Here is a 55204-nt window from a genome sequence, read left to right as displayed (position 1 = left end):
AGGTCTGTCCGTTGTTGCGGAACTTGCACATGATCGCGCCCTCGACCGCCTTGTCGATATCGGCGTCGTCGAAGACGATGAACGGCGCGTTGCCGCCAAGCTCCATCGAGCATTTCATCACCTGGTCGGCCGCCTGCCGCAGCAGGATGCGCCCGGTCTGGGTGGAGCCGGTGAAGGTCAGCTTGCGCACGATCGGGTTCTCGCAGAATTCCTTGCCCACGCCCGAGGCGTCCTGGGAGGTGACAACCGAGAACACGCCCTTCGGCACGCCGGCCTCTTCGGCGAGCTTGGCCATGGCAAGGGCCGACAGCGGCGTCTCGGAGGCCGGGCGGACGACGAAGGCGCAGCCCGCGGCAAGGGCCGGGGCGGCCTTGCGGGTGATCATCGCATTGGGGAAGTTCCATGGCGTGATCCCGGCCGCGACGCCGATGGGCTGGCGCAGGACGGTGATCCGCTTGTCGGGCTGGTGGCCGGGTATGGTCTCGCCGTAGATCCGCTTGGCCTCTTCCCCGAACCACTCGATGAAGGCGGCGCCATAGGCGATCTCGCCGCGCGACTCGGCCAGCGGCTTGCCCTGTTCCGCGGTCATGATCACCGCCAGGTCTTCCTGGTTGGCCATCATCAGGTCGAACCAGCGTCGCAGGATCTGGGCGCGTTCCTTGGCCGTCCTGGCGGCCCAGGCGTGACGCTCGCGGTCGGCGATGGCGATGGCCTCCGCCACCTCCTCTCGGGTCAGGTCGGCGACCCGGGCAATGACGTCGCCGCGTGCGGGGTTCGTCACCTCGAAGGTCTTGCCGCTTTTGGCCTGAACCCACGCGCCGCCGACATAGGCGTCCTCGCAGACAAGGCTCGGGTCGTTCAGCAGGGATTTGAAATCCGTCGTATGGTCCAGCATGAAAGCCTCCAGATCTGGTTTCTCTGCACATCTATTGCGGGCATTCTCTGATTGAAAGACCAATGCGAGGACAGGCAAATGGATCCCGACGACCCCTACGCCGTGGGTGTGCATATCGCCGGTGGCGACCGCTACCCCTACCTCTGGGCCCATGCGGCGGCCGAATTTCGCGCAGCGCAGCCTCCCCGGGTGCTGCGCTACGGGCCGGGAGGCCGCGAGGCGATCGACCTCTTCCTGCCCGACGCCCCGCCGCGCGGGCTGGTGATTTTCGTGCACGGCGGGTTCTGGATGCAATGCGAGCGGTCCGACTGGTCGCACCTTGCAACCGGGCCGCTGGCGGCCGGCTGGGGGGTGGCGGTGCCGGGATACGAGCTTTGTCCCGACGTGCGCATCTCGCAGATCACCGCGGCCATCGCCCGCGCCGTGGGTGCGGCGGCGGCCGAGGTGACGGGGCCGATCCGTCTGGTGGGGCATTCGGCGGGCGGCCACCTGGTGGCGCGCATGGGCTGCGCCGACGTGGCCCTGCCCGAGCGCGGGCGCATCGCCCGGATCCTGCCGATATCGCCTCTGGGCGACCTTGCGCCCCTGCGCGAGACGCCGCGCAACGCGACCCTGCGCCTCGACGCGGGCGAGGCCCGCACCGAGAGCCCGCAGCGCCACCCGCCCCCGACCGTGCCGGTCACGATCTGGGTCGGCGCGGAGGAGCGCCCCGCCTTCCTCTCCCAGGCCCGCGCACTGGCCCGGTCCTGGCAGGCACCCCTGACGGAAGAGGCCGGCCGGCACCATTTCGACGTCATCGACGGGCTGACCGACGCGCGATCGCCGGTCTGCCGCGCCCTGCTGGCCTGACCCGACAGCATGAGGCACGGCCACGGGAAGAGGGGGCTTGATCGGCGGCCGCTGTGGATCGATAAGGCCTTGCGCGGGGCGATGGCGTCGCCCCGGACTTCTCCGCATTCCCGTCCTGCACGCCGGGACCTCTTTTGACATCAAAAGGAGGTCGCTCGTGGACCGTCCCCGCAACTACCGCTTTCACAATGGCGAAAAGGCCCAACTGCCCTTCGCGCCCGCCGAATACGACGCCCGCCTGGCCGGGCTGCGCAGCGCGATGGAGGCCGCCGGTATCGAGGCCGCGCTGTTCACCTCGATGCACAACATCGCCTATTACTCGGGCTTTCTTTATTGCGCCTTCGGCCGGCCCTACGGCCTGGTGGTCACCGCGCAGGATTGCACCACCATCAGCGCCGGCATCGACGCGGGCCAGCCTTGGCGCCGGTGCCACGGCGACGCGATCACCTATACCGACTGGAGCCGCGACAACTTCTGGCAGACGGTCCAGGGCCTGACCGGCCCCGGCAAATGCCTGGGGCTCGAAGAGGATCACCTGACCCTGGACCGCTGCCGGGCCCTGAAGGCCGTCGTGGCGCCGTCCGAGACGGTGGCGATCGACCCGGTCGCGATGACCCAGCGGATGCGCAAATCGCCGGCCGAGATCGCCCTGATCCGCCACGGGACGCAGGTCGCCGACATCGGCGGCCACGCGGTGCGCGACGCGATCCGCCCCGGCGTGCGCGAGATCGACATCGCCATGGCTGGCCGCGACGCGATGGAGGCCGAGATCGCCAAGCGGTTCCCCGATGCGGAATACCGCGACACCTGGGTCTGGTTCCAGTCGGGCCTCAACACGGATGGCGCCCACAACCCGGTGACCGCCCGCGCCCTGCAGCCCGGTGACATCCTGTCGCTCAACACCTTCCCGATGATTTCGGGCTATTACACCGCGCTCGAGCGCACCTTGTTCGTGGGCTCGGTCGATGACGCCTCGCTGCGGGTCTGGGAGGCCAATGTCGCCGCCCACGACTTCGGGATGTCGCTGCTCCGGCCCGGGGCGCGCTGTTCCGATATCACCCGGCAGATCAACGCCTTCCTGGCCGAGCGGGACATGCTGCAATACCGGACTTTCGGCTATGGTCACTCGTTCGGGGTGCTGTCGCATTACTACGGCCGCGAGGCCGGGCTGGAGCTGCGCGAGGATATCGACACCGTGCTGGAGCCCGGGATGGTGATCTCGATGGAGCCGATGTTGACGATTCCCGCCGGCCAGGCCGGCGCGGGCGGCTACCGCGAGCATGACATCCTGGTGATCGGCAAGGACGGCGCCGAGGACATCACCGGCTTCCCCTACGGCCCCGCGCACAACGTGGTGGGCTGACCCGCGGGGGCGCCCGCGACCCGGGCGTCCCCACATCCCGTCAGGGGCTGACAAGTGCGCGTTGCGCGGCATGGGTGCCGTCCATCGCGACCTCGGAATGGATCCAGCCGGCGAATTCGCGGATCATCGGATCCTCGCTGCGGGCCTCGGCATAGGCCACGGAATAGATCACGAAGGGCATGATCACCGTGTCGAACAGCCGCACCAGCCGCCCCTCTTCGATCGTCCCGCGCACCACCGCGTCATAGGCGAGCGAGATGCCCTGGCCTCGCTCGGCCGCCGTGGTGGCCAGTTCGCAATTCGGGAAGGTCGGCCCGCGCGGCATCACCGGCGGCGCAACCCCGGCGGCGCGGAACCACTCGCCCCATGCATCCATCGTGACATCGTGCATGAGCGTGGCCCGGGCCAGATCCTCGGGCGACGACACGTCCTCGCGCTGTTTCAGCTCGGGGCTGATGACCGGATAGCGGCCGGATTCCATCAGCGGCTCCGTCACCACGCCGGTGACCGGCGCGTCGGTCCACTGGATCACCAGGTCCGCGTCGTTTGAGGCGAAATCCGTCGAGGGCGCCCCCTCGGACACCCGCAACTGCACCCGGTTTCCGAAACTCAGCCGGTCCAGCCTCGGCACCAGCCACCGGGCCGCGAACCCCGGCGTGCACAGCACCCTGAACGACCGGTGCCCGGCCTGCTGGATCGCGCGTGTCGCTTCGTCCAGCCCGTCGAGCAGGCCGGTCAGCTTGCCGGAATAGCCCCGCCCCGTCAGGGTCAGTGTCAGAAGGTTCCCGTGCCGCTCGAAGAGCGCCGTGTCGAGGTAATCCTCAAGCGCCCGGATCTGGTGGCTGACCGCCGAGGGCGACAGGCACAGCTCGTCCGCCGCGGTTTTCATGTTGCCATGCCGCGCGGCGGCCTCGAACGCCTTGACGGCGGCAAACGGTGGCAGTCTGCGTCCCACGGATCTGCAACCCTTCGATCTGTCCCCGGTCGAGAAAACCCGAGAGTTGGTCGAGTTTAGCACCTCGGGGCGCCCAAATCAAAAGAACCCAATCGACCCGGGTGAATCCCTTTCACCGCAGCATGAAAAATCCGCGTTCGGGCATCTGCCGCCACCCCGCTACGCTCTGGGTGTGATGAAAACCAGATTTCGGAAGGAGACATCGATATGCCCGGAACACACGCGAAATTCCAGCCCCTGAACTTTCTCTTCGGCGCCATCGCAGGCCTCGCCGTGGCCCTCGGCGGCGGCCAGGTGCTCGCCAATCTCACGGGGCCGACAGAGCATGTCGGCCTCGACGTGGCGATGCTGCAGGAGCTGTCGTCCGACACGCTCGAGGCGACGATCGGCCTGTCGGGCTACACCATGCGGATGCGCGCGATCGAGATCGCCCCCGGCGGCCAGATCGCCGAGCACAGCCACGAGGACCGCCCCGGCATCGTCACCGTCGTCGACGGCGCCTGGGTCGAGGGCCAGCCCGGCGGCGAGCGGACCTTCGACGCCGCCGAGCTTGGCACGTTCCCCGAAAACGAGGACACGGTCCACTGGGTCTACAACCGGACAGAGGCGCCGGCGACAGCCCTCGTCTGCGATATCGCAAAGACCGACTGACAGGCTGGGCCGAATGATGGATGCCGCGGTCCGGGTCCCACGGGTTCCGGGCCGCGGCAGATGCGATGTCGCGCCTTGTCGCGAATTCGGCCTACCAAGCCCTGAAAAACCTCGCTACCTTTCCCATATAGATTTTCGGGTTAGTAGATACTCAAGAGGACAGTCATGGCCGATTTCGATACCCAGATCCGCGAGAGCCAATCCCAGGTCGCCGAGGCGCAGAGCAAGATCGCGGAACTGACCAGCCGCATCGAGACCGCCCGCGCCAAGATGGAGCAGGGCGAGGACATCGCGGTCGACATCGAGAACGCAACCCTAGACGAGGTCCACGCCCATACCGACCTGATGAACGCCAACATCGCCGAACTGATCATGGGGCTGGATGATGTTACCGCCGGTTTCTCCAAGGATTTCGACGAGATGCGGTCCAAGACCGGCTGGGAAAGCTTCGTCGGCGTCTTCTCCAAGGGCAAGTCCGACAGCCTGCGTCAGGAACGCATGCGCACGGCCTCGATCGACGACAAGCTGCAGGACCTGATTGCCAAGTCGGACACGATCACCCGGCTGCTCGAAGGCCAGCTGGCGATCCTGAACGACCAGAAGGCCAAGGTCGAAGGCAACCTGCAATCGACCCTCGTGGAGCGCGAAACCACGGTGTCCGAGCTCGAGGCCGTCCGCGCCGAAATCCTCGCGATGGACCCCAGGATCATCGAGCTCGAGAACAGGATCTCCATGGAGCAGGACGCGGCCACCCGCACCGGGCTGGAAACCGACCTCGCCGAGGTCAACGCCCGCTACAACGCCATGGTGCGCGAAGAGCAGGTGAAGCTCGCCAAGAGCCAGACACTCGAACGCTACATCGAGAAGGGCAAGACCTGGATCGATTCGCTGCAGAACCAGGCGGCGACCCAGATGGTGCTGATCAACAAGCTGCAGACCGACACCAAGCAGCGTGTCGTGCTTTACGACGCGCTGACCAAGTCGCTGAAGACGGCCCAGCAGCAGGACGTGGCGCACCGGATAAACGAGATCGGTGTCAAGACCGACCAGGAAGCCCAGACCGCCATGGCCGCGATCGGCTCGGCCACCAACAGCCGCATGGCCGACATGCTGGAAGCCCACGAGGATCACATGGTCTTCGCCCGCGACGTGCTCGAACAGAAGGCCAAGGCCGACGAACGTTTCATGCGCCGGTTCCAGAATATCGTCGAAAAGCACGACAGCAACCAATATGGCTCCTGATGGCGCCCGGGGGCCCGTGACCGCAGCTTCATCTTGGCCGAAAAACTCCCGCCGGAGGCTCCCGCGGTCCCGGACCCGGAGGTGACGCTGCCATGTCCGAGACCACCCTCGATCACTTCCAGCTGGAAGACACCCGGGTCACCCGGCGCTACGTCGCCAAGTTTCAGGCGATCACCGGGCATCTCGGCCGCGTGGCCGCCGTCATGGAGGCCGAGAAGCGCCTCGCGCGCCACGAGGTCGATGTCATTGCCCGGTATCTGCTCGGCCTGACCCTTACCTTTCGGGCGCTCGCGCACAAATATCATTTCTCCGGCCGCTACGCCCATGCCGGCAAGCTGACCTTCGACCGCCAGGAGAGCGGATTTCCCGTCTTCCACGAACTTCTGACAATGGCCAACGATGCCCAGCAGGCAGAGCGTCACTTGGCTGGCCTGCCCGGTGAGCAAGCGTTGAAGGACCAGATGGTCCGGGCAATCGTCGGAGATCTGGAGATTCCGACCAAGCTGCAATTCGCCCTGTCCCAACGGCTCTACTACGAAGAACTCGCCCGCGGCGGGCTGTTCTGGGCCCGCAACGATCCCGAGGCCGTCTGGCTCGGCAACGACGGATCGCGGCGGCGGTTCCTGCTGCACTGGGCGGTCTACGACAGCCAGGTGAACCTGCCCCAGATCTACCTGATGGAGGTCGAGGATACCGGCCGTATCGGTCTGCCCAAGGACGAGCGCCGCTGGCCCGAGGCACAGAATCACTTGATGGCCCAGTCCGTCGGCGGTCTGAAACTGCTCACCATCGCCAAGGGCTTCGACGAGGATTTCGACGACCTGCACCCCAAGCGGCTGCGCCGGTTTCACGTGGGGCCGATGTATTCCCACAGCTTTACCCACCAGACCGGCCCGATCGGCCAGGTGCTCGAGACGGCCCGCGCGCCGGAGGGCGAGGATTGGGCGCTGGTCTGGACCGAGGAGGACCTGCGCTCCGAGCGGGTCGAGGATGTCCCGACCGGCTGGTTCGGCCGGGTCGAGCGGGAGATCTTCGCGCTCGACCCGTTCTCCGGCAGGGGCGCGCAGACCGGCGCGACCGCGATGGAACGGGCGATTATCCTGCCCGAACGACCCTACCAGGCGCTGGCGGAGCTGGACCCGCCTGGGTTCCGGGATGTCCGCAAGTTCGTGGTCAGCCCACGCGGCCGGGTCCTGAGCTACAGATGATCGGAGCGCCCCAGAATATTCGCGAATATTCTGGTCCGATTTTCCGGGAAAATCGGCGCCTTCGGTGGGCGTGTTTCAAGAACAGGGAAAGGGCAGCGCCATGAGCCTGACGAGTGACCAGATGGAATTGCGCGAAGAAGACATTCGCAAGCACTATGCCGCCGCGCTCTTCTTGTTGCAGGGTATCGACCACTCGCCCCGGATTGCGACGGGCAACGCGACCCCGCGACCGGAGCGCTCCCCCGGGATCGGCACGCGCAGGGCCTTCCGCTCCACCACGCCCGGCCTCGTGACCCGCCGCCCCGTGCGCACGGAGAGCGTGCACCTGATCGAACGCATCGAGGGCGCCGACGGCGACGCGCTCATCACGCCCCTGCAGGCCACGGTCCTCAACGTCCTGCGCCGGTCGCTGGCCATCGCCCTCTGCGTGGGGGAGCAATTCGCCGAACGGACCGGTCTGTCGGACCTCAAGCGCACCAATCTCGAAGGCAGCCTGCCGCCGGCCAAATCCTCCGAGTTCAGCGAGCTGCTGACCGCCGAGGCGCTCGTCTCTGCATATGTCTGGGCCTCGGCGACCGCTTTCCACCTTGCCGATCACACCACGGAGGAGTCGGTCGAGGTCGGCGAGGTCGAGGAGCTTCTGACCGAGAACGGCCAGCTTGCGCTCCACGGGCTCCTGTGGGAGCTCGACCAGGACATCGCGGCCCATGCCTCGACGGAACCGCGCCTGGTTGCCACGATCGCTGCCTTCGCCGAGCAGGTGATGGACCGCGTGGCGGCCCGGGCGACCACCGCCGGCAGGCTCGAGCCGTTCACCCGCGCCAGTTGGCGCGTGGCGGAGAAGGGGTTCACGATCCAGGGCTTCTCGCCCGCCCGGGCCGCCAAATCCTCCACCCTCACGATGACCTTCAAGAAGCCGCATGAGGTCGTGGGCAACCATATCGCCAAATACCAGGCCATGCGGCTGGCCAAGATGCTGATGGCCTATGATTTCGAGCGCAGGCTCAACCCCTTCGCCGATCTTGGCGGCTTCATCTTCACTTTCATGGGCGACGGCAAGCCCGGGACCGGCAAGACGACCCTGATCCAGATGATGGCCGGCCTGCTGCACGAATACTGCCAGGTCGCGGGCTATCCGTTCCGCTACCAGAACCTGTCGACCGACAACATCGACAGCTACCAGGGCAAGTCTGGCCAGAACGCCAAGGCCTTCATCAATTCCATCGTCGACCCGTCGGTCATCGGCTTTGGCACGATCGACGACATCGACCAGCTCGCCGGCAAGCGCGGCGACCGCCAGTCGAGCGCCGGCCAGCTCGAAATCACCGCCGTCCTGATGGAGAGCTTTGCCGGGGCCAACACGGTGGTGCGCGGCAACTGCACCTTCGGCATGTTCTCGAACTACCCCGAGAACGTGGACGACGCCCTGCGCCAGCGGGCGGGTGCGCGCTTTCTGGTCGACGGCCCGCAGACCCGCGAGGATTACATCGACATCCTGCACCTGCTGATGGGCCGCAACCACGACATTCCGCTGGGCGACCACGACCTCTATGCCAACCAGGAGATCAAGCGCGCCGTCGCCAGGTCGTTCGAGGCGCACACCCGTCCCCACGAGGACGGCCTGGTCAGGGTCTTCGACCAGGTGCGATCGGACATCGGCGAGCTCGACACCATCGCCAAGCTGGGCACCTACCTCAAGGCGATCCAGGCTGCGGACGACCGCTTTACCGGCCGCGCGATCAAGAACATCACCGACGCGGTGAAGGTCCGGGCGATGGATTTCGAGCTGCCCGACGCATGGATGGAGGACCCCGAACTGTTCCTCTTCAAGCCCTACGACACCAAGAAGGCGATGATCGAGGAGCTGCGCCGCCCGATCATCACCGAGATGGTCCTGCAAGAGATCAACCGCTACGCCGACAGCGAATTCCGCTACGCCGACAAGTCCGACGAGGTCGCCATCGAGACCGCCGTGCGCGAGATGGGCCGGATGGAGGAAGCCCGACGCCGCTATGCGCAAAGCCGCGACTGATGGAGGCGTTCGGCCAGGGCCTCATCCTGCCCGCGATCTGCCTCGCCGCCCTGGGCTGGACCGTGCCGCGCGTGTTGGCGCGGTACTTCCCCGAGGGCGTGCGGCCGCTCCTGGTGCTGGCCTTTGTCGCGGCACTGGTGATGACGCTGATCTCGATGGGCGTGTTCCTGGGCCTCTACCTCTGGCAGGGTCTGTCGCTGGGTCAGATGTTCAGTCTGGGCGTGCTCGACGGTCTGGCCCATTTCGCGCGCCTCGGCGCGGCCTCGGCCCTGATCTGGGCGCCATTGCTGGTGCTGTCGGTGGCGGGGCTGCCGAAGCATTGGGTGGAGGCGACGTGGTAGAAGTTTTTATTGTCCCGCATGATGGTGTCGAGCTTGGGTAATTTTCCGGATGGAATAACGGCCGCGATTGGTGCGCTGGGTCAAATTCTGATGGCTGGAGCCGCAGTTGCAGGCGCCGTGGCGGCGTATATGGGGCTCAATACGTGGAAACACCAAAGCCGATATGACAGGGACAGTGGGCTGGCTCGTCGGTTATTGCTATCTCTCTACCGATATCGCGAGGCAATTATAGCCCTGCGAAGCCCGTTTATTTTTTCGTCGGAGGCTCCGGAAAGGATGACAGAAGAGGACAAGTGGTCGCACGGTGATAAAAACCGCTTCTTGTCAAACGCGCGAGTGTATGAGCGTCGGTGGAAAAGTGTTGCTTCGACGCGAAGCGAACTTCACGCCGTCTTGCTGGAAGCAGATGCAACTTGGGGTTCGGAATTGCGGAACAGATTTAATCGTCTCTTTGATCTCCAGGCCGAACTTAATATTGAAGTTTCAAATTCTCTGGATGCCAGTGATCCGGCCCTTCCTGAGTTCCAAAGAAGATCGGCGCAGGAGGCGCTTCGAAAGAGTCGGACAGTCATGTACGAGTTGTCGTCTGAGAGAGATGAGTTCTCGAGGGAGTTTGGGTCCGTGGTGAAGGAAATAGAAGACTTTTTGAGACCGAAAGTAGACGCAAAATCATGAAACGCCTCATCGAACGCGGTCTCATGTTCGGGAATTTGATCCCGGTGACCTCGCCCGCGCTGGTCGAGCGCTATAACCGCGCACTCAGGCATCTGACCGGGAAGTCCACGACCCTCACGGATTTCCACCTCGACATTTCAGGCTATTCCCCCGAGATCGGGGCAGAGCTCGACGACCCGCTTTACCTCAACCACGCGGGCGTCAACCGGCAGTTCATACTGCTGACGACCGAGCAGAAGACCGCGCCGCTGCTCGACGCCAGGTTCTCGACCAACCGCAGCATCCTGCGCCAGTTCATCGACCGGAACGAGCCGCAGCTTTTCGCGCTGACAGCCCGCGATGCCGTCGCCGGAGAGCTTGTCAACTCGGTGTTCAACGTCTCCACCCCCGCGCAGCTGTTCAACATCCGCCGCATCACCGTGGAGGCCGACACCACCGCCGGCACCGTCGCCACCGCCGACAAGCTCGGCCGGCTGGTGGACCGCTTCAAGACCGAAGAGGGCGCCTGGTATGACGACGTGCTGATCGCCGAGATGATCGGCCTGGCCAAGCAGACCGGCGACGTGATGCGCAACCCGGTCAAGCTGGACCACATGTCCTTCGACCAGAGCAATTTCTGGACGGCGCATCACGGCGGCCTCTACATCTTCCGCAATGTGGCCGAGCCCGCGGCCATCGCCAGCGGCGACAAGGCCCAGCTCGGCCCCCTGCCGATCGAGAGCACCTTCGACATGAAGGATCGCACCGAAATCGCGATCTTCCTCGAGGTGAACAACCTGGCCGAGCCGATCATCAAGGCGCGCGGCATCGACGGCGCCGCGATCCTGCACCAGAAGATGGATTTCGTCGTGGCCGAACTTGCCGCGTCCATGGGAGAGGACCTGACCGGCGCCACACGGCGCGATCTGCGCAACCTAGGTCGGCGCTATGCCGATAGGCTGCCGCCGGAATACCAGGGGCTCGCCGCGTTGGCGCGCTGGGCCGAGGAGGGCGGGCCCTGGCCGCGCATCACCTCCGACCATCCGGCTTACTTCTACACCCTGCGCGCGGCCGACGTGCCCGACGCGGACCTCGTGAACATGCTGCTGGCGGAGCTGTCGCCGCTGGATATCCGCCAGCTTTTCATCTGTCACAAGGCCGCGTTCTACGCCGCCTATGCCACATGGCCGGATGAAAAGCGGGCCTATGTGGTGGATTTCCTTGATCGTGAATACCAAGTGGATAAGGCAGGAACGCGAGAGGCGCTGTTCGGTCACGAGCCGCCGATGGAAGAGCCGCAGAACGAACCCAAGCCCGACCTCGTCGATCTGGTCGGGCCCTGGGGCGCGGTGCGGCGCGGCAGATAGGGGGGAGCCCATGCAATTCGTGAGGCTTGTCGGCTTCGGCTTCGTCATCATGACGGTCGTCTATCTCTGCGTGTCGCTCTATTCGCGCTCCGTGCGCCGCGAAAAGCTGGAGGACCGCTGGGACGCGGACCCGCAGGGCGACGCCGGCGCCCGGCGCCAATTCATCGAGAACGGCATGGCCGAATACGAAAGCAGCCTGCGCAAGCGACTGATCCTGCTGGTCTATGTCGTGCCAGCGGCGGTCATTTCGACCATCATCTACATCATCAACTAGAGGTTCCCATGCGCAATATCCGGCGGGTCCTCCGCGTCATCGTCTTTCTCGTCGTGGGGCTTTTCCTGCATTATGTCATGCCGCAACAGGACGTTGCCCGCATCACCTCCACCGAGATCTTCCGCACCGATTTCTCGGGCGTGACCCGGCTGTTCTACGCGCAGGCCGATGCCGGCGCGGCCGAGCAGGTCACCCGCGACGTCCGGCTGATCAACACCGAGCGCCGGCGGACCTATCTTTTCGGTCTGGTGCGCGGCGGACCGCAGACGATGGTCTATCGCAACGAGGATACGGGCTGGATCTATCCGCCCTATTTCAAGTTCGACTCATCGGATCTCCAGGCCGAGGCCGCGGCGTCGATCTCGACCGCGGAGCCCTACAATTGGGTCGTCGTCACCCATTACGGCTGGCGCATCCGCTTTCTGTCGGTCTATCCCAACGCCGTCTCGATCCGCGAAATTCCGGGGCCGGACTACCGCCCGATCCCTTGGGTCAATATCATCGTATTCATCGCGCTGATCGCGGGGTATTTCTTCGTTCGCGCTATGTGGTTGCAGTTCCGCGAGCGGACGCTCGATCCGATCGGCGATCGCGCCGGGGACCAGATTGACCGGGTGCAGGCCGACATCGCCAAGGGCCGCGGCCGCTTTCGTCGCTGGCTGGACAGCTGGAAGTCGAAGGACCGGCGGTAATCTCGTCCTGCCAGCCCCCCGTTTCGGTGCCTTGAGCGCTTGGCGGCGGGTGAGCCCCGTGGACGATCTTTCTGGCTTTGCGGCGCAATAGGAGTATCCTACGCGGCGGGTGCTCCGGAGCAGCCGGCGACCACCCGTTTGCTCCGCTTCCGTCACCGTTTCCGCCGCCGCAAGGCGGGGATTGACCGGAGGGCAGGGCGCCCGTTGGCAGCATTGCCAAGGACCGCTTCAGGAGGAGCCCCAATATGACTATCCGCAGTCTCGCCACGGCCGTGTGCCTTGGTCTTTTCGCCGTTTCGCCCGTGTTTGCGCAGGATACGCCGTCGCCCGACGGCGCGGCCGTCTATTTCGCGACTCTCGAGGATGGCGCCACCGTGTCGGCGCCGGTCAAGATCATCTTCGGTCTCTCGGGCATGGGCGTCGCCCCCGCCGGCACCGAACGCGAGAACACCGGGCATCACCATCTGCTGATCGACCGTCCGCCGTTGGGAGAGGGCGAATTCGGTGCCGACGAGATGATGCTGGGCCTGCCGTCTGACGCCCACCACATGCATTTCGGCGGCGGTCAGACCGAGGTCTCGCTCGACCTCGCTCCGGGCAGCCATACGCTCCAGCTCGTGCTGGGGGATCTCGGGCATGTGCCCCACAGCCCGGCGGTGACCTCTGAGGTGATCACGATCACCGTCGAATAGAACGACCGCAGAGCGCCCTGATCGCAGCCGCCACTGCCCGCGGTCGGGGCGGATCTATTCGCCGTAGGGCACCCAGACCGTCTTGATCTCGGTCGCTGACTCCAGAAAGGCCCGCCCCTCGCCGGTCGGGCCGATCCAGTCGCGGGCCCGCCCGTGGTTGACCCAGGTCCGCTTGAGGTTCCCCGCGGCCCGGCGCTCGATCTCGCCGGAGAGATCGGCCCCGGAAAAGCTCCAGACAGCATCAAGGTCGAGGTGATCGGCAAGCGTCGGCGCCAGCTCCTCATGGGCGCCGGTCAGGATGTTGACGACCCCGCCGGGCACGTCCGACGTCTCCAGCACCTGGTAGAAATCTGTCGCGGCCAGGGGAAACGGTTCGGACGCGACGGCCGTGATCCGGTTGCCCATCGCCATCGCCGGGCCGATCACCGACACGAGGCCAAGCAACGGCGCCTCATCGGGGCAGAGCGCGGCGATCTTGCCCACCGGCTCGCGCAGGGCCAGGGCCATGCCCTTCAGCGGCACGCCCTTGGCCTCTCCGGCGAACTTGTCCGCCCAGGCGGCATAGGTGAACAGCCGCGAGACCGCGGCCGCAACCTCCCGCCCGCCGCTGCGCTTGCCGGTCATGGCGTCGATCCGGCGGGCGAAGTCGTCGTCGCGGGCGGCCAGGTTCTCGGCCAGGTAATAGAGGATCTGCGCCCGCAGGTGCCCCGTCGTCCGCGACCAGCCCGCCGCGGCGTTCATCGCCTCCACCGCGTTGCGCACGTCCTTGCGGTTCGCCTTCGACACGTGGCCCAGCAGCGCCCCCTTGGGCCCCCAGACCGGGGTGGAATAGCCGCCGTCCGGTCGCGCCTGCTTGCCGCCGACATAGAGCTTCGCCGTCCGGTCCAGCGGATCGGACGGGGCGCCGTCGCCGCTGAACGGCGCGACCCGCCTGATCGCGGTCGCCTTGCCCGAGAGCCGGGTATAGGCGGCAAGGCCCTCCCAGCCGCCCTCGCGCCCGAACCCGCTCTCGCGGACCCCGCCGAAGGGGGCGGCGGCGTCGAACATGTTGGTCCCGTTGATCCAGACCACCCCGGCGGCCAGCCTGGGCGCCACATCCAGCGCCAGGTTCACGTTCTCGGACCACAGGGTCGCGGCAAGCCCGTAGCGGGTGTTGTTCGCGATCTCGACCGCTTCGGACGGCGTCCGGAAGGTGGTGCTGACGAGGACGGGGCCAAAGATCTCCTCCTGCATCAAGGTGGCGGAGGTCGACAGCCCGGTGATCAGTGTGGGCGGGTAGAAGCACCCCTGCGACGGCAGCGACCCCGCCGCGCGATAGGTCTGGCCCTCGGTATTTGCGTCGACAAGCGCCGCGATCGCGTCAAGCTGCACCGGGTCGACGATCGCGCCGACGTCGATGCATTTGTCCAACGGGTCGCCGATGCGCAGCTTGTCCATCCGCGCCTTCAGCTTCTCGTGGAACCGCCCGGCGATGGATTCCTGCACCAACAGGCGCGATCCGGCGCAGCAGACCTGCCCGCCGTTGAACCAGATGGCGTCCACCAGGCCTTCGATGGCCGAATCCAGGTCGGCATCGTCGAACACGATATAGGGCGACTTGCCGCCCAGCTCGAGCGTCAGCGCCTTGCCCGTCCCGGCCGTGGCCTCCCGGATTCGGCGGCCCACGGCGGTGGACCCGGTAAAGGCGATCTTGTCGACCTCGGCGGCCACGAGCATCTCGCCGACCGCGCCGTCGCCGGTCACGATGTTGACCACGCCTTTCGGCACCCCGGCCTGCCGGCAGATGTCCGCGAACAGCAGCGCCGTCAGCGAGGTGTATTCCGCCGGCTTCAGAACCACGGTATTGCCCATGGCCAGCGCGGGCGCGATCTTCCAGGCCAGCATCAGCAGCGGAAAGTTCCACGGCACGATCTGACCGCAAACCCCCAGCGCCTCGCGCCCGGGCATCTCGCTCCCCATCAGCTGGGCATAGCCCGCGTGATGATAGAAATGCCGGATAGCCAGGGGCACGTCGATGTCGCGGGACTCGCGGATGGGCTTGCCGTTGTCGAGCGTCTCCAGCACGGAAAAAAGCCGCGCATTCTTCTGCAACAGCCGGGCGATCGCATAAAGCACTCGCGCCCGGCCATGGCCGTCCCCGGCCCATTTCGACTGCGCCTTGCGGGCGGCGGCGACCGCGGCGGCGACATCGTCCGCACTCGCCTGGGTCAGATGGGCCAGCACGTTTCCGGTCGCAGGGTTCTTCGACAGAAAGGTCTTGCCCGGCGACCCGAAGGTGCCGTCGATGAAACAGCCGAACCGGTCGCCCATATCCACGAGCCAGGCCAGCGCGTCCGCCGCGCTCTCGGGGGCGGGGCCATAGTCCATCGTCTCGAATATCTCCTTGACCGTCATCGGGCGCACCGCTTTCTCTTCATCTTGGCCAAAAAACTCATCTGCGCTGTCATGCCAGCGCGTGGCGCCAGGACGCGGAGTATGCCCCGGTCACGTGATGCTCCAGCTGCCGTTCGATATCGCCCAGCAGCGACGAGGCGCCGAAGCGGAAAAGATCTGGCTGCAGCCAGCGGTCGCCAAGCTCTTCCTTCATCAGCGCCAGATACAGCAGCGCATCCTTTGCCTTCGAGATCCCGCCGGCGGGCTTGTAGCCCACTTTCATGCCCGTCCGCGCCTCATAATCGCGGATCGCCCGGATCATGGTCAGGGTCACCGGGAGGGTGGCGTTGACGCTCTCCTTGCCGGTCGAGGTCTTGATGAAATCGGCCCCCGCCATCATGCAGACAAGCGACGCCCGCGCCACGTTGCGCAGGGTGCCAAGCTCGCCGGTCGCCAGGATCGCCTTGATATGGGCCGCGCCGCAGGCCGCCCGCATTTCGGCCATCTCGTCATAGAGCGCCTGCCAGTTCCCCCGGAGCACGTGGCGGCGGGTGATGACGATGTCGATCTCCTGCGCCCCGGCGCTCACGCTTTCGCCGATCTCTGCGATCCGCAGGTGAAACGGCGACAGCCCCGCCGGAAACCCGGTCGAGACGGCCGCCACGGGAATGCCCGATCCCGCCAGCGCCTCGACCGCGGTCGGTACCATGTCGTGATAAACGCAGACCGCTCCGGTCGTCAGCCCTTCAAGCCCCAGGGCCTGCAACAGGCGCGGCGCGATAGGCTGCCGGGCCTTGGCGCAGAGCCTGCGAACGCGCCCCTCGGTATCGTCGCCGGCAAGGGTCGTCAGGTCGATGCAGCTGATCGCCCGTGCCAGCCAGGCCGCCTGGTGGTCCTTCTTGACCGTCCGGCGCCCGCCCAGGGTCGCACAGCGCCGCTCGATGGCCGAGGTGTTCGCCTGGACCAACCTGACCCAGGCCATGTCCAGCGGCATGCCCGGGTTGCGCGGCAGGGGGAGGGTGGGCAAAAGGGAGGATCGACCCGTGCCCGCCTTGGCCGTGATGCTGTTCATGGTCTCGTCCGCCTCAAAAGCTCCCGAAAGAGCGTCGCATTCCGCCCGCTCTTTGGCAAGTTCTGACCGTTTGGTCAAATTCCGGATCGCGGGCGGCGGGGCGCCCTCAGCCAGGCTGGATCAGGTCCTTCTGGTGGGCCTTGCGGTAGCGTTGGGGCGTGATGCCGTGATGAGCCCGGAACAGCTTGTGAAAGTGGCTCAGGTTCGGGATGCCGCAATCGGCCGCGATCTCGGCCAGGGTGTCGGATGTGCCGGTCAGCCGCTTTGCAGCATAGGCCATGCGCTGGGCATTGATGATCTCGGACGGGCTCTTGCCCAGGAAACGACGCGTCGTGCGGCTGACATGGGGATGCGCACGGCCCGCGATCCGCGCGAAACCTGCGGCGCCCTCGCGGAAGATCCGCGGATCCTCGGCGGCGGCGCAGGCCCGCGCCAGCCAATCGGGCGCCTCGGGCGGCAGCATCCCGGATCCGTCGAGCAGCGACGCAAGCAACGGCAGCAGGAAAGCCTCGACCTCCAGCGCATCCCGGCGGCTGCGCTCGAGCCGCAGCGCACCCTGGTTGAGCGCCGAAAGCTGCCGGATATCGCGGTGCACCCGGACGGGAGTCGGATCGGAGGACCAGAAGAAGCGCTCCGAAAGGGCCGCGTGGCGGTCGCTCAGCCGGTCGATGAGCGTGGGGTCGAACACCAGCAGAACCGCCATGGATTCCTCGGCCCGCGCCTGAAGCGCATGGGAATCCCGCGCCCTGAGGAAGACCACGTCGCCTTCCTTGAGCTCGGTCCGCCCCTCGGCGGTGTGGAGCCTGACGGCACCGTTCTGGACCCAGAAGAGGATCGGGAAGTCCCGGCGGATCAGGCCCTTGGGACGACGCGAGTCGATCGTTGCCCTGACGAGTTGGAATGCCTCGCCCGCCGGAAGAAAGTCACTTGCGCTGAGATCGGTCTGCAACATTTAACAAGTCTACCATTTCTTGATCCAAGCCCTAAGCGATTGCTGCGTCGCGGTAAGTCGTTGTGCCGGATCTTGCCAGTGGAACAGGAGATTCCCAAGTTCGGGGTATGTCTCCTGCACATATTTTGCACATACATGCGCAGTTATATTGCACGACAATCCGCGACAAGTGAACCGCACAGTATCGCAAGACGAGGCGCGGTCATGATCGTACGGAAACAGGACAGGCGGGACGGCCGCGGGATCGAGCGGTCCCCGCACGGCCATCCCGTGGCGGAGATCCAAGGGGGCTACCGCACGGCATCGGTCCGGCGTAGCGTTCCGAAGGCCCCGCCGGTCAGCGGGTGGCAGGGCAAGGAGATGGCCCGATGACCTCGACCGTTCTGATCGTCGACGACGATCCCAACATCCGCGACGTGCTGCGGATCGCCCTCGGCCAGGCCGGTTTCGCGACCGAGGAGGCGGCCGACGGAAACCGCGCTCTCGAAAGCATGGAGACCCTGGCCCCGGATCTGGTGGTGCTCGACATCGGTCTGCCGGAGCGTGACGGGCTCGAGGTCTGCCGCGAGATGCGCCGTTCCAGCCAGGTGCCGGTGCTGTTCCTGACCGCGCGCGGCGACGAGATCGACCGGGTCGTCGGGCTGGAGATGGGCGGCGACGATTATGTCTGCAAGCCGTTCTCGCCGCGCGAACTGGTGGCGCGCGTGAAGGCGATCCTCAAGCGGTCGGGCCGGCCCGCCGGCGACGAGGACCTGGTGCGCCGTGGCCTGCTGGAGGTCGACGAGACCCGGCACCTGGCCCGGGTTTCGGGCCGGACGGTTCAGCTGACCGCCCGCGAGATGGACATCCTCACGCGGCTGATGGCCCGGCCGGACCACGTCGTCTCGCGGCCCCGGCTGGTGGACGCCGTCTATGGCATGGGTGTCCCGGTGAGCGACCGCACCATGGACAGCCACCTGCGCAACCTGCGCGCCAAGCTGGCCGAGGCGGGGATCGAGGACGCGATCGAGACGGTGCACGGGGTCGGCGTGCGGATGGGGCCATGCCGCGGCGCCTAGTCGGCAAGTGGCGGCCCCGGCTGGGGCTGGTTCTGGGCGGCACGCTGTCGGCGGTGCTGTGCCTGCCGCTGGCCGGTGTCGTCGCGGTGCGCGAGATGTCCCCGGTGCTCGGCTATGGTGAATCCGTGGTGCTGATGGGCGTCGTGGTCGTGGTCGCGACCGGGGTGCTTGGCTGGCTGCTGTGGAGGCTGCTTTATGGGCCGATCCGCACGCTCGCGGCGCGGGCGCGGCAGGCCAAGTCCGGCGATGACCGGGCTTTCGATCCGGTGGCGCATTACGGCACCTCGGAGATGCGCGACCTGGGCCGGGCGATGCTGGACATGGGCCGGGTGCTGCAGGGGCGGGAGGCCGTGCTGCGCAGCTATGCCGACCATGTCACGCACGAGCTGAAATCCCCGCTGACGGTTCTGCGGGGGGCGGCGGAATTGCTGCAGGACCCTGACCTTCCCGCCGCCGAGCGTGGCCGCCTGCTTGCGCGGATCGTCGAGGCCGGGGAGCGCATGACGGTGCTGCTGGATGCGCAGCGGGCGCTGGCCCGGGCGCAGGAGCCGCTGGCGGAGGGCGCGACACGGCTGGGGCCGGTTCTGGGCGGTCTGGCCGGGGCCTTCGACGGACTCGATCTGGTCGTGGAGCACGACGGTGTCGTCCCGCTGGGAGAGCAGGGGCTGCGGCTGGTGCTGGAACACCTGCTGGGCAACGCGCTGGCCCATGGCGCGACCTCCGTGCGGGTCGCGGTCTCGGAGGGGGCACTGACGATCACGGATGACGGTCCGGGCGTCTCGGCCGGCAATCGCGAACGCATTTTCGAGCCGTTTTTCACCACCCGGCGCGATGGGGGTGGCACCGGGATGGGGCTGCCCATCGTGCGCCGGATGCTCGAGGCCCATGAGGCGACGATCCGGATCGGACCGAACGCGCCGGGCGCGAGCTTTGTCATCGGGTTTCGGGGAGATGGGTGACGTGCGCCTTCGGCGACACCCCACCCGCCATCCCCGGAGCCTTGGCGCCCCGGGATCAGGTCATGTCCCGTCGCGTTCGCCCGTCGACATCGCGCGGATGCCGGCGACGCCGCTTTCGCCCAGCGGAACGCTGGCGAAGGGGCCGCCAAGGCAGGCCTGCGCGGGATCCATCGGGTCCGGCCGGGCCATCGCAAGCAGGCTCGGTGCCCAGTTTTCGGCATTGTCCTTCGGGCGATAGCCGAGGAACGGCACCCGAGCGTTCGACACCGGGGCCCGGTCGTTGCCGGACACGCCGAAGGCGACCGTGAAGCCGGTCTGCGGCGTCTCGATCGCGCGGGTGACCAGCTGGACCAGATCCCGATGGCTGAGCCATGTTCCCAGCGCGCGGGCGTTCTGCGGCTCTGGCGTGCAGGACAGGATCCGCAGGCAGACGGCCTCCAGCCCGCGCTTTTCCCAGTACATTCGGCCCAAGTCCTCGGCAAAGCACTTGGCCAGCCCGTAGAACGTGTCGGGCCGCTGCGGTGCTTCGGTGTCGATCCCGGCGTTGGTTTCCCAAAGACCCACCGCGTGGATCGAACTGGCGTAGACCACACGTCGCAGGCCGTGCTGGTGGGCCGCTTCCCAGATATTGTAGGCGCCGACGAAATTGGGGCCCAGCAGCTCTTCGAACGGCTTCTCGTCGACGATGGCCCCGAAATGGACGACCATCTCCGCCCCTTCGAGCAGCGGCGCGATCTGGGCGTAGTCGGACAGGTCGGCATGCACCCAGGTCTCGTTGTCCATCAGCGTCTTGGGCGGGCCGGCGATATCGGTGGACAGAAGCGTGTCGGCCATGCGCGAGAGCGGGCCGCGCAGGACGGTGCCGAGGGCGCCGTGGGCGCCTGTGAGGACGATCTTCTTCATGGGGTCTCCTGTCAGATTGGCGCACTTGCAGGGTGCACCGGTGCACGGGCCGAAAGTCAACGGGGCGACGGGGAAGGTCAAGTGGTCGCCGTGGCGCAATCGCCTCCGTCGCCAACCGTCAAAGTGCCGGTATCAGTGCCGGGCGCGCTGTCTTGCCGCCGCCGCGGAGGCGGGCGGCGGCCTGTGGCCTACGACACGGCCAAGGTGCCCTTGTGGGCGAGGTAGCAATGACCGTTGGCCGGCAGGTGCAGGGTCGTACCGTCGAGCGTGGCATTGTGCGGGCCGGTGATCGTTGCCTGCCCGCCCAGCGTGAGCGTCGCGGGCGTGGCCGAGAGGTTGAAGAGGCAGGTGAGCGCCTCTCCCTCGTGGCTGCGACGAAAGCCCAGGATCGGCTCGGGGAACTCCAGGAACGTCGTCTTGCCCAGCGTCAGGCAGGGGGTGGCCTTGCGAAAGGCGATCGTCTCTCGATAGGCGTGCAGGACGCTGTCGTTCTGCGCCTCCTGAAGGTCGAGCGCATGGGCGGCCTGCGGCGCCTTGACCGGAAGCCACGGAGTCCCTTCGGAAAATCCGCAATTGGGCTGGGTCGAATCCCAGACCATCGGCGTCCGGCAGCCGTCGCGCCCCTTCACGTCGGGCCAGAACCGGATCGCATGCGGATCGGTCAGCTCTTCGAATTCCATCTCGGTCTCGGTCTGGCCGAGCTCTTCGCCCTGGTAGATGCCGATGGTGCCCTCGAAGGCCATGAGCATCGCGACGGCCTGTTTCGCCAGCGTGTCGCTGTCGATCGCGTGTGGCAGCCAGCGGGAGGCGTGGCGCGGCACGTCGTGGTTGGAGAAGGACCATTTCGGATGGCCGTCCGGCGCCCCCTTCTGGAACCCGGCGATGCAGCGGCGAAAGTGGTCGGCGCTGAAATCCGGCCCGAGCATGGCGAAGGAATAGCACATGTGCAGGCGCTTGGTGCCGGCGGTGTACTCGGCCATGATCTCGATCGAGCGGTCACCCATCTCGCCGACCTCGCCGACCATCATGATCTCTCCGTATTCGTCGGTCAGGCTGCGCAGCTTCTCCAGAAAGCCCAGGTTCTCGGGGCGGGTCTTGTTGTAGAGGTTCTTCTGCATCCCGTAGAGGTCGGTCGCCATGACCTGCGGCCGGGTCTGGGCCGGCGGGTTGGAGCGCAACTGCTGGTCGTGGAAAAAGTAATTGACCGTGTCGAGACGAAAGCCGTCGAGACCCCGGTCCAGCCAGAACCTGACGGTTTCCAGAAGCGCCTCCTGCACCGGCAGGTGGTGGAAGTTCAGGTCCGGCTGCTGGCTGAGGAAATGGTGCAGGAAATACTGGCCGCGGCCCACGTCGAACTCCCACGCGGGGCCGCCGAAATGGCTGTGCCAGTTCGTCGGCGGAGAGCCGTCGGGCAGCGGGTCGGCCCAGACATACCAATCGGCCTTGTCGTTGGTGCGATCCTTGCGGCTTTCCTCGAACCAGGGGTGCTTGTCGGAGGTGTGCGACAGCACCTGGTCCACGATGACCTTGAGCCCGAGGTCGTGGGCGCGGGCGATCAGGGCGTCGAAATCGGCCAGGTCGCCGAACAGCGGGTCTATGTCGATGTAGTTCGAGACGTCATAGCCCATGTCGAGCTGCGGCGAGGTGAAGATCGGCGAGAGCCAGATCGCGTCCGCGCCAAGCTCTGCCACGTGGTCTAGCCGGCGAGTGATCCCCCTGAGGTCACCGACGCCGTCGCCGTCATCGTCCTGAAAGCTGCGGGGATAGATCTGGTAGATTACGGCGTCTCGCCACCACTCGCGCATGGTCTCTCCTTGCTGGTCGGGCCCGGGTCGATTCGCGAAATACCTAGCAGAGGCGCCGCCACGTTTCAAAACGATTTGAGGCCGGGTGGGGCGCTTGGGGTTTAGCCTTCATTGGGCTGATGTCTTGTCTTGGCTTCCGAAATTTGAAACGTTTTGACAAGGGCGACTCGGCAGGGATACGGGCAGGAGCATGGCCACGCTGAAGGACATCGGAGCGGAACTGGGCCTGTCGCCGGCGACGGTGAGCCGGGCGCTGAACGGCTTTCCCGAGGTCAATTCCGAAACCCGCGAGCGGGTGCGCGAGGCGGCCGACCGGTTGGGCTATCGCCCGAACCGTGTGGCGCAGCGGCTGGTCACCGGGCGTTCCGGCATGGTCGGCATGATCCTGCGGATGCGGCCAGACATGCGCGAGGACCCGACGCTCTTCGACATGCTTACGGGCCTGTCCGCGGCCCTCAGTCTGCGCGATGTGGACCTGGTTTTGGCCGTCGACCAGGAGACGGACCCGGTCGCCGCCTATGAACGGATGTTGTCGCGCAGCCTGGTCGACGGGTTCATTCTGGCCGCGCCGGAGCCCGATGACCCGCGGATCGCCTATTTGCAGGCGCACGACCTGCCTTTCGTCGTGCACGGGCGGCATGCGTTCCAGGCGGATTATCCGTTCTACGACATCGACAATCGCAAGCTGGCGCGGGATTCCGTCGCACTGCTGACGTCGCTGGGGCACCGGCGGATCGGCTTCGTGAACGGCGAGGCGGAGCTGACCTATGCGCAGGATCGCCTGCGCGAGTTCCGTGTCGCCATGGCGGCTGCCGGGGCCCCTGTCGAGGACAGCCTGATCAGTCACGGGCGCCTGACGGAAAGCCACGGCTATGCCTCGGCTCTGGCGATGCTGTCGCGGCCGGAAGGCCTTCGGCCGACGGCGATCCTGTGCTCGGGCACGATGCTGGCCAAGGGCGTCTACCGCGCCGCGCATGACCTCGCGATCGCGATCCCCCAGGCGCTGTCGGTCGTGGCCCATGACGACATCTGGCCAGGGCTGGAGGCCGACCGCTTCGACCCGCCGCTGACGACGACGGCCAAGTCCATGCGCGCCGCTTGCGACCCGCTGGCCGATCTGCTGATCCAGCGCATCGCAGGGGCCGCGCCCGCGGGCTTGCGCCATATCGAGGAGGCCGATTTCTTCCTGCGCGAGTCCACCGGCCCCGCCCCGCCACGCGAAGGCGACGCGCGGCGCTAGTCCCCCCAGCCGGGCCGGTCGGCCAGCCAGACCTCCAGGTCGTCAAGCGGCATCGGCCGGGCAAAGACGAAGCCCTGCACGCTCTTGCAGCCGGCCCCTTGCAGGAACCGGCGCTCTGCCTCGTTCTGCACGCCTTCGCACAGCACGTCGATCCCGAGGCCCTTGCACAGGGCCATGATCGAGGTCGTGATGATCCGCAATTCCCCGTCCCGCTCGATGCCCTGGACGAGGCTCTTGTCGATCTTGACGCGGTCCACGGGAAACCGGCGCAGGTTGGCGATGGCGGCGTGGCCGGTGCCGAAATCGTCAAGCTCGATCGTGAAGCCGGCGCGGGACAGGCGGTGGACGTTTTCCACCACGTTGACGGCCCGGTCGTCCAGCAGGGTGCTTTCGAGGATCTCGAGCACGATGTTCTCGGGCCCGAGGCGGTTGGCCTGCAGCGACCAGTTGATCGTGTCGATCAGCCGCGGGTCGGACAGGCGCGAGGTCGACAGGTTGATGCTGACCCGGGGCGCATCCGCGCCGATGTCGATCAGCCGGCGCGCGGCGGTGCAGCCGAGACGCAGCACCTCGCGGTCGAGCGCGTCGATCAGGCTTGCCTGCTCGGCGGCCTGCAGGAACTCCGACGGGCCGATCATGCCGCGCTCGGGGTGGTGCCAGCGCATCAGCGCCTCGAACCCCGAGACGTTGCGCCCGGTGATGTCGAACTGCGGTTGCAGCCAGATCCGGAATTCCGACCGTTCCAGCCCGTCCACGATCTCATGCGAGATCTGGGCCGCCTGTCGAGCCACGTCGCGCATCTCGGAGCGGAAGAAGGCGTGGCGCCCGCGGCCTCCGTCCTTGGCGCATTTCAGCGCGATATCCGCATCGAGCAAGGGCCCGTGCCCCGTCTGGTCGCCGGTCGGGTGCCAGACGGCGATACCGATGCTGGCGCCCACGTGACAGGTCTTGCCGTTGAAGAGGATCGGCTCGGACAGGCATTTGACCAGCCGTTCGGCCATCTCCGACAAGTCGCGCTCCACTCCGGCATCGTGGTAGAGGACGACGAATTCATCGCCGCCGACGCGGGCCACGATGTCGGTCTCGCGCGTTTCCTGGCGGAGGATCTCGGCGCAGTGGGTCAGGACGAAATCGCCGGCGTCGTGCCCCAGCATGTCATTGACGCTCTTGAACTTGTCGAGGTCGATATGCATCACCGAGAGCCGGTCGGCGGAGGTGGCCGTGGACTGGATCGCGGCCATCGCCTCTCCCAGGCCGCGACGGTTGAGCAGCCCGGTCAGCGGGTCGGTCTGGGCGGCGATGAACAGCGCCCTCTCGCGCTCTTTCTGGGCGGTGACGTCGATGCGCAGGCCCACGCGGCCGCCATCGCGCGTCTGCTCCTCGATGATGCGAATCCAGCGGCCGTCCGCCAGCTTCTGCTCGAACTGGCTGTGGGCGCTGCGGTGCGCGGCCAGGCGTTTGGCCAGCCACGCTTCCTGTCGGCCGGGGGTGGTGTCGCACTGGCCCCGTTCCAGGCCGTGGCGGAGGGTCTCCTCGAAGCGTGCGCCGACCAGCAGGGCTTCGGCGCTTTCGGGATAGATCTCGCGGTAGCGGGTGTTGCACAACACCAGGCGGTCGTCGGCGTCGAAAAGCACAAAGCCGTCGGGCAGGGCCTCCACCGCGCAACGCAACTGGTCGCGGGCGATCTGCGCGTCGGCCATGGCACTCAGCAACGGCGTCGCGTCGTTGGCCACGATCAGCAGGCGCGGCGGATCGTCCCCGGTCGCCTCGGCGCGCAGGGTGATCGGCGGGATCGCCTCATCGTCGGAGCCCAGCCGGGACTGCACATGCAGCGTCTTGCCCGGGGTGCGGGTCAGCGCCCCGAGGCTGCCGAGCACATGGGGCGCCGCGAGGTCTGGGGCGACATCGAGCAGGCGCAGCGACGCATCCGGTCCAAGGTCGGGCCGCGCCGTTCGCAGGCGGGTGCGCAACCCGGCGCTGATGACCTGGATGGTCCAGTTTTCGGGATCCACGAGCATCATCTCGACCGAGCTTTCGATGAGTGCGCGACCCGCCAGGAGGCTCAGGTCGTGCGCGACCCTCGACACAGTTTCTTGCGGACCGCTTGCTGAATGGTCCTCGGCCAATGTGTATCCCTTCCCGACCCCGCTGTCCGGCGACACTCTAGGAAAGACAGGTTAAGACTGGTTGAATTTCCGTTCAGGTCAACGCTGGGCGTGCTGCCAGTCGGGGTGGATCCAGGGCTCTGCGTTCGAGGGGGGCAGCGGCGTCCGCCCGAGGATGTGATCCGCCGCCTTCTCGCCGGTCATGATCGAGGGCGCATTCAGGTTGCCGTTGGTGATCCGCGGAAAGATCGAGCTGTCGGCGACCCGCAACCCCTTGACGCCGATGACCCGGCACTCGGGGTCCACGACCGACCGCGGATCGTCCGCCCGGCCCATCCGGCAGGTGCCGCAGGGGTGATAGGCACTTTCCGAATGCGAACGGATAAAGGCGTCGAGCGCGTCGTCCGACCGGGCCTCCGCGCCGGGCTGGATCTCGTCGCCGCGGTAGGGGGCAAAGGCCTCCTGTGCGAAGATCTCACGGGTCAGGCGGATCGCGGTGCGGAACTCCTCCCAGTCGTCGGGATGCGACATGTAGTTGAAGAAGATCGACGGCGCCGCCGCGGGGTCCGCGCTGCGCAGGCGGACATGGCCGCGCGATTTGGAGCGCATCGGCCCGACATGGGCCTGCCAGCCATGACCCTCGGCGGCGGCCTTGCCGTCATAGCGGACGGCGATGGGCAGGAAGTGGAACTGGATGTCGGGATAGTCGATGCCGGCCCGGCTGCGGATGAAGCCGCAGCTTTCGAACTGGTTCGAGGCCCCGGGCCCGGTGCGGTTGAGCAGCCAGCGCACCCCCACATAGCCCTTGCCCAGAAGGTTCCAGTAGCGGAACAGGCTGACCGGCCGGGTGGCGGCCTGCTGGATATAAAGCTCAAGGTGGTCCTGCAGGTTGGCACCCACACCGGGACGGTCGGCGATCACGTCGATGCCATGCTCGGCCATGTGCGCGGCGGGCCCGATCCCCGACAGCATCAGCAGCTTCGGCGAGTTCAGCGAGGAGGCGGCGAGGATCACCTCGGCCCGTGCGTGCAGGACCTCTTTGCGACCCTTGCGGGTCACCTCGAGGCCGGTGGCGCGGCCGTTCTCGATCACCACGCGGTTCGCCATGGCGCGGATCAGGGTGCAGTTCGGCCGCTTCAGCGCGGGCTTGAGGTAGGCATTGGCCGCCGACCAGCGGCCGCCCTTCCAGATGGTCGCGTCGAACGGGCCGAAGCCCTCCTGCCGGTAGCCGTTGTAATCGCCGGTCACGCCGTAGCCGGCCTGCCGCCCAGCCTCGACGAAGGCGCGGGTCAGCGGGTTGACCCGGCTGCCGCGCGACACATGCAGCGGGCCGTCGGTGCCACGCCAGGACGGATCGCCGCCATGCCCGCCGTCATGCCAGTTCTCCAGCCGTTTGAAATAGGGCAGCACGTCGGCATAGCTCCAGCCGGTCGCACCTTCCTCGGCCCAATGGTCGAAGTCGCGGGCGTGGCCGCGCACATAGATCATCCCGTTGATCGAGGAGGACCCGCCGATCACCTTGCCCCGAGGAACCGGCAGGCGTCGCCCGTCCAAGTGCGGTTCCGGCTCGGTCTGATAGCCCCAGTCGTAGCGGCGCATGTTCATCGGATAGCTGAGCGCACCGGGCATCTGGATGAACGGCCCCGCGTCCGACCCGCCGTGTTCGACGACGATCACGGATTTGCCCGCCTCCGACAGGCGCCAGGCCATGGCGCAGCCCGCCGAGCCGGCGCCCACGATGATGTAATCGGCCTCCATCAGAACGGGGCCTCGGTCGGGTTCATCGCGACATAGACGGATTTCAGCTGGCTGTAATGCTCGATCGCCGCGCGGGAGTTTTCGCGCCCGATGCCGGACATCTTGGCGCCGCCGAAGGGCATCTCCACCGGAGTGAGGTTGTAGGTGTTGATCCAGCAGGTGCCGGCCTCGAACCCGGCGACCATGCGGTGCGCCCGGGCGAGATCACGGGTGAACACCCCGGCGGCGAGGCCGAACTCGGTGTCATTGGCACGGCGCAGGGCCTCGTCCTCGGTCTCGAACCGCAGGACGGACATGACGGGGCCAAAGATCTCGTCGCGGGCGATGGTCATGTCGTCGGTGACGCCGGTGAAGAGCGCGGGCGTGATGAAAAAGCCGGGCAGGTCGGGGATCGTGCCGCCGGCCACAAGGGTCGCTCCCTCGTCCTTGCCCTTGGCGATGAAGCCCTCGACGATCTCGCGCTGGCGGGCCGAGACCATGGGGCCGATGGTCGTCTCGGGGTCCATCGGGTCGCCAAGCCGCGCATTCTGCATGCGGTCGGACAGGCGCTTGACGAAGGCGTCGTGGATGCCGGCCTGGACGAAAACCCGCGTGCCGTTCGAGCAGACCTGCCCGGTGGAGTAGAAATTGGCGTTGATCGCGGCCGAGACCGCGCTTTCGAGGTCGGCATCGTCGAAGATGACCAGCGGGGATTTTCCGCCAAGCTCCATCGTGGCGTGCTTCATCTGGGCCGCGGCGGCGGCATAGACCTTCTTGCCCGTGGGCACGGACCCGGTCAGCGAGACCTTGGCCACGCGCGGGTCGGTCACCAGCGCCGCGCCGACGTCGCCGTAGCCCTGGACCACGTTGAAGACGCCGGGCGGCAGGCCCGCCTCGAAGAAGATCTCGGCCAGTTTCAGCGCGGAGAGCGGCGTGGTCTCGGACGGTTTGAACACCATCGTGTTGCCGCAGGCCAGCGCGGGCGCGGATTTCCACGCGGCGATCTGGATCGGGTAGTTCCACGCGCCGATGCCGACGCAGACACCCAGCGCCTCGCGCCGGGTATAGGCGAAATCGCCGCCCGGCAGCTGGATGTGTTCGCCGGTCAGGCTGCCCGCGAGCCCGCCGAAATATTCCAGCGCGTCGGCGGCCGAGGTTGCATCGGCCACCAGCGTTTCCTGGATTGGCTTGCCGGTGTCGAGCGTCTCGATCTCGGACAGGGCCTGGTTGCGCCGGCGCAGCAGGTCGGCGGCGCGGCGCAGGATGCGGCCCCGTTCGGTGCCCGACATCGCGGCCCACTCGGCCTGCGCGGCCTCGGCCGCGAAAAGCGCGGCCTCGATCACCGCGGGGGTGGCCGCGTGCAGCTCGGCGATGGTGTCGCCGGTCGCGGGGTAGATCACCGGAAGGGCGGCGCCGTTGGCGTCCTCCAGCGGGACACCGTTGACGAAATGGCTTGCATGCGGTTGGGCGTTGATCATCGGTCTGGTCCTTTCGGGGCGCGGCGGGTCAGAGCCCGCGGCGGCGCCACCATGTGTCGGTCTGGAAGTCTTCGGGCACGGGGTCTGTCGCCCAGTCGATGCCCAGCTCTTCAAGCGCGTCGAGACGCGCGTCGCTCAGGTCGCGCTTGGGGTCGCCGCACCACCGGCAGAAGCGGATGCGCGAGGTCATGCGCTCGCCCTCGATCCGGTTCATGATCCCGTAGGCGTCCTCGCGCGGCCAATAGACCATCAGCGCCTTGTTGCAGTCCCAGGGGTCGGGATGCTGGTCGCAGACGGGGGCGATCCGGGCGCGCATGGTGTCGCAGCAATGTTCTTTGCGCATGGTCACTCTCCACGCGGGAAACGCTTGGACTCTTCAAGTATGTTGAGGTCCATGTGGTTGCGCATGTAGCGTTCGGAGGCATCGCGCAACGGCTGGAAATCCCAGGGGAAATAGGCGCCGTTGCGCAGCGCCTCGTAGACCACCCAGCGGCGGGCCTGGCTTTCGCGCACCTGCCCGTCGAAACGGTCGAGATCCCAGAGCGCGTCGGCCTCCGCGCGGAAGGCGGCCAGCCGCTCCGCCTGGGCGGAGTCCTCGGCAAGGTTCGCGCACTCCTGCGGGTCGCGGCCCAGATCGAAGAGCTGCTCGGGGTCGAGCGCACAGCGGGTGTATTTCCACTGGCCCCGCACCAGCGCCACCATCGGCGCCTCGGAGCCTTCGGCGGCATATTCCATCCGGACGGGCGCCTCGCGCGGCTGCGCCCCGGCGAGGCCGGTGACGGAGATGCCGTCGGTCCAGGGCGCCACCTCCTCCATCGAGATCCCGGCGAGGTCGCAGAGCGTCGGCGTCACGTCGAGGCTGGAGACCGGCCCCTCGACCAGCCCCGGCGCCATCTGCGGCGCCGAGATCATCAGCGGCACCCGGGCAGAGCCTTCGCGGAACGACATCTTGAACCACAGCCCCCGCTCGCCCAGCATGTCGCCGTGGTCCGAGACGAAGACGACGATCGCCTCCTGCCGGGTCGCTTCCAGCACGTCGAGGATCTCTCCGATCTTGTCGTCGAGATAGGAGATGTTGGCGAAATAGGCGCGGCGGGAGCGGCGGATGTCCTCCTCGGAGATCGAGAAGTTGCGCCAGTCGTTGGCATCGAACAGGCGTTTCGAATGGGGGTCGTGGTCGGCATAGGGGATCGCCGCGACCTCGGGCAGCAGGTGGTCGCACTCCTCGTAGAGGTCCCAGTACCTGCGCCGCGCCACGTAGGGGTCGTGCGGGTGGGTGAAGCTGGTAGTCAGGCACCAGGGCCGCGGATCGGCCCCGCGCGACAGGTCATAGAGCTTCTGGCAGGCGTGATGCGCGACGTCGTCGTCGTATTCCATCTGGTTGGTGATCTCGGCCACCCCGGCACCGGTCACCGAGCCCAGGTTGTGATACCACCAGTCGATCCGCTCGCCCGGCTTTCGGTAATCCGGCGTCCAGCCGAAATCGGCCGGGTAGATGTCCGTGGTCAGGCGCTGTTCGAAGCCGTGCAGCTGATCGGGGCCGACAAAGTGCATCTTGCCCGAAAGCGCCGTGTGATAGCCTGCCCGGCGCAGGTGGTGGGCATAGGTCGGAATCGAGGACGCGAACTCTGCCGCGTTGTCGTAGACGCCGGTCCGGCTGGGCAGTTGGCCGGACATGAACGATGCCCGCGCCGGCGCACAGAGCGGCGAGCCGGTATAGGCGTTGGCAAACCGGGTCGAGCGCGCGGCGAGTCGTCGAAGGTTCGGCGCGTGCAGCCAGTCCGCCGGGCCGTCCGGAAACAGCGTCCCGTTCAGCTGGTCGACCATCAGGATCAGGATGTTGGGTCCGGTCATCGTAGTGTCCTCAATTCCGCGTCGAGCGCATGAAAGACCAGCGCCGCGGCGGTCTGGCCGTCGCCCTCGGGGTCGAGCGCGTGGCGCAGGTAAAGCCCGTCGATCAGCCCGGCGATGCGCTGGGCGACGCCGGGCGCGACATCGCCGGCAAGCGGGCGCAGGCCATGGACAAGGTTCGAATGCAGCCGCCTGCGATATATGCGCAACAGTCGCCGCGCCCCTTCGGAGGTCTGGGCCAGCACGTAGAAATTCAGCCAGGCGGCGATCGCCTCTCGCCGGAAATTGGCCGACGAGAACGAGGCGCGGATCAGCGCCTCGACCCTCTGGCGGGGCCCGTCGGCCGTGACGAGCGCCCCGCGCACCTCTGCGCCGTAGACCGTCAGGATATAGCGCATGGCGGCGAGGAATATCTGCTCCTTGTCGCCGAAGTAGTGAAACGCCAACGCCGAGGACATGCCCGCACGCTTTGCAATCCGGCTGACCGTCACGTTCAGAGAGCCCACATCGCCGATCTCGGCTATGGTGGCCTCGACAAGTTGTGCGCGGCGTTTAGGCTCTGCTGACATCACACGGGTCCGATTCACGGCTTTCGGGTTGCAATCCAGAGCTAGACCGTCGTTTATTGACTCGTCAATCAATAATCTGCCCCGTTCACGGGGCGTCATACCGGGAGACCACCATGAAACTCATTTCGACAGCCTCCGCCCTCGCGCTCTGCGCCGGGACCGCCTTCGCCGATTGCGGAACCGTCCGGTTCTCCGATGTCGGCTGGACCGACATCACCGCCACGACGGCGGCGACCTCGACCGTGCTCGAGGCGTTGGGCTACGAGACCACGACCGACATCCTGTCGGTGCCGGTGACCTATGCCTCGCTGGCCGAAGGCGATATCGACGTGTTCCTCGGCAACTGGATGCCGACGATGGAGGGCGACATCGCGACCTACCGCGAGGCCGGCACGGTCGACACCGTGCGCACCAACCTCGAAGGCGCGAAATACACGCTGGCGACCAACGCGGTCGGCGTCGCCGCGGGGATCACCGATTTCGCCAGCATCGCCCAGGCCGCCGAGGCGCTCGACGCCAAGATCTACGGCATCGAGGCCGGCAACGACGGCAACCGCCTGATCCTCGACATGATCGACGCCGACGCCTTCGGCCTGTCCGAGTTCGACGTGGTCGAATCCTCCGAACAGGGCATGTTGGCCCAGGTCGAGCGCGCCACTGACCGGGACGAGCCCGTGGTCTTTCTCGGCTGGGAGCCCCATCCGATGAATGCCAATTACGACATGACCTACCTGCCGGGGGGTGACGATTACTTCGGGCCGGACCTCGGCGGCGCCATCGTCGCGACCAACACCCGCGCGGGCTATGTCGCCGAATGCCCCAATGTCGGCACGCTGCTGGAGAACCTGTCGTTCACGCTCGCCATGGAAAACGAGATCATGAGCGCGATCCTCAATGACGGGGTCGACCCCGAGGATGCCGCGAAGAACTGGCTTGCGGCCAATCCCGATACCTGGATGGCCTGGCTCGACGGTGTGACGACGATGGACGGCGGCGATGCCGTGGCCGCCGTCGACGCCGCACTCTCCGAGTAATGCAAGAAAGGGGGCCGTCTCGGCCCCCTTTCCACAAGAGGGGCAGGCATGGATTGGCTGACTGACTACAAGATTCCCATGGGCGACGGATCCGAGGCGGCCGTCGACTGGCTCAAGACCAACGCGCGCCCCTTCTTCGACACGCTCAGCGATGCGCTGGAGTGGCTGATCGATGGGATCGTCTGGTGCCTTCAGACGCCGCCGCCGCTGCTGATCGTCGTCCTGTTCGTCGTTGTCACATGGGGGTTGCAGCGGTCGTGGAAGGTCTGCCTTCTGGTCGCGGTCTGCCTGCTGTTCATCCTAAACCAGGATTACTGGGAAGAGACGACCGACAGCCTCGCGCTCGTGCTGTCCTCCTGCCTTGTCTGCATGGGCGTCGGCGTGCCCATCGGCATCTTTCTCGCGCACCGGCCACGGGCCTACCAGGCGATCAGCCCGGTGCTCGACCTGATGCAGACCCTGCCGACCTTCGTCTACCTGATCCCGGCGATCGTCTTCTTCGGCCTCGGCATGGTGCCCGGGCTCTTCGCCACCGTGATCTTCGTGGTGCCCGCGCCGATCCGGCTGACCTATCTCGGCGTGTCCAAGACGCCGACGCCGCTGCTCGAGGCGGCCGAGGCTTTCGGGGCCACCAAGTCGCAGATCCTCTGGAAGGTCGAGATCCCCTATGCCGTGCCGCAGATCATGGCCGGGCTGAACCAGGTCATCATGCTGTCGCTGTCGATGGTGGTGATCGCGGCCTATGTCGGGGCCGACGGCCTGGGCAAGCCCGTGGTGCAGGCGCTGGGTCGCAACGACCCCGGCCTCGGATTCGAGAGCGGCTTCGTGATCGTCGCCGTGGCGATCATGCTGGACCGGATGCTGCGGGTGAGGTCGAAATGAGCGCCGTCGACATCGACAATGTCTCCATCGTCTTCGGTGAGAAGCCGGAGAAGGCGCTGCCGCTGATGGACGCGGGCAAGACCCGCTCGGAAATCCAGGCCGAAACGCGGCAGGTCCTCGGCGTGCACGATTGCACCCTCTCGGTGGCCGAGGGCGAGATCCTGGTGCTGATGGGCCTGTCCGGCTCCGGCAAGTCGACCCTGCTGCGGGCGGTCAACGGGCTGAACCCGATCGCACGGGGCAGTGTCACCGTCCACGACGGGGAGTGGTCGGCGACGATGCCGCAATGCTCCGCGGCCGAGTTGCAGCGGCTGCGGCGGGAATGCGTCTCGATGGTCTTTCAGCAGTTCGGCCTGCTCCCATGGCGCAGCGTGCGCGAGAACGTGGCGCTGGGGCTGGAACTGGCCGGCATGCGCAAGGCCGAGCGGAACGCCCAGGTCGACAAGCAGCTGGAGCTGGTGGGCCTGTCGGAATGGGCCGACCGCAAGGTCGGTGACCTATCGGGCGGCATGCAGCAGCGCGTCGGGCTGGCCCGCGCCTTTGCCACCGAAGCGCCGATCCTGCTGATGGACGAGCCGTTCTCCGCGCTCGACCCGTTGATCCGGACCAAGCTGCAGGACGAGTTGCTGGAGCTTCAGCAGCGCCTCCGTCGGACCATCATCTTCGTCAGCCACGACCTCGACGAGGCCTTCAAGATCGGCAACCGGATCGCGATCATGGAGGGCGGCCGCATCGTGCAATGCGGCACCCCGCAAGAGATCTTCTCGAACCCCGCCAACGCCTATGTCGCGGAATTCGTGGCCCATATGAACCCCCTGGGCGTTCTGACCGCCGGGGACGTGATGGAGCCGGCCGGCCCGCAGGCCGAGGGGCGGATGCCGGTCGACGCGACCATGGGCGAGGTCATGGCCGTGCTCGCCGACACCTCCGTACCCGTTTCGGTGATCGACGACGGCAAGGTCGTGGGCCAGGTCACCCGGGGCGCCCTGCTGCGCAGCCTGCTGAACCCGCAGGGGCACGGCGACGACTGACCCCGCCGCCCGCGTGTCGTCAGAGCTCGGACGCACCGTGAGCCGACGACGAAGCCGGACTGCCAAAGCGGTGCGGCGGGAGCGCCTTCCGAACGGCGCAATCGGAGGCACCGGGCTTTTTTGGTGGACATTTCGCTGGGCATCGACCGCAGCTGCATGGTTCTTGCGCGTTCTGCGACGGGAAACCCGTCCAAGACCCGTTAGACTGTCAAATATGGATCGGATGCCATGAAACGCCTTCTGGATGCATTCCGCGACCGGCCGCTGCCCACGGGCGCGTTCCTGATGTCGCTCGCGGTGGCCCTGTTCTTTGCCCTGCGGCTGCTGGCGAGCGTGCTTTTCTGGTCGCCGCCCGAACTGCAGCCGATCAAGCCCTGGATGACGGTCGGCATCGTGGCGCGGATGCACGATTACGCGCCCCGCGCCCTGAACGCCGAGGCCGGCTTTCCCCGTCCAGATCCGCGCGCCTCGACCATGGCCGAGATCGCCCGCGCCCGCGGCGTCCCGGTCGAGGCCGTGATCGCAGAGCTCGAAGCCGCACTGTCCCGCCTGGATGCGAAGGAGGGGCGGCCGTGACCGATTGGCTGCTTGCCCTCGTGCCGCACTACGGGGCGCTGCTGCTGACGGTGGCGATCTTCCTGTCCTGTTTCGCGCTTCCGGTGCCCGCGTCGATCTTGATGCTGGCGGCGGGCGGGTTCACCGCGGTCGGCGACCTCGGGATCGGCGCCGTGGCCGGGGGGGCGCTGCTCGGGGTCGCGGCGGGGGATCATAGCGTCTATGCGCTGGGCCGGCTCGGCGGCGCGCGGCTCGCGGCGCGGCTGGAGAGTCACGGCCTGCTGCGCAGGGCCGAGACGATGCTGGCCGAACGGGGCGGGGTCATCGTCTTCCTGTCGCGCTGGTTGTTCTCGCCAGTGGGGCCATACGTCAATTTCGCCGCGGGGGCCGCGCGGCAGCCCTGGGGCAGCTTCGCGCTGTGGGGACTGGCGGGCGAGCTGGTCTGGATCGGGATCTACCTCGGGATCGGCTACGGCTTTGCCGGTCAGCTGGAAGAGGCCTCGGCAACGGCCTTCAACGCCATCGCCGCGATTGGCGCGGGGGCGATCGCGCTGGGCCTCGGCTATTGGCTGTTCAGCAGCAAGCGGCGCAACGCGGTGCAGGGCTGACGGGCGCCCGCCCGGCGGCTAGAGGGTCTCCTCGAAGAGGGCGCGAACCGCGTCCGGCGTCAGCTCGCGCGGGTTGCCGCCACAGGACGGATCGTCCAGCGCCGCGCGGGTCAGCGCGTCGATGTCCGGGTCCGTCACGCCGAGCGCGGTGAGCGAGGCGGGGATGCCCAGCCGCGCGTTCAGGTCGATCACAAGGTCCAGGAAGGCATCGAACCCCGGCGCGAGCCCGAGATAGGCGGCCGCGCGGGCGATCCGATCCTCGATGGCGGGGCGGTTGAACCGCAGCACAGCGGGCATGACCACGGCATTGGTGGTGCCATGGTGCGTGTGGTGAACCGCCCCGATCGGGTGGGACAGGGCGTGTATCGCGCCCAGCCCCTTCTGGAACGCCACCGCGCCCATCGAGGCGGCGGCCAGCATCTGGCCGCGGGCCTCGATGTCCGCGCCGTCGGCATGGGCGCGGGGCAGGTAATCCTTCACCAGCCGCAGCCCCTCCAGCGCGATCCCCTGGCTCATCGGGTGGAAATGCGGAGAGCAATAGGCCTCCAGACAATGGGCGAAGGCATCCATGCCGGTGCCGGCGGTGATCGCCCGGGGCATCCCCACCGTCAGCTCCGGGTCGGCGATGACGGTCGCGGCGAGCATGCCGGGGTGAAAGATGATCTTCTTCCGGGCCGTCTGCGAATTGGTCAGCACGCCCGCGCGGCCGACCTCGGACCCGGTGCCAGCGGTGGTCGGCACGGCGACGACGGGGGCGATTGCGCGGCTGTCGGCGCGGATCCACCAGTCGCCGATATCCTCGAAATCCCAGACCTGGCGGGTCTGCCCGGCCATGAAGGCGACGATCTTGCCGAGGTCGAGCGCCGATCCGCCGCCGAAGGCCACAACGCCGTCGTGCCCGCCCGCGCGAAAGGCTTTGAGCCCCGCGGCGAGGTTGATCTCGTTCGGGTTCGGGTCGACCTGCGAGAACACGGCGCGGCCCAGCCCGCCGGCCTCGAGCATGTCGAGCGCATGGGCCGTGACGGGCAGGCCCGCCAGCCCCTTGTCGGTCACCAGCAGGGGGCGCAGGATGCCCGCCGCGCGGCAGGCGTCGGGCAATTCGGCAATGCGGCCCGCGCCGAAGCGGATCGCGGTGGGATAGGACCAGTTTGCGTTCAGCAGCATCTTGGTGGCGCCTTCCTGAATTGTTGAAACCTGTGCGGGGATGCCTGCGCCCGCGCGTTCGCGACCGTGCGGGGCGGCAAAGCCACCCGGCACGGTCGGGCCCTTGTCGCGGATCGCCTCATGCTCTCTCGAACCCCCGGGCGATTTCCCAGTCGGTGACGGCCCGGTCGAAGGCTTCCTGCTCAACCTCGGCCATGCGGACGTAATGGTCGACCGTCCAGTCCCCCATGGCGGCCCGCAACATGTCCGAGCGGCGCAAGGCCCCGGTGGCACCACGCAGGCTGACCGGCACATCCGCGACCTCGGTCATGCCATAGAGGTCGCCGGTCACGGGCGGGGGCAGGGCAAGCTCCTGCTCGATCCCGGCCAGCCCGGCGGCGAGCTGTGCTGCGCAGGCGAGGTAGGGGTTGATGTCGGACCCGGGGATCCGGTTCTCGATCCGGACGGCGGGTGTGCCGGCCCCCACAAGGCGGAACCCCGCGGTGCGGTTGTCGATGGACCAGGCGGCCTTGGTCGGCGCGAAGGTCCCGGGCGCGAAACGTTTGTAGCTGTTCACATACGGCGCCAGGAACACCATCGTCTCTGCGGCGTACCGGATTAGGCCGGCGACGTAGTGCCCCATCAGCGTCGACATCCCCAGTTCTGCGTCCGGATCGTGGAACGCATTGCCGCCGTCGCGGACGAGCGACTGGTGCACGTGGGCGGCGCTGCCGACCTTGTCGTGGTGCCACTTGGGCAGAAAGCTCGCCGCGTGACCCTTCGCGTCGGCGATCTCCTTGATGGCCTGCTTGGCGATGGTGTGGTGATCGGCGGTCAAGAGCGCCCCGGCATAGCGGATGTTGAGCTCTTCCTGCCCGGTCTCGGCCTCGCCCTTGGAATTCTCCACCGGCACGCCCGCCGCGACCAGCAGGTTGCGGATCGGGCGCATCACGTGCTCCTCGCGGGTGGTCTGCAGGATACTGTAATCCTCGTTGTGGCCCGAGATCGGCGTGAGATCGCGAAAGCCGCCCTTGCGGATCTGGTCGTGGCTGCCCTCGAACAGGAAGAACTCCAGCTCGGTCGCCATGACCGGCGACAGCCCCAGAGCCTCGGCCCGGGCGACCTGGGCCTTGAGGATCTGGCGCGGGGAATGGGGCACCGGCGCATGGGTGTCGTGGTCGAGCACGTCGCACAGCACCATCGCCGTCCCCTCGAGCCAGGGCACCAGCCGCAGGGTGGAGAGGTCGGGCCGCATGACGTAATCGCCATAGCCCTTCTCCCAGCTGGTCGCGGCATAGCCCGAGGGGGTCGCCATCTCCAGGTCGGTGGCCAGCAGGTAGTTGCAGCAATGGGTCTCGGCGTGGGCGCTCTCGCAGAAGTGGGCGGCGTGAAAGCGCTTGCCCATCAGGCGGCCCTGCATGTCGACCATGCAGACCAGAACCGTGTCGATCTGCCCCGCGGCGCAGCGCCCCTTGAGCTCTTCGAATGTCAGAATGCCCATCTTGCCCTCCGTCCCTCCCTGCCGTCACGGCGCCTCCCGGGGACGCGCGGCGGCGGCCGGGGGGCGGCCCGCGACGCATCGCCGGGGCTCGCGCGGGCATGATTGCAAAGACCGGCGGGATGATCGACCCCGGGCCGGCGCTCGGTACCCGTCCGGGCATGACCTGCCGCCACTCTGCCGCCGATGTGCGCGAAGTCCCGCCATGCCCCGCGCCATCGCCGTGTCAAGACATGCTGGGGCGTAAATCGGTGTCGTGTCAGATATTTCGGGGGTTTGGTGGTGCTGTGAGAGAGGATTGAACTCTCGACCTCTCCCTTACCAAGGGAGTGCTCTACCACTGAGCTACCACAGCGCGTGGCGGGGGATTAGCCGCAAAGCCCAAGTCGTGCAAGCCCTGTCTGGACGGTTTTTTGGCTTTGCGTTAGGAGCGGTCCCATGGAACGAAAACCGTCACCGACCAAGGGCCGTGACAGCCGGGAAGACCGGTTGAAGGCGGCGCTGAAGGCCAACCTGGCGCGGCGCAAGGCGCAGGCGCGCGGGCGGGTCGCGGAAGACGGGCAGGCAGGCGCGGAGGGCGGGGCCGAGGGCGGCCCGCGCGACGCGGACAGGAAAGAAGAGTAGGGCAGCCATGGATTCGATCGTTGTGCACGGCGGCACGCCGCTTGAAGGGAAGATCCGGATCGCGGGGGCCAAGAACGCGGCGCTGGCGCTGATGCCCGCGACGCTGTTGTCGGAAGAGCCGCTGACGCTTACCAACGCGCCGCGCCTGTCCGACATCCGGACGATGACCGCGCTGCTGCAATCGCTGGGCGCGGAAGTGACGAGCCTGCAGGGCGGCAAGGTCATCGCGCTGTCGTCGCACAACCTCGCCTCGACCCGCGCCGATTACGAGATCGTGCGCAAGATGCGGGCGTCGAACCTGGTCCTTGGCCCGCTTTTGGCGCGGGCGCACGAGGCCGTCGTGTCGTTGCCGGGGGGCTGCGCGATCGGGGCGCGGCCGATGGACATCCACATCACCGCGCTCGAGGCGCTGGGCGCCGAAATCGAGCTGCGCGACGGCTATCTGCATGCGGTGGCCAAGGGCGGGCTGAAGGGCGCGAAGGTGCCGCTGCGCTTTGCCTCTGTCGGGGCGACCGAGAACGTGCTGATGGCCGCGACCCTCGCCAAGGGCGCCACGGTGATCGAGAATGCCGCGCGCGAGCCCGAGATCGTGGATTTGGCCAACTGCCTGCGGGCGATGGGGGCCCAGATCGACGGGGACGGAACCTCGACAATCACGATCCAGGGGGTCGACCGGCTCGGGGCGGCGACGCATCAGGTCGTCACCGACCGGATCGAACTCGGGACCTACATGCTGGCGCCGGTGATCGCGGGCGGCTCGGTGGAATGCCTGGGCGGGCGCATCGCGCTGGTCAGCGCCTTTTGCGACCGGCTGGATGCGGCCGGCGTCACGGTCGAGGAGACGGCCGAGGGCCTGCGCGTCGCCTGCAAGGGGGCCCGTCCGCGCGCCGTGGACGTGGTGACCGAACCTTTCCCGGGTTTTCCCACCGACCTGCAGGCCCAGATGATGGCGATGCTTTGCACCGCCGAGGGCACCAGCGTGCTGGAGGAGAAGATCTTCGAGAACCGTTTCATGCACGCGCCCGAACTGGTGCGGATGGGGGCGCGGATCGACGTGCAGGGCGGCACGGCCACCGTCACCGGAGTGGACCGGCTGAAGGGCGCACCGGTCATGGCCACGGATCTTCGCGCCAGCGTGTCGCTGATCCTTGCGGGCCTCGCGGCGGAGGGCGAGACACGGGTGAACCGGGTCTATCATCTCGATCGCGGGTATGAGCATGTGGAAGAGAAACTCGGCGCGGTCGGCGCCAGGATAGAACGGGTGGCAGGCGAGTGACCGAAGACGCAAGGTTCGAGGACGGGGGCGAGGCCCCGCTCCGGCTCAGGGCGCTGGATGCGGATGATCTTGCCGTGATCTCGAGCCTTTGCCAGGACGCTGTCTTTCCGGGATCCGAGATCGCATGGGATCGCAAGCATCGTCGCTTCGCCCTTCTGCTCAACCGGTTCCGCTGGGAGGATGCGCCCAAGGCGCAGGCCCTGCGCCGGGACGTCGAGCGGGTTCAGGCGGTGCTGTCGGTCGAGGACGTGGGCCGCGTGCAGTCGCAAGGGGTCCGGCGCGGCGAGTCCGACACTGTGCTGTCGCTGCTCGCCGTCACCTTCGAGCCGGGCGAGGACGGTGGCGGCGCCATCCTGCTGACGCTGGCCGGCGACGGGGCGATCCGGCTGGAGGTCGAGGCGCTCGAGGTGCTGTTGCGCGACGTGACCCGTCCCTACCGCGCGCCCTCGGGCAAGGTGCCCGGGCACGACGACTGAAAAGCCCCCGGGCGCCGCGCCCAGACGCCGCACGGGCGCCGCCCGCATTTTCAAGGGCCGAGAATTGTGGCCGCCGCCCGCTCTGGCTAAGAAGGCGGGACAGGAGGCACTGATGGTTGAGTTTCTGTCGACATCCCGGGACGATTTCGAGGCCAGGTTCACCGCTTTGCTGTCGGCCAAGCGCGAGGAGTCGCCCGACGTCGATACGGCCGTGGCCGGGATCATCGCCGATGTGCGGGCGCGGGGTGACGCAGCGCTCGTCGATCTGACCAACCGCTTCGACCGGGTGTCGATCTGCGCGTCGGACCTGCGGGTGACCGAGGCGGAGATCGACGCGGAAATCGCCAAGGTCACGGCGCAGGATCGCGCGGCGCTGGAGCTCGCAGCCGACCGCATCGGGGCCTATCACGCGCGGCAATTGCCCGAGGATGCAAACTGGCAGGAGGCGACCGGCGCCAGGCTCGGCTGGCGCTGGACGCCGGTCGGCGCAGCGGGGCTCTATGTGCCGGGCGGGCTTGCCTCCTATCCCTCTTCGGTCCTGATGAACGCTGTGCCGGCCAAGGTCGCGGGCGTCGAGCGGCTTGCGGTCACGGTGCCGATGCCCGACGGGATCGCCAACCCGCTGGTGCTGCTCGCCTGCCGGATCGCGGGGGTGGACGAGGTCTACCGGATCGGTGGGGCCCAGGCGATCGCCGCGCTGGCCTATGGCACCCAGACCATCGCCCCGGTGGACAAGGTGACCGGCCCCGGCAACGCCTTTGTCGCGGCGGCCAAGCGACGGGTCTTCGGCCGCGTCGGCATCGACATGATCGCGGGCCCTTCCGAGATCCTGGTGATCTCCGACGGCACGGCCGATCCCGAATGGATCGCCATCGACCTGCTCAGCCAGGCCGAGCATGACGAGAGTGCCCAATCGCTGCTGGTCACGACCGACCCGGCCCACGGTCAGGCCGTGGCCGAGGCCGTCGAGCGGCGCCTGCAAACCCTCTCGCGCAGGGCCATCGCGACGGCCTCCTGGCGCGATTTCGGCGCGGTGATCACGGTGCGCGATCTGGACGAGGCGGTGGCGCTGTCGGATCGGATCGCGCCGGAACACCTGGAGCTTTGCGTGGACGGGGCCGAGGCGCTGGCCGAACGGATCCGCCATGCCGGGGCGATCTTCATCGGCGCCTGGACGCCCGAGGCGATCGGCGACTACATCGGCGGGCCGAACCACGTTCTGCCCACCGCCCGATCGGCGCGGTTCTCGTCCGGCCTGTCGGTGCTCGATTTCGTCAAGCGCACCACGCTGGCCCAGATGACGCCCGAGGCCCTGCGCGCGATCGGCCCCGCGGCCGAGACGCTGGCGATCGCCGAAAGTCTCGAGGCCCACGGGCTGAGCGTGCGCGCCCGCCTGGACCGCTTGAACGAGGGGGAATGATGAGCCGGATCTGTCATATCGACCTCGACGATGCCAACCTGCCGCCGCCGACAGCCGAGATCGAGCAGGAGCGCAAGGTCGCGATCTTCGACCTGCTGGAGAACAACGTCTTCGCCCTGCCGACCCGTGACGGGCGCGAGGTGCCGGGCGGCCCCTACAGGCTGGCACTGTCGATCCGCGAAAAGCGGCTGGTCTTCGACGTCAGCACTGAAGACGGCGATCCGGCCGCGCAATTTCACCTCAGCCTCGGGCCGTTCCGGCAGGTGGTGAAGGATTATTTTCAGATCTGCGAAAGCTATTTCGTCGCGGTCAAGACCGCCTCTCCCAGCCAGATCGAGACCATCGACATGGCGCGGCGCGGCATCCACAATGAGGGGGCGCGGGTCTTGCAGGAACGTCTGGATGGCAAGGCCGGTGTCGATGGCGATACGGCGCGGCGTCTGTTCACGCTTATCTGCGTCTTGCACTGGGGGTGACGGCGATGGGCGAGGGGACCGGCAAGGAGCTTCCCGGGTCCGTCCTGTTCTGTTGTGATCACAACGCTGTCCGCTCCCCTATGGCCGAGGGGATCATGAAGCAGCTCTATGGGACCAAGTCCTATATCCAGTCGGTCGGGGTGAAGAACGACCTGGAGGTCGACGGCTTCGCGGTGGCGGTCTGCCTCGAGATCGGGGTGGAGCTGGAGCGGCACCGCTCCCGCTCCTTCGACGAGATGGAGCAATGGGGGGACGATCTGTCGTCCTTCGACCTTGTTCTGGCGCTCTCGCCCGCCTCGCAGCGCCGGGCGCTGGACCTGACCCGGTTCTATCACCTCGACGTGGAATACTGGCCGATCCTGGATCCGACCGGTCTGGGCGAGGGGCGCGACGACAGGCTCGCCTCCTACCGCCAGACTCGCGATCAGATCCGCGAGCGGTTGATCGACCGATTCGGCCCGCCCAGGGCCGCGTGAAGCAAGATTTGCAGGAAGACTTGAAGGAAGAGGCGAAAGTGGCGCTCGAATTCCAGACCCTGCGTGGTGCGGCGCTAGAGGCCGCGCTCGACGACCTGGCCGACCTGCGGATAAGGGTCTTTCGCGAATGGCCCTATATCTACGACGGTGACTTGGCCTACGAGCGGCGCTACATGGCCGGCTACCGGGACAACGACAGGGCGGTCCTCGTCGCGGCAACAAGCGCCGGCCGCCTCGTCGGGGCGGCCACCGGGACGCCGATGGAGGATCACTCGGCCGATTTTGCCGCGGCCTTTGCCGGTCTGGACATGGGGCTGGAGCAGATATTCTACTGCGCGGAATCGGTGCTTCTGCCCGACTATCGCGGACAGGGGGCCGGGCACCGGTTCTTCGATCTGCGCGAAGCGCATGCGCGGGCGCTTGGCCGCGAACATTGCGCCTTCTGCGCTGTCCTGCGCCCGGACGATCACCCGTTGCGCCCCGCGGATGCCAGATCGCTGGAGCCGTTCTGGGAGGGCCGGGGCTATCGCAAATTGCCGGGTGCGCTGGCGGAATTCTACTGGAAGGACGTGGACCAGTCTGTCGAGACCCGCAAACCGCTGCAATTCTGGATCAAGTCGCTGTAGCCGGCCGCGGACCGCCTGCCCGGGGGCCGGCCTCCTGTGGTCTCCTTGCGTTATTCTCCTTGAAAATCGGCGAATGTGGGCGCATTTACTGCGACGTCCGCCGGTTATGGCGGATGTGAACGCAAGGAGACCACATGGCCAAGGAAGAACTGCTCGAATTCCCCGGCGTCGTGAAGGAACTCTTGCCGAATGCGACGTTTCGGGTCGAGCTGGAAAACGGCCATGAGATCATTGCGCATACGGCAGGAAAGATGCGCAAGAACCGGATTAGGGTTCTTGCCGGCGACAAGGTGCAAGTCGAGATGACGCCCTATGATCTGACAAAGGGCCGGATCAACTACCGATTCAAGTGACGGCACTCCCCCCCCGGCCGGGCCTCCGGCTCGTGCTCGCCTCCGGCTCTCCGCGCAGGCGCGAGTTGCTGGCGCAGATGGGGATCGCGCCTGACGCGGTCCGCCCGCCCGAAATCGACGAGACGCCGAAGGCCGGCGAGCTGCCCCGCGATTACGCCAAGCGCATTGCCCGCGAGAAGGCCGAGGCCAGCACACCCGCAGAGGACGAACTTGTCCTGTGTGCGGACACCACCGTGGCGCTGGGCCGCCGGATCATGGGCAAGCCCGAGGATGCCGACGAGGCGCGGGCGTTTCTCGGCAAGTTGTCCGGTCGCCGTCACCAGGTGATCACCGCGCTGGCCGGCCGGCGCGGGGACAGGATCATTGTGCGGGACGTGCTGACGGCCGTCCGCATGAAGCGCCTGACGACGGCCGAGATCGAGGCCTATCTCGAGACCGGCGACTGGCAGGGCAAGGCCGGCGGCTACGGCATCCAGGGCCCCGCCGGGGCGTTCATTCCATGGATCGGCGGCTCTTTCACCGGGGTCGTCGGGCTGCCGCTGGCCGAGACGGCGGCACTGCTGCAAACGATGGGATATGTGCGATGAAGGGCCGGACGATCGTGCTGGATCATCTTGGCGGGCGCGAGGCCGCCGCCCTGATCCTGGACGGCCAGCTGGATGATCTGCTGATCGACGATCCCGACCGGCCGCGGCCAGGGGCGATCTTTCGCGCGATCTGCGACCGCCCGATGAAGGGGCAGGGAGGCATGATGGTCCGCTTGCCGGCCGGCCGTGGATTTCTGCGCGGCGTGACCGGCTATCGTCCCGGCGCCGCGGTGCTCGTGCAGGTCACGGGCTTTGCCGAAGAGGGCAAGGCCATTCCGGTCACCCCGAAGCTGTTGTTCAAGAGCCGCCACGCCATCGTCACGCCCGACGCGCCGGGGCTGAACATCTCGCGCCAGATCAAGGACGAGGAAGAGCGGCTCAGGCTGCGCGGCCTCGCCGATGGCGAGGTTCCCGACGGCATGGGCCTGATCCTGCGGTCCTGCTGCGAAGGTGCCGAGGGGGCCGAGATCACCGAGGACATCGCCGCCATGGTCGACCTGGCCTCGGCGGTGCTGGGCGACAGCGACGGCCCGGACCCCGAGGCGCTGACCGAGGGCGACGGCCCCCATGCGATCGCCTGGCGCGAATGGACCGCACCCGCATCGGTCGTGACCGAGCCCGGGGGCTTTGCCCTCGAGGGGGTCCTCGACGGGCTCGAGGCCCTGCGAGGGGCGGCGGTGCGCCTCGACGGCGCCACGATGTATGTAGAGCCGACACGGGCCCTGGTGGCCGTGGACGTGAACACCGGGGGCGACACATCGCCGGCGGCGGCGCTCAAGGCAAACCTTGCGTCCGCCAGGGCGCTGCCCCGCGCCTTGCGTCTGCGGGGCCTGGGTGGCCAGGTCGCCGTCGATTTCGCGCCCATGTCCAAGGCCCACCGCAAGCAGGTCGAGCAGGCCCTCCGGGCCGCGTTCCGCGCCGATCCGGTAGAGACGGCGCTGGTAGGCTGGACGCAGCTCGGTCACTTCGAGTTGCAGCGCAAGCGCGAGCGGGCCCTGCTTGCCGTCCCGTCCGAGAGCCTGTCATGAGCTGTCCGATCTGTTCCCGCGAGACCGACCGCCGCTACCGGCCCTTCTGTTCCCGGCGCTGCGCCGACGTTGACCTGGCGAAGTGGTTGGGCGGCGACTACCGGATTCCGTCCGAGGCTCCGGAGGACGGCGAAGGGGCGGCATCGGAGCTTGAGGACCGGCCGGAAAAGCCGCATTGAAAAGTCCCAGTTTGGCTCTGGACACGCCGCTGACCCTCGCCTAGAACGCCGACACCCGAAGGAAGACCTTCACCCGTGCCCGGGTAGCTCAGGGGTAGAGCAGTGGATTGAAAATCCTCGTGTCGGTGGTTCGATTCCGCCCCCGGGCACCATTAAAATCAATAGCTTACAGGTTTGGTGTGTTCTGGTCGGGGCCTCGATGGTCCATTGGTCAGGTCAGTTGTCGACATTAATCTTCAGGACCGACGACATGAGAGCCATGAATGGTAATGGCTGAGTGGTTGGTAGGCTTGTCAGAGATGCATGGTGGTCGGGTGCATGGTGATCGTGACCGGGTCACAATGCCTGTCTCTTGAAAGCCGCTCGGTTTGCCGAGAGAGAGCCCTTCGACATCGGGTTCAGTCTGACCAGACGATTGTCTCATCCCTCGACCCGTTGCCAGAACCCGTATTTGCGGCCATGGCTCTGTTTGAGGGTATCGACGAACTGGCTGTGGGTCTGGATTGTCCCGAAGTCCTCGACTGCTGCTTCGCTTTCCTTGCATTCGGCGAGGTGCCGGGCGGCGTGGCGGTATCGTGTGGATTTCGCGCCATTTAGCGTGTCTTCGACCATGGCGCGGCGCATCAGGGTCGCGGCAAGCGGATGCTCCGCCACCAGTATGTCGGCTGCGCTCGTCAGCAGGTGGTAGGAATCCCCGTCCAGTTCTTCCGTGCGCGACAGCACCAGACGCGCGGCGCGATCCTGCGCGGGCCAGTCAACAAGAAAGCTCAGCGCGGCACCGATGTGGGGATGGGTTTCCGCATGATCCAGGGCCCTGTCCTCAGCCTCGATATCGTCGAAGTCAGGCAGGAGTTTCAGGAATTTCCGCAGGCTCTGCGCAGAGAGAACCTGCTGGAAGCTGGCCCACAGATGAGCCTTGAGCTCATCCGTCTTGCCCTGCCGCTCAAGGCAGTCTTCGTAGACCTCGTCCAGGTCATGCCGGAACATCCTGAAGGACTGGCCCTCTTCCGCGGCACGTGCGCGGCTGATGATGTCATGGGCCTCATCCACCCGGTCGGCATCCATCAAGCGCCGTGCGACCTCCGGCGCAATGGTCCCGAAGGTGAGTTGCTCCGGCGAATACCGGGCCATGTAGGCATCAACGTCGCCCTGCGCGTCGGCGATGTCGGCCAGGATGATCGACGCCGTGAGGGTCTTGTTGCGCTGCACGCTTGCCTCCGGCGAGGAGGACAGGCCGTAGGACCGATACGTCTCCAACTCCTGTTCGTTCGGCGGGGCTTTTGACCAGGCGCTGGTGGTCTTCTTCAGGTGCTCGAGGCCGCCGTCACCGAGGGCCTCTGCCGTTGCCGGGATGATCCCGTCGAACTCGCCATAGCCTGCGTCGGCCACGGCATCGAGAATGCGCTCCGCTAGCGTGATGCGGTCGACGGAGATCCGCGGAGACAATGTTGCGATCAGGTCCATGGCGTCGTCCATGACGCCGCCGACCGACCCGTTGCTGTCATCGGTGCGCTCATGGATCGACGGCGCGAGTTGCAGGAATTCCCACAGAAGTTCGAAGCCTTCATTTGCGTCATGCGGCGCGACCGAGGTTTCGATCATGGTCAGCAGCCCGGTCAGATCCTTGACGAAGGCCTTCTGCTTGCGCCAGCCCACGAAGCTGGTTGATCGCCGCAGCGAGGCAAAGCGTTTGCGAAGATCTGCGGCGACGTCCTTCGGGCCAAGTGCGGCGCTGAGCTCCATTCGGGCGCGGCGCTGAAGGGTGGCGTTTCCCTGCACAAGATCCATGACCAACGCCGCGAGTTGCCCTGCGCCGAGTTTTTCGAGGTTGTTCTTGTTGAGGGTCTTCTTGCTCATCGCCGACGGTGCCGTGTTCCTTGCCGAGGGTATCGGCTCTTGTGTGCCTCACCCTGCTTGGTGCGGCAATCAAGAATGGGTGCAGGCAAGCGCTACCAAGGGCCAGCGATCGCGGTTGACCAAGTCCAGACAGCGCCTTGGTTGTTCGGCGGCATTCCAGATCACCCATCTCACGGTCTGATCCCACCCCACTAGAACAGCTTCAGAAACAAACTGAAGCGAGGCCAAGATGACCGACACCACCAGCCCCACCGCCCGTATGATTGCCGATGCGATCGAAGGCTCCGGCAAGACCCAGCGCGAGATCGCCACCGAGATGGGCTTTGAGCGTGCAAACGTGCTCTCCATGCTCAAGACCGGAGAGATGCGCATGCCGCTGGAGCGCATCCCTGCTTTCGCCGCTGCGACCGGCATCAACGCCGATCTGCTGCTGCAGACCGTGATGCAGGAATACATGCCCGAGACCTGGGCCGTCGTGGCATCGTCGAAGAGATCTCCAGGCCCGACCCATGCCTTTCCCGAAGCACAGATCAACATCCGGGGGCCGGCGCCCGTCATCGAGCGATTCAAGCAGCTGTGTGCCGAGGACAGGCGAACCTATCCCGAGATGCTGGAGCTGTTGTTGATCGCGGCAGGGCAGATGCCGGGGGGGCAGGTGAGGGCTGTGATGCAGTGGGGGAGGCGAGCGGGTCCAAGGCTCGGGCTTGTTCGCAACGATTCCTGTCCTGGACGCTCCAGACGGGACTTCGGCAGCGTCTAGGACTTCGCGCTTTCCCCCGCGACGAGCACTGCAAGACGCGCCCGCACTGCAGCAAGCGCGGCCAGCATGACTGGGATTGCGCTCGCGTCGCCGCACGAGCACGTCTTGCTGCGGATGCGAAATGGAGTTTTGCAACAGAATGGGCGGGGAGTGGTCGTTCGCTGCGCCCTGGACGAACGGCAGCGAAGCGCAGAAACCGGTCTTTGCAAAGCTTAGAACCGTGGTCGGCTCCGGGAGCGCGACCGGCCCTTTGCGGACTTTGGCGACAGGTATCAACTCTGCGGCGCGGCTTCGCCACACCGGCCATCTATGTATCGCGTAGTATCTACGGGAAGCGAATGACGGCAGCGTGGGCAAAAACCACATCGGTCAGCGCGTGAAGTCACGCTGAAGCGCCTCAAGCGGTCCTCGGCCTTCGCGTCGCAATCGGGCGGGATCAACGCCTGGCGGTGCCTAGTGGTGGCCGCCCGGCCATAACTTTGCTATAGGTAAGAAATGTCAGAAAACCTTCACGACCTACTCGAAGGCGATGACCCTGTCGCGCTACGCCGTATCGAGAAAGCTCTGCAATCCGGCGACGTCCGCAACGAGCCCGTCGATGCGATCCTCAGCGCATTGATCTGGCGACGTTGCACCACCGGCCAAAACGGGGTTTTGGGGGCAGTCCTCAATCATGATTGCGCTGCACGCGTAAGCGTGCTGGCGGAACACCTTGATCGCGTCGGCGCTTCAGACGCAGCGCAGGCCATGCGGGATCTGCGAGAAGAGATCCCACTTGAGGATGAGCGAATCCGGAATGGCCTTATCGACTGGGTCGATGCCAATCCGGGTATTGCCCGGTATGCCAAAACATTAAATGACGGGGTCGACGACATCGCGCTCAAAATCTGGAACTTCATGCAGAAGTGCAAGGACGAGCTGCCTGACCCCGAAATACCCGCCAAGAGAAAAGGCCCATTCGCATGGCTGTTCAGTGGATGAGCCAAGAGCGCGGAGCGATTGGCCTGATCATCGCGAGGATCCAGAGTGCGAACGAAAATTCCGGCCGGCCCCACTGCCGGCGGAAGCCTGAGCCTGTTCCAACCCCGCCAAGTTGTCAAGTTCCGCCCGGCACGCGTTTGAACGGACGCCAATATGCTCGCTGAACAATGCATCCGCAAACGCGACTTGGAGCAAAGTCCTTTTGCTTATTCGATCCAAAGTGTGACAAAGTCTTCCAATAGATTAAGACATGGCTGCCCAACGGGCCCTGACGGTCATCTGCCTTGGGCACCCCTGCGCAGCCAGTCATGGACGAAAGCAAGCTTTTTCTGAGCGGCGTGAGACACCACGAATGGATAGGCATCATCCAAGCCCATGGAGCGATTGGCGTGATTGATGATCTTGACGACCTCGATCGCGGCCCGAAGCAACGACATGGTGTCCGGTTCCGCGTAGGCATCCCAGCCAACATGCGGCAACCCCGGCAGAACGAGCCCCGCCGAAACCGCACTGTCCGTGATATCGGTCAGATGCAGCAGATGCGCAGCCGTTTCCGCCCAATCCTCATGGGGATGGGCCGATGCATAGGTTGTCAGGTAGCTCTGGCTCCAGTCGTCCGGCGGGCCATCGTTGTAGTGCCGTTGGAGCGCGGCGGCATAGTCGTCCCTTTCGTCGCCGAAGACGCTGCGAAACGCCTCGAGGAAGTCGGTGCGCAGGCTGAGGCGCCACCAGAGCATATGCGCGATCTCATGGCGGAAATGGCCGACCATGGTGCGATACGGTTCGTCGAGCGCTTCGCGTCGCGTCGTGCGTAGGACCGGATCGGCTTCGGCCACGCTGATCGTGACCACGCCGTTTACGTGCCCCATTGCAGCAGGGGTCGGACCGTCATCGAGCATGTGAAAATACGGCGGCGTTCCGCGATCTTCTGGGCGGAACCAGTGCCAGCGTCCGATATTGTCCAGCACCCAGCGCTTTGCGGCCTCGGTTTGCGCCCAGTTGGACCGCGTATCAGGATTGGACGTATCGGGATGGACCTCGGTCATGGCACAGGAACGGCACGGCGCCCCGTCTTTGGAGGCGATCCAGTTGCATCCGATGATCTCGCGGTTGACGCAAAAGGGCGGCGTCGGAATGAACGCACGGGCGTGCGGATCATAGGCGACCGGGGTTCCGTCTGCCGTGGCAAGGTTGTGAAACCAAAGCGAGCCCGGCCCGATAGGATTGGCGAAAACGTGCATGAAGGACGGTCTCCTGATGTTTCTTGCTGCCGCTCACTACACCAAGCCGAAGGTTGGCCGCCACACGGTCACCCAATTATTCTCGGATGGCCAGAATGGGTTGCACCCAGTTTCCGGCGACGTAACACCGGCCCGAACACCCGAAGGCGGATCGACACCGACCTTCGGGCTTGGGCTGCTGCCAGCAAACGGCGTTATGCCTTATGCCTCGCCATCATCCGGAAGGTAGGCGCCATCTGCGTCGTGCACTTCCTGGCCGGTGACCGGAGGATTGAAGGTGCAGATCAAGCGCATGTCTTCGGTGCCACCTCGCAACGTATGCTGATCGTGACTGTCCAGCGCATATAGCGTCCCGTCGGTGATCTCGTGCGTCTCTCCTGTGGCTTTGTCCAGAATGCTGCCGTTGCCGGCGACGCAGTACACCGCTTCGAGGTGGTGCTTGTACCAGAGATCCATCTCGGCGCCCGCCGGGATGATGGTTTCATGCATGGAGAACCCCATGCCGTCTTTTTTGAGCAACATCCGGCGGCTTGTCCAACCCGGGCCGTTCACTTCGCGTTCCGTGCCGATGATGTCCTGAACTCGAACAACTTTCATTTTAAACTCCTAAGCATTGATTGCGACGTGGCGATTGAAACATCGCTGCGTGACGAGGGCAAACACCATGTCGCAACGACCTGTAAAAAACAGTCAGAAAACCATCAAGTCATTATCTAAAAGACATAAAATACTGCTGTAGCAGTCTTCGTGGTAGGCAGCGAGACAATACTTTTTGACAATCCCGCAGGGGCTGCATTATGCTTAGGTTATCAAATCATATGACGGCTTTGACGACGGTGTCCGACCAAACGTGTGGCCAGCGTCGTGAAGTCATCTCACAGGAGGAACGCAACTTTGAAATCTTCAGAAGCCCCCATGTCAAAAGACGTCTCGGGCTGGGCCGACCCAACCCTCGACTCCGTCCGCGGAACGGAAACGCCCAAGGACCCGAGCAAGGGCTACGTCGCCCTGCTGGGCTGGAGCGTGAACGCCATCAAGGCAGCCCAAAAGTTCGATCGTCGGTACATCGTGGTCGCGCCCGATTGGGCGGCCGATTTCTGCGAGGCCAACCACATCCCGTTCATCCCGTGGGATTTCGCGCGGCTGAACGACAGGTCCATGGAGATCGCCCAGCGACTCAAGGACGAGGGCGTGGATGTGGCTATTCCCCTATTCGAGGAAACCGTCGAATGGTCCGGCGCGATCAACTCGATCCTGATGGATCAGCCGCGCATGTACGGGCAATCCATCCTGTTCCGTGACAAGGCCCTGATGAAGCGGCGCGCCCAGCTGGGTGGCATCCGCGTGGGCATTTTCGAGGAAGCCCACGAAAAGGACGACGTCATCCGTTTCATGAAGCGGGTGAACCAGACGCTGCTGAAGCTCGACGGCGACCCGGACGACCCGATCCATGTGAAGGCTTTCGACAAGGCTGGCTGCCTTGGGCACCGCATGATCCGCACCGTCGAAGATATCGACAATATTCCGGGTGAAGAATACCCGCTTCTGATGGAAAGCCATCTGGACGGCTGGGAGTTCGCGGTCGAGGCGTGGATTCACGACGGTGAAATCAAGTTTCTGAACATCTCGGAATATGTGACGCTGGGCTATTCGGTCTTCGTGCCCGCGACGCACGAGCTGGAAAGCTGGCGCAATGCGATCACCAAGCAGATCGAAAAGCTCATCAAGACCTTCGACATCAAATTCGGTCAGATCCACCCGGAATACTTCGTGACGGCCGACGGGGAAATGTACTTCGGCGAGGTCGCCTACCGTCCACCCGGTTTCAAGGCATTCGAACTGATTGAAAAAGCCTACGGCTTTAGCGCATATCAGGCGTCCATCCTCGTCTTCGATCCCAAAAGCACCAAGGAAGAGGTCGACGCCTTTTTCCCGCGTGCGGTGGAAGACGCGAAAGGCTACGCGGGTTGCTTTGGCGTGTATCCCCGTCGTCGCGTGGTCAGTGCGCTTGAGATGCCCAAGGAAACTACGGAACACCCGTATTTCGACTCACACGAATTGGTTGCGCCCGCACAGGAAACTGTGCCGGACCGGTCCGCCTTCGGGACACACTGGGGATTGGTTTTCTTCTTCGGGGACGATCCGATCAAATTGCGCGACCTGCTCAAGGCACAAGAAGAGTTGGATTTTTATGTCTAAGCCGAATGCTGGTGTCATCAAAACCTCTGCCTGACACCACAAGTCTTTGGCTTTACCTGGGTATTGCCCTGACAGCATAGGGCCACTGACATGGCTCACTTTCGTATCTGCCCTCTGCGCTCGCAGGGGGCAGATACGGAATGGACATGAGCACTGAAAGAAGCAGGAGTTTGTGGCGGTCAAATGAACCAGCGGACTTTTTAACTGCATAGACGCAAGGGGGGCAATCCGGGCTTGTCATTGCAGCGATCCGCGTCGAACGCCACAGATTTTGAAAGTCCTGCTTTCTGCGCATCACTGGCACTGTCGCACGGCGCAGCGGTCAAGAAGGATCAACTCGTCGCGACACGGGCTTTGAATGTCGGCTCTTCCCGGTTCGGGATGCCGGGAGAGCACCCGCAGCGAAGACCGATGGCCACTCACCGAAGTCGAGGTTGGTCGTCACGATGATGGACGTGCGCTCGTAGAGGCGACTGACGAGGTGGAACAGCAGCTGGCCGCCGGTCTGTGCGAAGGGGAGATAGCCGAGCTCGTCGAGGATCAGGAAGTCGAGGCGGCACAAGAGATCCGCAGTGCGCCCCTGGCGATCAGCGCGGGCTTCGGCGTCGAGTTTGTTCACGAGGTCGACGACGTTGAAGAAGCGGCCGCGCTTGCCGCGGCGGATGCAGGCCCTGGCGATGCTCACGGCAAGATGGGATTTGCCGGTCCCGGTGCCGCCGATCAGCACGACGTTGCGTTGATGCTCAAGGAACTCTCCGGAGGCCAGATCGCGCACCAGCGTCTCGTTGACCGGCGTGTTCTCGAAGCTGAACTCATCGACCTCCTTGGCCAGTGGCAGCTTGGCAATCGTCATCTGGTATTTGATCGAGCGCGCCTGCTTCTCGCTGATCTCGGCGCTCAGCAGGTCGCCGACCATCACTGACGCCTGCAACAGCTGGCTCAGAACCTGCGAGCGGAACGGCCTCGAGAGCAGCACGATGAAGGCCTACCGCAGCCACGCGCGCATCCACATTGACCCGAAGATCGGGTGTATCCCTGTCGCCGATCTAACCCGGTCTGACGTCAAGGACTTTATCGACGACCTGCTAGATGCGGGCGTCTCGCAGACCCAGGTTCGGAAGATCATGGTCAGCTTGCGGGCCGTTCTCGCAGAAGCCGTGGATCGAGAATGGATGGATCGCAGCGTCGCCTCTGACGTCAAGATGCGCCGCCGCAGCAAGCGGCATGACAAGGACAAGATCATCCCGACCAAGAACGAGATCCGCGCGATCCTCAAGAAAGCCCCGGCGTCGCACCATGCGATGTTCCTGACAGCGATCTTCACCGGCATGCGGATCTCGGAACTGCGCGGGCTGGCGTGGTCTGTCGTCGACTTCGAGGCGAAGACCATCCGCGTCGTTCAGCGTGCCGATGAGCAGGGCAAGATCGGCCCGCCGAAGAGCAAGGCAGGTATTCGCACGATCCCGATGACGCCGCTGGTTCTGGATACACTGAGCGACTGGAAAAGTCGTGCCTTGCCGAGCGATCAGGACCTCGTCTTCCCCAACAGCGTCGGCCGGGTCCAGAACTACGCGAACATCTACAACCGGGTCTTCAAGCCGATGCTGGTCGATCTCGGGATCGTGGATGACGAAGGCGAAGCCCGGTTTGGGATTCACTCGCTGCGCCATGCAGCCGCGTCGCTCTTCATCGAGCAGGGCTGGAACCCGAAGAAGATCCAGACGCTGCTGGGCCATGCGTCAATCACGCTGACGCTGGACACCTACGGGCACCTGTTTGAGAACCCCGAGGAAGACGTCGCGATGTTCGAGAAACTGCAGAGCGATCTGCTGGTGGCATGAGCGGGCAGATCAGCCAGTCAATTCAGGACAGGATTGAAAATCCTCGTGTTGGCGGTTCGATTCCGCCCCTGGGCACCATTAAAATCAATAGCTTACAGGTTTGGGCGTTGAGGACGGAGACTCGATGGTCCACTTGTCAGGCGTGCTGACGACGTTGATCGTCATGGTCGACGACATGAGAGCCATGAATGGCGATGGCTGAGTGGTTGGTAGGCTCGTCAGAGATGCATGGTGGTCGGGTGCATGGTGATCATGACCGGGTCACAATGCCTGTCTCATGAAAGCCGCTCGGTTTGCCGCTTTGCGGATACTTGGGCCTATTGCACTTAGTCTCGGCGAAGCAACTATGTGGCATGGCGACGGCCGCAGCGCTACAGCATTCCCTCACACGAACCGAAAATCATCCTCCACATCCGCCGGGACGATGCCCTGCAGGAAGATGATATGCCCGTCGATCACCGCCTCCGTTCCGCTGCCCTTCGCCGTCAGCGAGATGTCGCGCGGGGACATGTCCAGCAGCACCTCGTCGACGTTGACCTGGAACCCGGTGATCACGTCCCGCTCGCCGCGGCTCAGCGCCGTGAACAGGAAATCATCCGCCCCGGTCCCGCCGCTTATCCGGTCGTTCCCGGCCCCGCCGTCCAGCACATCGCGCCCGGCCTCGCCGCGCAGGCTGTCATTCCCGTCGCCGCCGCGCAGGATGTCGCCGCCGGTCCAGCCGCGCAGGTTGTCGTTG

53 protein-coding genes, 2 tRNA genes and 2 pseudogenes (1 of these 57 cut by a window edge) are annotated in these 55204 nt (G+C 66.0%); 36 read left to right on the top strand and 21 right to left on the bottom strand.

Features of this window, described 5'->3' with window-relative positions; all coding sequences use genetic code 11:
- Positions 1 to 895 carry the 5' portion of an NAD-dependent succinate-semialdehyde dehydrogenase gene (locus tag ROA7023_RS06505; protein WP_085878214.1) on the bottom strand. The gene continues 584 nt to the left of window position 1, outside the view, so only the first 895 of its 1479 coding nucleotides appear in the window; it begins with the start codon at positions 893 to 895; its stop codon lies off the left edge, out of view.
- A 78-nt stretch (positions 896 to 973) separates the two neighbouring features.
- Between ROA7023_RS06505 and ROA7023_RS06500 the strand changes: the two genes are divergently transcribed.
- Complete coding sequence (locus ROA7023_RS06500) at positions 974 to 1744, top strand: hormone-sensitive lipase (RefSeq protein WP_085878213.1); 771 nt, start codon at positions 974 to 976, stop codon at positions 1742 to 1744.
- A 157-nt stretch (positions 1745 to 1901) separates the two neighbouring features.
- Positions 1902 to 3107 (top strand): aminopeptidase P family protein, encoded by a 1206-nt coding sequence (locus ROA7023_RS06495; RefSeq protein WP_085878212.1) that lies wholly within the window; start codon positions 1902 to 1904, stop codon positions 3105 to 3107.
- 40 nt (positions 3108 to 3147) lie between these two features.
- On the opposite strand, the gene ROA7023_RS06490 is transcribed toward ROA7023_RS06495, so the two are convergent.
- On the bottom strand, positions 3148 to 4062 hold the full coding sequence (locus ROA7023_RS06490; RefSeq protein WP_085878211.1) for a LysR substrate-binding domain-containing protein: 915 nt from the start codon (positions 4060 to 4062) through the stop codon (positions 3148 to 3150).
- A 207-nt stretch (positions 4063 to 4269) separates the two neighbouring features.
- Between ROA7023_RS06490 and ROA7023_RS06485 the strand changes: the two genes are divergently transcribed.
- The 10 genes from ROA7023_RS06485 to ROA7023_RS06445 all read left to right on the top strand — a co-directional run bounded on the left by ROA7023_RS06485 (position 4270) and on the right by ROA7023_RS06445 (position 13215).
- Positions 4270 to 4713, top strand: coding sequence for a cupin domain-containing protein (locus tag ROA7023_RS06485; RefSeq protein WP_234992059.1), 444 nt, complete (start codon positions 4270 to 4272; stop codon positions 4711 to 4713).
- Positions 4714 to 4878: 165 nt separating this feature from the next.
- Positions 4879 to 5955 carry a coiled-coil domain-containing protein gene (locus tag ROA7023_RS06480; protein WP_085878210.1) on the top strand — a complete coding sequence of 359 codons (1077 nt, stop codon included), beginning with the start codon at positions 4879 to 4881 and terminating at the stop codon, positions 5953 to 5955.
- Positions 5956 to 6047: 92 nt separating this feature from the next.
- Complete coding sequence (locus tag ROA7023_RS06475) at positions 6048 to 7163, top strand: hypothetical protein (protein WP_085878209.1); 1116 nt, start codon at positions 6048 to 6050, stop codon at positions 7161 to 7163.
- A gap of 100 nt (positions 7164 to 7263) precedes the next feature.
- Entirely contained in the window at positions 7264 to 9195 is a 1932-nt protein-coding gene (locus tag ROA7023_RS06470; protein WP_085878208.1) for an AAA family ATPase, read from the top strand.
- Positions 9195 to 9536 carry a hypothetical protein gene (locus tag ROA7023_RS06465; RefSeq protein ID WP_085878207.1) on the top strand — a complete coding sequence of 114 codons (342 nt, stop codon included), beginning with the start codon at positions 9195 to 9197 and terminating at the stop codon, positions 9534 to 9536. The genes ROA7023_RS06470 and ROA7023_RS06465 overlap by 1 nt, the downstream gene beginning before the upstream one ends.
- Positions 9537 to 9569: 33 nt before the next feature.
- Complete coding sequence (locus ROA7023_RS23710) at positions 9570 to 10211, top strand: hypothetical protein (RefSeq protein ID WP_159458452.1); 642 nt, start codon at positions 9570 to 9572, stop codon at positions 10209 to 10211.
- Positions 10208 to 11557 (top strand): DUF6638 family protein, encoded by a 1350-nt coding sequence (locus tag ROA7023_RS06460; RefSeq protein ID WP_085878206.1) that lies wholly within the window; start codon positions 10208 to 10210, stop codon positions 11555 to 11557. The genes ROA7023_RS23710 and ROA7023_RS06460 overlap by 4 nt, the downstream gene beginning before the upstream one ends.
- Positions 11558 to 11567: 10 nt before the next feature.
- A complete protein-coding gene (locus ROA7023_RS06455) occupies positions 11568 to 11831 on the top strand; it encodes a hypothetical protein (protein ID WP_085878205.1) in 264 nt (87 codons plus the stop codon).
- Positions 11832 to 11839: 8 nt separating this feature from the next.
- Positions 11840 to 12523, top strand: coding sequence for a DUF1523 family protein (locus tag ROA7023_RS06450; RefSeq protein ID WP_085878204.1), 684 nt, complete (start codon positions 11840 to 11842; stop codon positions 12521 to 12523).
- 245 nt (positions 12524 to 12768) lie between these two features.
- Positions 12769 to 13215: a DUF4399 domain-containing protein gene (locus tag ROA7023_RS06445; protein ID WP_085878203.1), complete on the top strand. Its 447-nt coding sequence runs from the start codon at positions 12769 to 12771 to the stop codon at positions 13213 to 13215.
- Positions 13216 to 13269: 54 nt separating this feature from the next.
- On the opposite strand, the gene ROA7023_RS06440 is transcribed toward ROA7023_RS06445, so the two are convergent.
- From ROA7023_RS06440 to ROA7023_RS06430, 3 genes are all read right to left on the bottom strand, one after another.
- Positions 13270 to 15609: an aldehyde dehydrogenase family protein gene (locus ROA7023_RS06440; RefSeq protein WP_085878202.1), complete on the bottom strand. Its 2340-nt coding sequence runs from the start codon at positions 15607 to 15609 to the stop codon at positions 13270 to 13272.
- Positions 15610 to 15658: 49 nt separating this feature from the next.
- The gene (gene deoC, locus ROA7023_RS06435) at positions 15659 to 16660 is read right to left on the bottom strand and encodes a deoxyribose-phosphate aldolase (RefSeq protein WP_085878201.1); all 1002 of its coding nucleotides are present in this window, start codon (positions 16658 to 16660) and stop codon (positions 15659 to 15661) included.
- Positions 16661 to 16766: 106 nt separating this feature from the next.
- On the bottom strand, positions 16767 to 17612 hold the full coding sequence (locus tag ROA7023_RS06430; RefSeq protein ID WP_085878200.1) for a helix-turn-helix transcriptional regulator: 846 nt from the start codon (positions 17610 to 17612) through the stop codon (positions 16767 to 16769).
- A 368-nt stretch (positions 17613 to 17980) separates the two neighbouring features.
- Here ROA7023_RS06430 and ROA7023_RS06425 point away from each other — a divergent pair, with 368 nt between their 5' ends.
- Entirely contained in the window at positions 17981 to 18670 is a 690-nt protein-coding gene (locus tag ROA7023_RS06425; protein ID WP_085878199.1) for a response regulator transcription factor, read from the top strand.
- Positions 18655 to 19629: a sensor histidine kinase gene (locus ROA7023_RS06420; protein WP_085878198.1), complete on the top strand. Its 975-nt coding sequence runs from the start codon at positions 18655 to 18657 to the stop codon at positions 19627 to 19629. The genes ROA7023_RS06425 and ROA7023_RS06420 overlap by 16 nt, the downstream gene beginning before the upstream one ends.
- 60 nt (positions 19630 to 19689) lie before the next feature.
- Here the strand turns inward: ROA7023_RS06420 and ROA7023_RS06415 are convergent, their stop codons facing one another.
- Both ROA7023_RS06415 and ROA7023_RS06410 read right to left on the bottom strand, forming a co-directional pair.
- Entirely contained in the window at positions 19690 to 20532 is an 843-nt protein-coding gene (locus tag ROA7023_RS06415; RefSeq protein ID WP_085878197.1) for an NAD-dependent epimerase/dehydratase family protein, read from the bottom strand.
- A 188-nt stretch (positions 20533 to 20720) separates the two neighbouring features.
- Positions 20721 to 22337 (bottom strand): alpha-glucosidase, encoded by a 1617-nt coding sequence (locus ROA7023_RS06410; RefSeq protein WP_085878196.1) that lies wholly within the window; start codon positions 22335 to 22337, stop codon positions 20721 to 20723.
- 190 nt (positions 22338 to 22527) lie between these two features.
- On the opposite strand from ROA7023_RS06410, the gene ROA7023_RS06405 reads away from it, so the two are divergent.
- Entirely contained in the window at positions 22528 to 23577 is a 1050-nt protein-coding gene (locus ROA7023_RS06405; RefSeq protein ID WP_085878195.1) for a LacI family DNA-binding transcriptional regulator, read from the top strand.
- Here the strand turns inward: ROA7023_RS06405 and ROA7023_RS06400 are convergent.
- The 6 genes from ROA7023_RS06400 to betI form a co-directional block, all read right to left on the bottom strand.
- Positions 23574 to 25598: a putative bifunctional diguanylate cyclase/phosphodiesterase gene (locus ROA7023_RS06400; protein WP_159458451.1), complete on the bottom strand. Its 2025-nt coding sequence runs from the start codon at positions 25596 to 25598 to the stop codon at positions 23574 to 23576. The two genes, ROA7023_RS06405 and ROA7023_RS06400, sit on opposite strands and share 4 nt — an antisense overlap.
- A gap of 183 nt (positions 25599 to 25781) precedes the next feature.
- Entirely contained in the window at positions 25782 to 27440 is a 1659-nt protein-coding gene (gene betA, locus ROA7023_RS06395) for a choline dehydrogenase (RefSeq protein ID WP_085878193.1), read from the bottom strand.
- Complete coding sequence (gene betB / locus ROA7023_RS06390; RefSeq protein WP_085878192.1) at positions 27440 to 28897, bottom strand: betaine-aldehyde dehydrogenase; 1458 nt, start codon at positions 28895 to 28897, stop codon at positions 27440 to 27442. The genes betA and betB overlap by 1 nt, the downstream gene beginning before the upstream one ends.
- A 28-nt stretch (positions 28898 to 28925) precedes the next feature.
- Complete coding sequence (locus tag ROA7023_RS06385; RefSeq protein ID WP_085878191.1) at positions 28926 to 29240, bottom strand: DUF6980 family protein; 315 nt, start codon at positions 29238 to 29240, stop codon at positions 28926 to 28928.
- A 2-nt stretch (positions 29241 to 29242) separates the two neighbouring features.
- The gene (gene betC / locus ROA7023_RS06380; protein ID WP_085878190.1) at positions 29243 to 30751 is read right to left on the bottom strand and encodes a choline-sulfatase; all 1509 of its coding nucleotides are present in this window, start codon (positions 30749 to 30751) and stop codon (positions 29243 to 29245) included.
- A complete protein-coding gene (betI, locus tag ROA7023_RS06375; RefSeq protein ID WP_085878189.1) occupies positions 30748 to 31317 on the bottom strand; it encodes a choline-binding transcriptional repressor BetI in 570 nt (189 codons plus the stop codon). Before betI ends, betC begins: the two co-directional genes overlap by 4 nt.
- A 113-nt stretch (positions 31318 to 31430) precedes the next feature.
- Between betI and choX the strand changes: the two genes are divergently transcribed.
- The 5 genes from choX to ROA7023_RS06350 all read left to right on the top strand — a co-directional run bounded on the left by choX (position 31431) and on the right by ROA7023_RS06350 (position 35427).
- Positions 31431 to 32351 carry a choline ABC transporter substrate-binding protein gene (gene choX, locus ROA7023_RS06370; RefSeq protein ID WP_085878188.1) on the top strand — a complete coding sequence of 307 codons (921 nt, stop codon included), beginning with the start codon at positions 31431 to 31433 and terminating at the stop codon, positions 32349 to 32351.
- 48 nt (positions 32352 to 32399) lie between these two features.
- Positions 32400 to 33233, top strand: coding sequence for a choline ABC transporter permease subunit (gene choW, locus ROA7023_RS06365; protein WP_085878187.1), 834 nt, complete (start codon positions 32400 to 32402; stop codon positions 33231 to 33233).
- Positions 33230 to 34264 carry a choline ABC transporter ATP-binding protein gene (gene choV / locus ROA7023_RS06360; protein ID WP_085878186.1) on the top strand — a complete coding sequence of 345 codons (1035 nt, stop codon included), beginning with the start codon at positions 33230 to 33232 and terminating at the stop codon, positions 34262 to 34264. Before choW ends, choV begins: the two co-directional genes overlap by 4 nt.
- Before the next feature lie 228 nt (positions 34265 to 34492).
- Positions 34493 to 34840 (top strand): hypothetical protein, encoded by a 348-nt coding sequence (locus tag ROA7023_RS06355; protein ID WP_085878185.1) that lies wholly within the window; start codon positions 34493 to 34495, stop codon positions 34838 to 34840.
- Positions 34837 to 35427: a DedA family protein gene (locus ROA7023_RS06350; protein WP_085878184.1), complete on the top strand. Its 591-nt coding sequence runs from the start codon at positions 34837 to 34839 to the stop codon at positions 35425 to 35427. Before ROA7023_RS06355 ends, ROA7023_RS06350 begins: the two co-directional genes overlap by 4 nt.
- 18 nt (positions 35428 to 35445) lie before the next feature.
- Here the strand turns inward: ROA7023_RS06350 and ROA7023_RS06345 are convergent, their stop codons facing one another.
- The 3 genes from ROA7023_RS06345 to ROA7023_RS06335 form a co-directional block, all read right to left on the bottom strand.
- The gene (locus ROA7023_RS06345) at positions 35446 to 36591 is read right to left on the bottom strand and encodes an iron-containing alcohol dehydrogenase (RefSeq protein ID WP_085878183.1); all 1146 of its coding nucleotides are present in this window, start codon (positions 36589 to 36591) and stop codon (positions 35446 to 35448) included.
- A gap of 118 nt (positions 36592 to 36709) precedes the next feature.
- Positions 36710 to 38071 (bottom strand): glutamine synthetase family protein, encoded by a 1362-nt coding sequence (locus tag ROA7023_RS06340; RefSeq protein WP_085878182.1) that lies wholly within the window; start codon positions 38069 to 38071, stop codon positions 36710 to 36712.
- Between the two features lie 277 nt (positions 38072 to 38348).
- Positions 38349 to 38423, bottom strand: a tRNA-Thr gene (locus ROA7023_RS06335).
- 83 nt (positions 38424 to 38506) lie between these two features.
- Between ROA7023_RS06335 and ROA7023_RS06330 the strand changes: the two genes are divergently transcribed.
- From ROA7023_RS06330 to ROA7023_RS06275, 12 genes are all read left to right on the top strand, one after another.
- Entirely contained in the window at positions 38507 to 38692 is a 186-nt protein-coding gene (locus ROA7023_RS06330) for a hypothetical protein (RefSeq protein WP_085878181.1), read from the top strand.
- Positions 38693 to 38699: 7 nt separating this feature from the next.
- On the top strand, positions 38700 to 39968 hold the full coding sequence (gene murA, locus ROA7023_RS06325; RefSeq protein ID WP_085878180.1) for a UDP-N-acetylglucosamine 1-carboxyvinyltransferase: 1269 nt from the start codon (positions 38700 to 38702) through the stop codon (positions 39966 to 39968).
- Positions 39965 to 40444 (top strand): DUF2948 family protein, encoded by a 480-nt coding sequence (locus ROA7023_RS06320; RefSeq protein ID WP_085878179.1) that lies wholly within the window; start codon positions 39965 to 39967, stop codon positions 40442 to 40444. Before murA ends, ROA7023_RS06320 begins: the two co-directional genes overlap by 4 nt.
- A gap of 112 nt (positions 40445 to 40556) precedes the next feature.
- Positions 40557 to 41864, top strand: coding sequence for a histidinol dehydrogenase (hisD, locus tag ROA7023_RS06315; RefSeq protein ID WP_085878178.1), 1308 nt, complete (start codon positions 40557 to 40559; stop codon positions 41862 to 41864).
- Positions 41864 to 42340: a UPF0262 family protein gene (locus tag ROA7023_RS06310; RefSeq protein ID WP_085878177.1), complete on the top strand. Its 477-nt coding sequence runs from the start codon at positions 41864 to 41866 to the stop codon at positions 42338 to 42340. The genes hisD and ROA7023_RS06310 overlap by 1 nt, the downstream gene beginning before the upstream one ends.
- 5 nt (positions 42341 to 42345) lie before the next feature.
- On the top strand, positions 42346 to 42816 hold the full coding sequence (locus tag ROA7023_RS06305; RefSeq protein WP_085878176.1) for an arsenate-mycothiol transferase ArsC: 471 nt from the start codon (positions 42346 to 42348) through the stop codon (positions 42814 to 42816).
- Positions 42817 to 42854: 38 nt separating this feature from the next.
- Entirely contained in the window at positions 42855 to 43442 is a 588-nt protein-coding gene (locus ROA7023_RS06300; RefSeq protein WP_085878355.1) for a GNAT family N-acetyltransferase, read from the top strand.
- A 134-nt stretch (positions 43443 to 43576) separates the two neighbouring features.
- Positions 43577 to 43795: a translation initiation factor IF-1 gene (gene infA / locus ROA7023_RS06295; protein ID WP_007205486.1), complete on the top strand. Its 219-nt coding sequence runs from the start codon at positions 43577 to 43579 to the stop codon at positions 43793 to 43795.
- Positions 43792 to 44382 (top strand): Maf family protein, encoded by a 591-nt coding sequence (locus tag ROA7023_RS06290; RefSeq protein ID WP_085878175.1) that lies wholly within the window; start codon positions 43792 to 43794, stop codon positions 44380 to 44382. Before infA ends, ROA7023_RS06290 begins: the two co-directional genes overlap by 4 nt.
- On the top strand, positions 44379 to 45410 hold the full coding sequence (locus tag ROA7023_RS06285) for a ribonuclease E/G (protein WP_085878174.1): 1032 nt from the start codon (positions 44379 to 44381) through the stop codon (positions 45408 to 45410). Before ROA7023_RS06290 ends, ROA7023_RS06285 begins: the two co-directional genes overlap by 4 nt.
- Positions 45407 to 45589: a DNA gyrase inhibitor YacG gene (locus tag ROA7023_RS06280; protein ID WP_085878173.1), complete on the top strand. Its 183-nt coding sequence runs from the start codon at positions 45407 to 45409 to the stop codon at positions 45587 to 45589. Before ROA7023_RS06285 ends, ROA7023_RS06280 begins: the two co-directional genes overlap by 4 nt.
- Before the next feature lie 77 nt (positions 45590 to 45666).
- Positions 45667 to 45741: transfer RNA gene (locus tag ROA7023_RS06275), tRNA-Phe, on the top strand.
- Positions 45742 to 46009: 268 nt separating this feature from the next.
- Here ROA7023_RS06275 and ROA7023_RS06270 read toward each other — a convergent pair.
- Positions 46010 to 47446 carry a DUF6880 family protein gene (locus tag ROA7023_RS06270; protein ID WP_085878172.1) on the bottom strand — a complete coding sequence of 479 codons (1437 nt, stop codon included), beginning with the start codon at positions 47444 to 47446 and terminating at the stop codon, positions 46010 to 46012.
- Positions 47447 to 47675: 229 nt separating this feature from the next.
- On the opposite strand from ROA7023_RS06270, the gene ROA7023_RS06265 reads away from it, so the two are divergent.
- Both ROA7023_RS06265 and ROA7023_RS06260 read left to right on the top strand, forming a co-directional pair.
- Positions 47676 to 48206, top strand: a complete 531-nt coding sequence (locus ROA7023_RS06265) for a helix-turn-helix domain-containing protein (protein ID WP_200812467.1) — start codon at positions 47676 to 47678, stop codon at positions 48204 to 48206.
- Positions 48207 to 48701: 495 nt separating this feature from the next.
- Positions 48702 to 49187 (top strand): hypothetical protein, encoded by a 486-nt coding sequence (locus ROA7023_RS06260; RefSeq protein ID WP_085878171.1) that lies wholly within the window; start codon positions 48702 to 48704, stop codon positions 49185 to 49187.
- Positions 49188 to 49462: 275 nt separating this feature from the next.
- Here ROA7023_RS06260 and ROA7023_RS06255 read toward each other — a convergent pair whose 3' ends face one another.
- Together ROA7023_RS06255 and ROA7023_RS06250 are read right to left on the bottom strand one after the other, a co-directional pair.
- Positions 49463 to 50428, bottom strand: a complete 966-nt coding sequence (locus ROA7023_RS06255) for a zinc-binding metallopeptidase family protein (protein ID WP_085878170.1) — start codon at positions 50426 to 50428, stop codon at positions 49463 to 49465.
- A 201-nt stretch (positions 50429 to 50629) separates the two neighbouring features.
- Positions 50630 to 51025 carry an ectoine synthase gene (locus ROA7023_RS06250; RefSeq protein ID WP_085878169.1) on the bottom strand — a complete coding sequence of 132 codons (396 nt, stop codon included), beginning with the start codon at positions 51023 to 51025 and terminating at the stop codon, positions 50630 to 50632.
- 318 nt (positions 51026 to 51343) lie between these two features.
- On the opposite strand from ROA7023_RS06250, the gene ROA7023_RS06245 reads away from it, so the two are divergent.
- Entirely contained in the window at positions 51344 to 52627 is a 1284-nt protein-coding gene (locus ROA7023_RS06245; RefSeq protein WP_085878168.1) for an ATP-grasp domain-containing protein, read from the top strand.
- Between the two features lie 322 nt (positions 52628 to 52949).
- Here ROA7023_RS06245 and ROA7023_RS06240 read toward each other — a convergent pair.
- Positions 52950 to 53543, bottom strand: a pseudogene (locus ROA7023_RS06240) (ATP-binding protein); the annotation flags it as partial.
- Between ROA7023_RS06240 and ROA7023_RS06235 the strand changes: the two are divergent.
- Entirely contained in the window at positions 53488 to 54468 is a 981-nt protein-coding gene (locus tag ROA7023_RS06235; RefSeq protein WP_234992056.1) for a tyrosine-type recombinase/integrase, read from the top strand. The pseudogene ROA7023_RS06240 and the gene ROA7023_RS06235 sit on opposite strands and share 56 nt — an antisense overlap.
- 384 nt (positions 54469 to 54852) lie before the next feature.
- Here the strand turns inward: ROA7023_RS06235 and ROA7023_RS06230 are convergent.
- Positions 54853 to 55204 (bottom strand): annotated as a pseudogene (locus ROA7023_RS06230) (hypothetical protein); the annotation flags it as partial.

The sequence above is a fragment of the Roseisalinus antarcticus genome, assembly GCF_900172355.1.
Classification (GTDB): domain Bacteria; phylum Pseudomonadota; class Alphaproteobacteria; order Rhodobacterales; family Rhodobacteraceae; genus Oceanicola; species Oceanicola antarcticus_A.
Note: the sequence above shows the minus strand (reverse complement) of the source record. Positions and strands in the feature narration are given on the sequence as shown.

What these genes read in the sequence shown, in the direction of transcription:
- betC (WP_085878190.1), bottom strand. Translation starts at nt 30,751, where the DNA reads ATGACCGGACCCAACATCCTGATCCTGATGGTCGACCAGCTGAACGGG.
- ROA7023_RS06280 (WP_085878173.1), top strand. Translation starts at nt 45,407, where the DNA reads ATGAGCTGTCCGATCTGTTCCCGCGAGACCGACCGCCGCTACCGGCCC.
- ROA7023_RS06330 (WP_085878181.1), top strand. Translation starts at nt 38,507, where the DNA reads ATGGAACGAAAACCGTCACCGACCAAGGGCCGTGACAGCCGGGAAGAC.
- ROA7023_RS06480 (WP_085878210.1), top strand. Translation starts at nt 4,879, where the DNA reads ATGGCCGATTTCGATACCCAGATCCGCGAGAGCCAATCCCAGGTCGCC.
- ROA7023_RS06450 (WP_085878204.1), top strand. Translation starts at nt 11,840, where the DNA reads ATGCGCAATATCCGGCGGGTCCTCCGCGTCATCGTCTTTCTCGTCGTG.
- ROA7023_RS06400 (WP_159458451.1), bottom strand. Translation starts at nt 25,598, where the DNA reads ATGATGCTCGTGGATCCCGAAAACTGGACCATCCAGGTCATCAGCGCC.
- ROA7023_RS06420 (WP_085878198.1), top strand. Translation starts at nt 18,655, where the DNA reads ATGCCGCGGCGCCTAGTCGGCAAGTGGCGGCCCCGGCTGGGGCTGGTT.
- ROA7023_RS06310 (WP_085878177.1), top strand. Translation starts at nt 41,864, where the DNA reads ATGAGCCGGATCTGTCATATCGACCTCGACGATGCCAACCTGCCGCCG.
- deoC (WP_085878201.1), bottom strand. Translation starts at nt 16,660, where the DNA reads ATGAACAGCATCACGGCCAAGGCGGGCACGGGTCGATCCTCCCTTTTG.
- hisD (WP_085878178.1), top strand. Translation starts at nt 40,557, where the DNA reads ATGGTTGAGTTTCTGTCGACATCCCGGGACGATTTCGAGGCCAGGTTC.
- ROA7023_RS06440 (WP_085878202.1), bottom strand. Translation starts at nt 15,609, where the DNA reads ATGACGGTCAAGGAGATATTCGAGACGATGGACTATGGCCCCGCCCCC.
- ROA7023_RS06270 (WP_085878172.1), bottom strand. Translation starts at nt 47,446, where the DNA reads ATGAGCAAGAAGACCCTCAACAAGAACAACCTCGAAAAACTCGGCGCA.
- ROA7023_RS06285 (WP_085878174.1), top strand. Translation starts at nt 44,379, where the DNA reads ATGAAGGGCCGGACGATCGTGCTGGATCATCTTGGCGGGCGCGAGGCC.
- ROA7023_RS06355 (WP_085878185.1), top strand. Translation starts at nt 34,493, where the DNA reads ATGAAACGCCTTCTGGATGCATTCCGCGACCGGCCGCTGCCCACGGGC.
- ROA7023_RS06260 (WP_085878171.1), top strand. Translation starts at nt 48,702, where the DNA reads ATGTCAGAAAACCTTCACGACCTACTCGAAGGCGATGACCCTGTCGCG.
- ROA7023_RS06475 (WP_085878209.1), top strand. Translation starts at nt 6,048, where the DNA reads ATGTCCGAGACCACCCTCGATCACTTCCAGCTGGAAGACACCCGGGTC.
- choW (WP_085878187.1), top strand. Translation starts at nt 32,400, where the DNA reads ATGGATTGGCTGACTGACTACAAGATTCCCATGGGCGACGGATCCGAG.
- ROA7023_RS06250 (WP_085878169.1), bottom strand. Translation starts at nt 51,025, where the DNA reads ATGAAAGTTGTTCGAGTTCAGGACATCATCGGCACGGAACGCGAAGTG.
- ROA7023_RS06405 (WP_085878195.1), top strand. Translation starts at nt 22,528, where the DNA reads ATGGCCACGCTGAAGGACATCGGAGCGGAACTGGGCCTGTCGCCGGCG.
- ROA7023_RS06245 (WP_085878168.1), top strand. Translation starts at nt 51,344, where the DNA reads ATGTCAAAAGACGTCTCGGGCTGGGCCGACCCAACCCTCGACTCCGTC.
- ROA7023_RS06500 (WP_085878213.1), top strand. Translation starts at nt 974, where the DNA reads ATGGATCCCGACGACCCCTACGCCGTGGGTGTGCATATCGCCGGTGGC.
- ROA7023_RS06255 (WP_085878170.1), bottom strand. Translation starts at nt 50,428, where the DNA reads ATGCACGTTTTCGCCAATCCTATCGGGCCGGGCTCGCTTTGGTTTCAC.
- choX (WP_085878188.1), top strand. Translation starts at nt 31,431, where the DNA reads ATGAAACTCATTTCGACAGCCTCCGCCCTCGCGCTCTGCGCCGGGACC.
- ROA7023_RS06340 (WP_085878182.1), bottom strand. Translation starts at nt 38,071, where the DNA reads ATGGGCATTCTGACATTCGAAGAGCTCAAGGGGCGCTGCGCCGCGGGG.
- infA (WP_007205486.1), top strand. Translation starts at nt 43,577, where the DNA reads ATGGCCAAGGAAGAACTGCTCGAATTCCCCGGCGTCGTGAAGGAACTC.
- ROA7023_RS06455 (WP_085878205.1), top strand. Translation starts at nt 11,568, where the DNA reads ATGCAATTCGTGAGGCTTGTCGGCTTCGGCTTCGTCATCATGACGGTC.
- ROA7023_RS06485 (WP_234992059.1), top strand. Translation starts at nt 4,270, where the DNA reads ATGCCCGGAACACACGCGAAATTCCAGCCCCTGAACTTTCTCTTCGGC.
- choV (WP_085878186.1), top strand. Translation starts at nt 33,230, where the DNA reads ATGAGCGCCGTCGACATCGACAATGTCTCCATCGTCTTCGGTGAGAAG.
- betA (WP_085878193.1), bottom strand. Translation starts at nt 27,440, where the DNA reads ATGGAGGCCGATTACATCATCGTGGGCGCCGGCTCGGCGGGCTGCGCC.
- ROA7023_RS06465 (WP_085878207.1), top strand. Translation starts at nt 9,195, where the DNA reads ATGGAGGCGTTCGGCCAGGGCCTCATCCTGCCCGCGATCTGCCTCGCC.
- ROA7023_RS06425 (WP_085878199.1), top strand. Translation starts at nt 17,981, where the DNA reads ATGACCTCGACCGTTCTGATCGTCGACGACGATCCCAACATCCGCGAC.
- ROA7023_RS06460 (WP_085878206.1), top strand. Translation starts at nt 10,208, where the DNA reads ATGAAACGCCTCATCGAACGCGGTCTCATGTTCGGGAATTTGATCCCG.
- ROA7023_RS06470 (WP_085878208.1), top strand. Translation starts at nt 7,264, where the DNA reads ATGAGCCTGACGAGTGACCAGATGGAATTGCGCGAAGAAGACATTCGC.
- betI (WP_085878189.1), bottom strand. Translation starts at nt 31,317, where the DNA reads ATGTCAGCAGAGCCTAAACGCCGCGCACAACTTGTCGAGGCCACCATA.
- ROA7023_RS06430 (WP_085878200.1), bottom strand. Translation starts at nt 17,612, where the DNA reads ATGTTGCAGACCGATCTCAGCGCAAGTGACTTTCTTCCGGCGGGCGAG.
- ROA7023_RS06305 (WP_085878176.1), top strand. Translation starts at nt 42,346, where the DNA reads ATGGGCGAGGGGACCGGCAAGGAGCTTCCCGGGTCCGTCCTGTTCTGT.
- murA (WP_085878180.1), top strand. Translation starts at nt 38,700, where the DNA reads ATGGATTCGATCGTTGTGCACGGCGGCACGCCGCTTGAAGGGAAGATC.
- ROA7023_RS06415 (WP_085878197.1), bottom strand. Translation starts at nt 20,532, where the DNA reads ATGAAGAAGATCGTCCTCACAGGCGCCCACGGCGCCCTCGGCACCGTC.
- ROA7023_RS06410 (WP_085878196.1), bottom strand. Translation starts at nt 22,337, where the DNA reads ATGCGCGAGTGGTGGCGAGACGCCGTAATCTACCAGATCTATCCCCGC.
- ROA7023_RS06345 (WP_085878183.1), bottom strand. Translation starts at nt 36,591, where the DNA reads ATGCTGCTGAACGCAAACTGGTCCTATCCCACCGCGATCCGCTTCGGC.
- ROA7023_RS06265 (WP_200812467.1), top strand. Translation starts at nt 47,676, where the DNA reads ATGACCGACACCACCAGCCCCACCGCCCGTATGATTGCCGATGCGATC.
- betB (WP_085878192.1), bottom strand. Translation starts at nt 28,897, where the DNA reads ATGATCAACGCCCAACCGCATGCAAGCCATTTCGTCAACGGTGTCCCG.
- ROA7023_RS06445 (WP_085878203.1), top strand. Translation starts at nt 12,769, where the DNA reads ATGACTATCCGCAGTCTCGCCACGGCCGTGTGCCTTGGTCTTTTCGCC.
- ROA7023_RS06385 (WP_085878191.1), bottom strand. Translation starts at nt 29,240, where the DNA reads ATGCGCAAAGAACATTGCTGCGACACCATGCGCGCCCGGATCGCCCCC.